The 57,671-nt window shown below is 50.5% G+C and carries 47 protein-coding genes (1 of these 47 running past the window's edge); 25 read left to right on the plus strand and 22 right to left on the minus strand.

The features are described from left to right. Positions 1-160 precede the first annotated feature (160 nt). The 3 genes from FPG75_RS04530 (at position 161) to FPG75_RS04540 (ending at position 2,219) form a co-directional block, all read left to right on the plus strand. Complete coding sequence (locus FPG75_RS04530; protein ID WP_143305395.1) at positions 161-754, plus strand: TetR/AcrR family transcriptional regulator; 594 nt, start codon at positions 161-163, stop codon at positions 752-754. 3 nt (positions 755-757) lie between these two features. Continuing rightward, positions 758-1,111 carry a GIY-YIG nuclease family protein gene (locus tag FPG75_RS04535; RefSeq protein WP_143305396.1) on the plus strand — a complete coding sequence of 118 codons (354 nt, stop codon included), beginning with the start codon at positions 758-760 and terminating at the stop codon, positions 1,109-1,111. Positions 1,112-1,337: 226 nt separating this feature from the next. Continuing rightward, entirely contained in the window at positions 1,338-2,219 is an 882-nt protein-coding gene (locus tag FPG75_RS04540; RefSeq protein WP_143305397.1) for a DUF72 domain-containing protein, read from the plus strand. A 6-nt stretch (positions 2,220-2,225) separates the two neighbouring features. On the opposite strand, the gene FPG75_RS04545 is transcribed toward FPG75_RS04540, so the two are convergent. Continuing rightward, on the minus strand, positions 2,226-3,203 hold the full coding sequence (locus tag FPG75_RS04545) for a GlxA family transcriptional regulator (protein ID WP_143305398.1): 978 nt from the start codon (positions 3,201-3,203) through the stop codon (positions 2,226-2,228). A 119-nt stretch (positions 3,204-3,322) separates the two neighbouring features. Between FPG75_RS04545 and FPG75_RS04550 the strand changes: the two genes are divergently transcribed. Further along, positions 3,323-3,754: a VOC family protein gene (locus tag FPG75_RS04550; protein WP_143305399.1), complete on the plus strand. Its 432-nt coding sequence runs from the start codon at positions 3,323-3,325 to the stop codon at positions 3,752-3,754. 45 nt (positions 3,755-3,799) lie between these two features. On the opposite strand, the gene FPG75_RS04555 is transcribed toward FPG75_RS04550, so the two are convergent. Genes FPG75_RS04555 through FPG75_RS04570 form a run of 4 tightly spaced genes read right to left on the minus strand, consistent with a single transcriptional unit; the run spans position 3,800 to position 6,828 of the window. Beyond that, the gene (locus FPG75_RS04555; RefSeq protein WP_143305400.1) at positions 3,800-4,624 is read right to left on the minus strand and encodes a glycoside hydrolase family 16 protein; all 825 of its coding nucleotides are present in this window, start codon (positions 4,622-4,624) and stop codon (positions 3,800-3,802) included. Positions 4,625-4,644: 20 nt separating this feature from the next. Continuing rightward, entirely contained in the window at positions 4,645-5,205 is a 561-nt protein-coding gene (locus FPG75_RS04560) for a GNAT family N-acetyltransferase (RefSeq protein WP_143305401.1), read from the minus strand. A 37-nt stretch (positions 5,206-5,242) separates the two neighbouring features. Continuing rightward, the gene (locus FPG75_RS04565; protein WP_143305402.1) at positions 5,243-6,484 is read right to left on the minus strand and encodes an RNA polymerase sigma factor; all 1,242 of its coding nucleotides are present in this window, start codon (positions 6,482-6,484) and stop codon (positions 5,243-5,245) included. Beyond that, a complete protein-coding gene (locus FPG75_RS04570; protein WP_143305403.1) occupies positions 6,484-6,828 on the minus strand; it encodes a YciI family protein in 345 nt (114 codons plus the stop codon). The genes FPG75_RS04565 and FPG75_RS04570 overlap by 1 nt, the downstream gene beginning before the upstream one ends. A gap of 461 nt (positions 6,829-7,289) precedes the next feature. Between FPG75_RS04570 and FPG75_RS04575 the strand changes: the two genes are divergently transcribed. From FPG75_RS04575 to FPG75_RS04585, 3 genes are all read left to right on the plus strand, one after another. Next, a complete protein-coding gene (locus FPG75_RS04575) occupies positions 7,290-7,976 on the plus strand; it encodes a response regulator transcription factor (RefSeq protein WP_143305404.1) in 687 nt (228 codons plus the stop codon). A 126-nt stretch (positions 7,977-8,102) separates the two neighbouring features. After that, complete coding sequence (locus tag FPG75_RS04580) at positions 8,103-11,147, plus strand: SusC/RagA family TonB-linked outer membrane protein (protein WP_143305405.1); 3,045 nt, start codon at positions 8,103-8,105, stop codon at positions 11,145-11,147. An 18-nt stretch (positions 11,148-11,165) separates the two neighbouring features. Further along, positions 11,166-12,530, plus strand: coding sequence for a RagB/SusD family nutrient uptake outer membrane protein (locus tag FPG75_RS04585; protein ID WP_143305406.1), 1,365 nt, complete (start codon positions 11,166-11,168; stop codon positions 12,528-12,530). Positions 12,531-12,583: 53 nt separating this feature from the next. Here the strand turns inward: FPG75_RS04585 and FPG75_RS04590 are convergent, their stop codons facing one another. After that, positions 12,584-14,146, minus strand: coding sequence for a DUF6770 family protein (locus FPG75_RS04590; protein ID WP_143305407.1), 1,563 nt, complete (start codon positions 14,144-14,146; stop codon positions 12,584-12,586). A gap of 34 nt (positions 14,147-14,180) precedes the next feature. Continuing rightward, entirely contained in the window at positions 14,181-15,629 is a 1,449-nt protein-coding gene (locus tag FPG75_RS04595; protein WP_143305408.1) for a M48 family metalloprotease, read from the minus strand. A gap of 169 nt (positions 15,630-15,798) precedes the next feature. Between FPG75_RS04595 and FPG75_RS04600 the strand changes: the two genes are divergently transcribed. Continuing rightward, positions 15,799-16,335, plus strand: coding sequence for a hypothetical protein (locus FPG75_RS04600; protein WP_143305409.1), 537 nt, complete (start codon positions 15,799-15,801; stop codon positions 16,333-16,335). 129 nt (positions 16,336-16,464) lie between these two features. Here the strand turns inward: FPG75_RS04600 and FPG75_RS04605 are convergent, their stop codons facing one another. From FPG75_RS04605 to FPG75_RS04615, 3 genes are all read right to left on the minus strand, one after another. Beyond that, a complete protein-coding gene (locus FPG75_RS04605; RefSeq protein ID WP_143305410.1) occupies positions 16,465-17,805 on the minus strand; it encodes a hypothetical protein in 1,341 nt (446 codons plus the stop codon). A 10-nt stretch (positions 17,806-17,815) separates the two neighbouring features. Continuing rightward, entirely contained in the window at positions 17,816-19,144 is a 1,329-nt protein-coding gene (locus FPG75_RS04610; protein ID WP_143305411.1) for a hypothetical protein, read from the minus strand. 325 nt (positions 19,145-19,469) lie between these two features. Continuing rightward, the gene (locus FPG75_RS04615; RefSeq protein ID WP_143305412.1) at positions 19,470-20,231 is read right to left on the minus strand and encodes a M57 family metalloprotease; all 762 of its coding nucleotides are present in this window, start codon (positions 20,229-20,231) and stop codon (positions 19,470-19,472) included. A 328-nt stretch (positions 20,232-20,559) separates the two neighbouring features. On the opposite strand from FPG75_RS04615, the gene FPG75_RS04620 reads away from it, so the two are divergent. The 7 genes from FPG75_RS04620 (at position 20,560) to FPG75_RS04650 (ending at position 34,208) form a co-directional block, all read left to right on the plus strand. Continuing rightward, a complete protein-coding gene (locus tag FPG75_RS04620) occupies positions 20,560-21,603 on the plus strand; it encodes a bifunctional transcriptional activator/DNA repair enzyme AdaA (protein WP_143305413.1) in 1,044 nt (347 codons plus the stop codon). Continuing rightward, positions 21,564-24,881 (plus strand): M43 family zinc metalloprotease, encoded by a 3,318-nt coding sequence (locus FPG75_RS04625; protein WP_161596661.1) that lies wholly within the window; start codon positions 21,564-21,566, stop codon positions 24,879-24,881. The genes FPG75_RS04620 and FPG75_RS04625 overlap by 40 nt, the downstream gene beginning before the upstream one ends. A gap of 309 nt (positions 24,882-25,190) precedes the next feature. Continuing rightward, positions 25,191-25,739, plus strand: a complete 549-nt coding sequence (locus tag FPG75_RS04630; RefSeq protein WP_143305415.1) for an RNA polymerase sigma-70 factor — start codon at positions 25,191-25,193, stop codon at positions 25,737-25,739. A gap of 58 nt (positions 25,740-25,797) precedes the next feature. Then, the gene (locus FPG75_RS04635) at positions 25,798-26,994 is read left to right on the plus strand and encodes a FecR family protein (RefSeq protein WP_143305416.1); all 1,197 of its coding nucleotides are present in this window, start codon (positions 25,798-25,800) and stop codon (positions 26,992-26,994) included. 199 nt (positions 26,995-27,193) lie between these two features. Next, on the plus strand, positions 27,194-30,496 hold the full coding sequence (locus FPG75_RS04640; protein ID WP_161596662.1) for a TonB-dependent receptor: 3,303 nt from the start codon (positions 27,194-27,196) through the stop codon (positions 30,494-30,496). 20 nt (positions 30,497-30,516) lie between these two features. After that, positions 30,517-32,154, plus strand: coding sequence for a RagB/SusD family nutrient uptake outer membrane protein (locus tag FPG75_RS04645; protein ID WP_161596663.1), 1,638 nt, complete (start codon positions 30,517-30,519; stop codon positions 32,152-32,154). Between the two features lie 71 nt (positions 32,155-32,225). Next, complete coding sequence (locus FPG75_RS04650) at positions 32,226-34,208, plus strand: glucosidase family protein (RefSeq protein ID WP_143305419.1); 1,983 nt, start codon at positions 32,226-32,228, stop codon at positions 34,206-34,208. 1 nt (position 34,209) lies between these two features. Here FPG75_RS04650 and FPG75_RS04655 read toward each other — a convergent pair whose 3' ends face one another. From FPG75_RS04655 to FPG75_RS04665, 3 genes are all read right to left on the minus strand, one after another. Then, positions 34,210-34,764: a dihydrofolate reductase family protein gene (locus tag FPG75_RS04655; RefSeq protein ID WP_143305420.1), complete on the minus strand. Its 555-nt coding sequence runs from the start codon at positions 34,762-34,764 to the stop codon at positions 34,210-34,212. 69 nt (positions 34,765-34,833) lie between these two features. Continuing rightward, positions 34,834-35,625, minus strand: a complete 792-nt coding sequence (locus FPG75_RS04660) for an AraC family transcriptional regulator (protein ID WP_143305421.1) — start codon at positions 35,623-35,625, stop codon at positions 34,834-34,836. 50 nt (positions 35,626-35,675) lie between these two features. Further along, a complete protein-coding gene (locus FPG75_RS04665) occupies positions 35,676-36,821 on the minus strand; it encodes a transglutaminase-like domain-containing protein (RefSeq protein WP_143305422.1) in 1,146 nt (381 codons plus the stop codon). Between the two features lie 199 nt (positions 36,822-37,020). Here FPG75_RS04665 and FPG75_RS04670 point away from each other — a divergent pair, with 199 nt between their 5' ends. Further along, on the plus strand, positions 37,021-37,254 hold the full coding sequence (locus FPG75_RS04670) for a hypothetical protein (protein WP_143305423.1): 234 nt from the start codon (positions 37,021-37,023) through the stop codon (positions 37,252-37,254). Here FPG75_RS04670 and FPG75_RS04675 read toward each other — a convergent pair whose 3' ends face one another. From FPG75_RS04675 to FPG75_RS04685, 3 genes are all read right to left on the minus strand, one after another. After that, entirely contained in the window at positions 37,255-38,064 is an 810-nt protein-coding gene (locus FPG75_RS04675) for a tyrosine-protein phosphatase (protein WP_143305424.1), read from the minus strand. A 110-nt stretch (positions 38,065-38,174) separates the two neighbouring features. Beyond that, positions 38,175-38,747 carry a hypothetical protein gene (locus tag FPG75_RS04680; protein WP_143305425.1) on the minus strand — a complete coding sequence of 191 codons (573 nt, stop codon included), beginning with the start codon at positions 38,745-38,747 and terminating at the stop codon, positions 38,175-38,177. Positions 38,748-38,814: 67 nt separating this feature from the next. Then, entirely contained in the window at positions 38,815-39,222 is a 408-nt protein-coding gene (locus tag FPG75_RS04685) for a VOC family protein (protein WP_143305426.1), read from the minus strand. An 85-nt stretch (positions 39,223-39,307) separates the two neighbouring features. Between FPG75_RS04685 and FPG75_RS04690 the strand changes: the two genes are divergently transcribed. Next, a complete protein-coding gene (locus FPG75_RS04690) occupies positions 39,308-39,826 on the plus strand; it encodes a GNAT family N-acetyltransferase (RefSeq protein ID WP_143305427.1) in 519 nt (172 codons plus the stop codon). Here the strand turns inward: FPG75_RS04690 and FPG75_RS04695 are convergent, their stop codons facing one another. Both FPG75_RS04695 and FPG75_RS04700 read right to left on the minus strand, forming a co-directional pair. Continuing rightward, positions 39,827-42,013 carry a peptidase domain-containing ABC transporter gene (locus tag FPG75_RS04695; RefSeq protein WP_143305428.1) on the minus strand — a complete coding sequence of 729 codons (2,187 nt, stop codon included), beginning with the start codon at positions 42,011-42,013 and terminating at the stop codon, positions 39,827-39,829. It lies immediately after the preceding gene. A 16-nt stretch (positions 42,014-42,029) separates the two neighbouring features. Continuing rightward, positions 42,030-43,208: an HlyD family secretion protein gene (locus FPG75_RS04700; RefSeq protein ID WP_143305429.1), complete on the minus strand. Its 1,179-nt coding sequence runs from the start codon at positions 43,206-43,208 to the stop codon at positions 42,030-42,032. 301 nt (positions 43,209-43,509) lie between these two features. On the opposite strand from FPG75_RS04700, the gene FPG75_RS04705 reads away from it, so the two are divergent. Both FPG75_RS04705 and FPG75_RS04710 read left to right on the plus strand, forming a co-directional pair. Further along, a complete protein-coding gene (locus FPG75_RS04705; RefSeq protein WP_143305430.1) occupies positions 43,510-43,761 on the plus strand; it encodes a hypothetical protein in 252 nt (83 codons plus the stop codon). Positions 43,762-43,811: 50 nt separating this feature from the next. After that, on the plus strand, positions 43,812-44,105 hold the full coding sequence (locus FPG75_RS04710) for a hypothetical protein (RefSeq protein ID WP_143305431.1): 294 nt from the start codon (positions 43,812-43,814) through the stop codon (positions 44,103-44,105). Between the two features lie 64 nt (positions 44,106-44,169). On the opposite strand, the gene FPG75_RS04715 is transcribed toward FPG75_RS04710, so the two are convergent. The 4 genes from FPG75_RS04715 to FPG75_RS04730 form a co-directional block, all read right to left on the minus strand. Beyond that, on the minus strand, positions 44,170-45,438 hold the full coding sequence (locus FPG75_RS04715) for an RNA polymerase sigma factor (protein WP_201747884.1): 1,269 nt from the start codon (positions 45,436-45,438) through the stop codon (positions 44,170-44,172). 73 nt (positions 45,439-45,511) lie between these two features. Next, positions 45,512-45,868: a YciI family protein gene (locus FPG75_RS04720; RefSeq protein ID WP_143305432.1), complete on the minus strand. Its 357-nt coding sequence runs from the start codon at positions 45,866-45,868 to the stop codon at positions 45,512-45,514. Between the two features lie 19 nt (positions 45,869-45,887). Beyond that, on the minus strand, positions 45,888-46,280 hold the full coding sequence (locus FPG75_RS04725) for a VOC family protein (protein ID WP_143305433.1): 393 nt from the start codon (positions 46,278-46,280) through the stop codon (positions 45,888-45,890). 51 nt (positions 46,281-46,331) lie between these two features. After that, a complete protein-coding gene (locus FPG75_RS04730) occupies positions 46,332-46,814 on the minus strand; it encodes a DinB family protein (RefSeq protein ID WP_161596664.1) in 483 nt (160 codons plus the stop codon). Positions 46,815-47,088: 274 nt separating this feature from the next. Between FPG75_RS04730 and FPG75_RS04735 the strand changes: the two genes are divergently transcribed. The 6 genes from FPG75_RS04735 to FPG75_RS04760 form a co-directional block, all read left to right on the plus strand. Next, positions 47,089-50,322: a S41 family peptidase gene (locus FPG75_RS04735; RefSeq protein ID WP_143305435.1), complete on the plus strand. Its 3,234-nt coding sequence runs from the start codon at positions 47,089-47,091 to the stop codon at positions 50,320-50,322. Positions 50,323-50,584: 262 nt separating this feature from the next. Next, on the plus strand, positions 50,585-51,742 hold the full coding sequence (locus FPG75_RS04740; protein ID WP_143305436.1) for an acyltransferase family protein: 1,158 nt from the start codon (positions 50,585-50,587) through the stop codon (positions 51,740-51,742). Positions 51,743-51,848: 106 nt separating this feature from the next. Next, complete coding sequence (locus FPG75_RS04745) at positions 51,849-52,625, plus strand: polysaccharide biosynthesis/export family protein (protein WP_143305437.1); 777 nt, start codon at positions 51,849-51,851, stop codon at positions 52,623-52,625. Then, positions 52,622-55,006, plus strand: coding sequence for a GumC family protein (locus tag FPG75_RS04750; RefSeq protein ID WP_143305438.1), 2,385 nt, complete (start codon positions 52,622-52,624; stop codon positions 55,004-55,006). The genes FPG75_RS04745 and FPG75_RS04750 overlap by 4 nt, the downstream gene beginning before the upstream one ends. A gap of 1 nt (position 55,007) precedes the next feature. Beyond that, on the plus strand, positions 55,008-56,324 hold the full coding sequence (locus FPG75_RS04755; protein WP_143305439.1) for a flippase: 1,317 nt from the start codon (positions 55,008-55,010) through the stop codon (positions 56,322-56,324). A gap of 82 nt (positions 56,325-56,406) precedes the next feature. After that, a protein-coding gene (locus FPG75_RS04760) for a hypothetical protein (RefSeq protein WP_143305440.1) crosses the window boundary here: on the plus strand, positions 56,407-57,671 show its 5' portion. The gene runs 181 nt beyond the window's last position; only the first 1,265 of its 1,446 coding nucleotides appear in the window; its start codon is at positions 56,407-56,409; its stop codon lies off the right edge, out of view.

Raw genomic sequence — 57,671 nt, forward strand, 5'->3', positions numbered from 1 at the left:
ATTGATTTAATTGAAGCGGAGATAGCAACATTGTTCGTCTCCGCTTCAATTAAATCAATAAATCCGTAAATCAATAAATTCGAAAATCTTAAATAAATGGTTTGTCTCTTTTATTTTAATAGTGTTTTAAAATTTGAACAGTGTTCAATATATTTGCAGGATGAATAATAAAAAGGCCATACAGGAACAACGCGTAAGGGCTTACTTCATAGAAGCCACGAAAGACCTGCTAAAGAGTGAAGGCCTCAAAAGCGTGAGCGTACGCAATATCGCCGACCGCGCCGGCTACTCTTTTGCCACCCTGTATAATTATTTTAAGGATGCGAAAGACCTCGTATTTCTTTGTGTGGAAGACTTCTGCGAAGAATGCCGTCAACACGTAGCCGGCAGGAGAGGGAACACCGCGCCCGGCATCAAACGGCTGAAAGTAGCGATACTGGCGTATATGGAGTACTTTATCCAATACCCTGGCATCTTTGATCTTTTCTTCAATGAAAAATTATCGGAGATCGGTCATAGCAACGATACCGGCCAACTCGTCAGCTCCCTGCTCAATGAACTTTGTGCGGAAGACTGGGAAGCCTGTATCGACAAAGAAATATTCACCATCCGGGAAACCGGCGCCAGGAAAGCCGCCATATTATACGGCGTCACCGGCCTGCTGACCCTGTACCTCAACAGACGCCACCCCGGCAGCTATGAACAGTTCCAGAAACAAGCCATACACTTTATCGATCAACAGCTAAAACATTGACCCATGAGCGCAAAGAAAGAGCTGAAGCAGCAATACAAAGAAATGCAATTCAGAAAAGGGGTGTTTCAATTAAAGAACACCCGCAACAATAAAATATTCATCGGCAGCAGCATGGACCTCGACCGCGCCTGGAACTCGCTGCGCATGCAGCTGATGAATAACTCACACGCCAACGAAGCCCTGCAACACGACTGGAACACACAGCAGGGAGAAGGTTTCATCTATGAAATCATAGAAGTGCTCAAAGTCTCCGACGATCCGCAAACCGATCCCAAACAGGAGATCAAAACATTGGAAAAGCTGGTGATGATGGAGCTGGAACCCTATGGCGACAAAGGCTACCATCAACAACGGTAGAGGGATAATGATTATCTTTAGAGCTATTGATTGTGTATCGCTACCGGGCTATCGCTCCTACGGAGCTCGATTGATGCGATTGCATTGGTGCTACCGGGCTACCGCTCCTACGGAGCGGCATATTGGTAGATGCAACGTTGCTACCAATATGTCGCCCCGGTAGGGGCGATAGCTCGGTAGGGGCGGCACGCCATCAATCATTCAAATAACAAACATTCTTTCAACTATGGATTTCGGCGCCAACTGGCAACAATATAATCAACTATACCGCCCGCTGCCACCTGATGAATGGGTGACCGGCAAAACACTGCGTGGCACGCCCGCTGCGGATAGCCCGCTGAGAATAGGCACCTCCGGCTGGAGCAGAAAGGAATATAACGGTACCCTCTATACGAAAAATATCAAGGACGCCGGCCAGCTCACGGAATACAGCCGCCTCTTCAATTGCGTAGAGCTCAATGCTACGCATTACAAAATATACAGCCCGGAAGATATCCGTAAATGGGTGGAGAAAGTGAAAGGCCGCGATTTTTTGTTCTGCCCGAAAGTACCGCAGTCCATCAGCCATAACAGCACCCTGCTGAATGCCGGTGAAGAAACAGCTGCCTTCATTGACGGTATCCGTGCCTTCGGGCCGCAGCTGGGGCCTGTATTCCTGCAACTGAGCGAATACTTTTCGCCCCTGCGCAAAATGAACCTGTACAAATACCTTGAACAGCTGCCGGAAGATATCGACTTCTTCGTGGAAGTGCGTCACCCCGACTGGTTCTCGGAAACGGCTACACGCCGCGAGTTCTTTAACGTACTGCGCGAACTGAGTATAGGCGCCGTGCTCACAGATACGCCGGGGCGGCGCGATTGCCTCCACATGGGCCTCACCACGCCGCAACTGTTTTTAAGGTTCGTGACGCAAGGCGGCCATGAACTGGATTCCCTGCGCCTGCTGGATTGGCATGAACGTATCCTGACCTGGAAAGAACAAGGACTGGAAGATATCTACTTCTTCCTGCATGTGCATGACGGCAGGCATGAAGCTGCCTTTTACCGGGAAGTACAAACGCTCTTCGGCTTAAGCCAGCCACAACAACAGCAGATGACACTCTTCTAAAAGCAGCTAGCCTAGCGCCTTCCGGACATATTTGTTTTTGTATTCCACCGGCGTCATGCCAGTGATGCGGCGAAAAATATCGCGGAAGGTCTGGGTATCTGTATAACCCACCTGCTCCATCACTTCCTGTATCGATTTCCTGCCGATCTCCAATTGCTTTTTAGCGCCCTCTATCTTCACCCGTTGAATATATTCCGCCACCGTATGCCGCGTGGCTTTTTTGAAGCGCCGCTCAAAGGTGCGGCGGCTCATGTTGAAACGCCCCGCCAGCTCATCTACCGTGAGTTTGCTGCGGTGATGCTTTTCTATATATGCCTGCACTTCTTTGATCACCTCATCCGGATGGTCTTTTAATCCGTGGAATACGATGAAGGGAGATTGGATGTTTTTGTCGAGATCGATGACGAAGTATTTGGCGGCATAGATGGCAATCTCTCTGCCGGCGTACTTCTCCACGAGATGTAATAATAAATTCCAGTAAGCATTGCCGCCACCGCTGGAATAAAGCCCGTGCTGGTCGGTGATCATGCGTTCGTCTACCACATCAATGCCGGGGTAGAAATATTTCAGCTCGTTGGCATAGCTCCAATGCGTGGTGCATTGCTTGCCTTTCAGTACGCCGGAAAAGGCCAGCAGGAATACGCCGGAGCCAAGACTGGCAATCTCGGTGCCCTCTTTGTATTGCCCGGCGGCCCAAAGGCAGTATTCACGGTTCAGCATTACGGCGGTGGTCATATCGCCGGTGAGCGCGGGGATGATCACCAGGTCGGCGCCCTTCACTTCGTGCAGCCGCACATCCGGTTTGATGCGGAAAAGATGACCATTGTATCTGACCTCTTCGGAGATGCCTGCCAGCTGCACCTCAAATAAGGGCGCCTTGCCGCGCTCCGTCAGGAAGTGGTTCACCATCGTGAAAACCTGCTGGCAGTCGGCAATAGAGGCCACCGCCGCATTCCTTACTGTAAGTATGTAGATGCGGATCATAGCCCAAAAGTAAAATAAAACAATGACGCAAACACCCACCAAAGCTTGCCGTATTTGCCACACCGCGGCAAGGCTTTCTGTCTCTATCTTTGTATTATCAATAACAAAAATACACTACCATGCAGGCAATAACCACCTACTTCAATTTCATGGGCAATACCGAAGAAGCCATGAACTTCTACAAATCCGTATTCGGCGGAGAATTTACCACCTTCGCACGTTTCGGCGACAGTCCCGGCGGAGAGAACATGCAGCCGCATGAGCGCAACAAGATGATGAACGTTTCCCTCACTACCAAAAGCGGCGCGGTGCTCATGGCTACCGATTTCCTGGATTCTATGGAACAAAAACTAATCCCTGGCAATAACGTACACCTGGTGATACATGCTGATTCGGAAGAAGAGGTAGACGAATTGTTCAAACAATTATCTGAGGGCGGGAAAGTGGAGATGCCCGTCAATAAAACATTCTGGGGCGCTTACTTCGGTATGTGTGAAGACCGCTTCAGCATCAAATGGATGCTCACTTATACTTATCCTAAAAGTAACTAGGGAGTAAAGCCCCTGATGCGTTCAACGCGCATCAGGGGCTTGCTGCTATTGATATACTTTTACCCAGTCGATAATCATCTGCACCGGCAGGTGCGCAGGATTTACCTTCCCCACCCAGCTACCGCCCAGCTGTTCATCTATCAATAAAAAGAAGGGCTGGTCATACGGCCACTGTGAAGGATCTACATCTTTTACGCGCGGATAGGTAAATGTTTCTTTACCGTTTACACAAAAAACAATTTTGTCAGGATACCATTTGATGCCGAAAACGTTGAACGCTTTCGGGTCAATTTTCGCTGTGCTATAGTGCGGCGGATGTTCGGTTTGTTTAAGATCGAGCGTATAATAAGAATGCGTGGTTTGATACACGATGGAGTCGTAATTGAGATGTTCCATGATATCGATCTCGCCGTTCCTTGGATATTTGCCGTATTTGTTGGTTTCGGAGAGCATCCACATGGCGGGCCAGGCGCCCTGTGCGCATTCAAGCCTGGCGCGGATTTCTACCATGCCATACTGAAATGCGAATTTCCCTTTGGACCAGATGCCGGCGGTAAGGAAAGGCCGCGGATCTTTGGCGGTATCAGGATTGTTGATGCCGCGCAGGTATAACATCCCGTCGTGTAAAGCGTAACAGCGGCTGTCGCTGCTCATGTGCCGGTCCCAGTCGGAACGACCAGGCGGGATGAGCGACCATTTGCTGGTATCAAGTGCAGGCTTGCTGAAATCATCTTCCCAAACCAGCTTCCATGGCTTGTTTTCGCGGCCTTCCTCTTGCAGGTACAGGTGGCCGTTGCGATGGGTGATGTGTGTACTGTGACAGGCGCACAAGGTAGCCAGCAACAGTAAATAGTGCATTTTTATTTTCATTGTTCATCAGATTAGGAAGATCAGGCCCAGTCCCAGATCACAACATCCCAGGTGCTCAGCTCATCTTTGTAGGTATGGATGGTGCGGAAGCCCGTGCGTTGATGCGCGCGCAGGGAGCGGTGATTGTGCACCGATATCTCCGTTACCAGGAAGTCATATTGTTGGGCAAACAGGGTTCGGTGATGTTCATACAGCAATTGGAATACGCCCTTGCCGCGATAGTCCGGATGTACGCATACCTGTCCCATCACATAAAAATGATAATCATTCAGCGTTTTCCCCTCGTATTCGATCTGCTCCAGATGCGCCAGCATGGCCTGTAAGGGCGGATATACAGTGGCGCCTTCTTTGGTGAGCACGATGGCATAGCCGGCAACGGTATCGCCATCTTTTACGATCACACTGGGACTGATATGATGTAAGCGCTGCAAGGTGGCGGTGTCGTAAGACCACGTGAGGAAGCCATCCCTGGCTTTTTCCGTTGCGCTGAGCAGCGTGGTATTGTTGGATTTGGAAAGTGCTGCGATCTGTTGTAGTTCATCGTTGTTGGTAACAACTGTTGCGTAGATTCCTTGTTCCATGTTTTCCGTTTGATCTGGCGGGTAAGATATAAAAAAATCAGCGCTTATTCACCAGGCGGGCCATGGCTTTCATCAGGGTATGTTTTTCAGATGCAGACCCGGTGAGCGCAATTGCCTGCTGGTAATGCATGATAGCTTTGTTGGTATCGATGCTGGCGTAAAGATATCCTAACAGGGAGTGATAATAGTTCAGTGTATGTAGCTGCAAGGCGCTGGCTTCGCGGATGCCGGCTTCGGGGCCATATACTTTGGCATAGGCGAAGGTTCGGTTAAGGGCGGTCATGGGAGAGTAGGCGGCGATGACCAGCTGGTTATAGAGGCGCAGGATGTGTTCCCATTTGTGGGGATCGTCTGGAATGGTGTGCCAGTAAGCAATGCCGGCTTCGAGATGGTAGGGGGAGGCCTCGTCGCCGGAGCAGGCCTGCACGAAATAGTAGTGGCCTTTTTCTATCAGCTCGCGGCTCCAGCGGCTTTTGTCCTGCTCTTCAAACAGGATGGCGTTGCCGGCATCATCTTCCCGTGCATCGAGGCGGGAACTTTGATAGCACATCAAAGCCAGCAGGGCATTGGTTTGCGGGGTATTGGTGAGCGGGTGTTCGGTCAGCAGCAGGGTAAGCCGGATGGCTTCGGAGCATAGTTCCTTGCGGATCAGCTGGTTGCCGGTGCGGGAGGCGTAGCCTTCGTTGAACAGCAGGTACAGGGTGCGCAATACCGTATCCAGCCTGGATTGTATGGCATCCGTGCCAGGCTGCCTGATCTCGAAATTATCTTCCCGTAACTGTGCTCTTGCGCGTAGCAAACGTTTTTTGATGGTCTCTGTTTTGGAGAGGAAGGCGCTGGCGATGGCAGCTACGCTGAACCCGCAGAGGATTTGCAGGGCGAGGCATATCTGCGCTTCCCTGGAATTGGAAGGATTGCAAACGGCAAAGATCATCGCCAGCTGGCTGTCGGCAATAGTTTGCTGCGAGAAATCAAAATCAGTGGCGGCGCTGATCTCTTCTGCTGCTATCCCGCTCCTGATCTTCGTATCAAAGAGATGCTGCCGTTTGAGATAATCTTTCGTTTTATTTTTAGCGACGGTATACAACCAGGCCGCGGGCTTCTCTGGAATACCTTGCTCACGCCAGTTTTCGGCTGCCTTTAAAAATGTTTCGCTGGCAATATCTTCCGCTACGCTGATGTGCTGCAGCCCGAAATGCCGGCACAATACGGCCGTGATCCGGGTGTATTCAGACCGGAACAACTGTGGTATCAGATCGTCGGGGAGCGTATGCATCATCATCCGTGTTCACCGGGCCGCAGGATGGCCCGCACTTCTACAGATCCGCCGTATTTCAGGATGGGATTGGCTTTGGCCAGTTCCACCGCCTCTTCCAGGGTATGGGTTTTTACCACCACATAGCCGCTGATAAATTCCTTGATCTCGGTATAAGGCCCGTCGGTGACCACCGCGCCGGGCTTAACAGTCTTTGCCAGCGAAGACGACAGGCGGTTGCCCTGATCGGCCAGCTGCTGCTGCGCCACTATCTTGTCCAGCCATTCCATCCGCTCCTGCAATACCTCGGGAGAAGGCTGCTGGTGCGCATGGTCGCTGTTTCTGAAAATTAACATGAACTCTTGCATGATCGGAATTTATATTACTTAACGATCGATAAAACCCAAAGGGGACATTTACCAATATATCGCCCCGTAGGGGCGTCAGCGGTTGGTATGCGATATAGATACGTTCCGCCGGAAGTAAAGCCGCTAACATTGCATAACGAATATATACTTTTTAGCTCCCCAGATTAATAAGATTTTCCTGATTTAACGCGAGGACCAATTCGGTTCCAGCCCTTGAAGCGCTCGAAGCGCTTCAAGGGCTTCTTCGCTTAAATCCTCCTCGCTTAAATCCTTCTCGCTTAAATCCTCCTCGCTTAAATCATCTCCGCTTAAATCTCCCTGTAAAATCTTATTAATCCTATAAATCCGTTTAATCCTGGTCCATTTTCCGCTTAAAACCACATTAGAAAACACTGCAAACCACATTAGAATCCTCTAATACAGCTCCGCATATCGGCCATGCGCGCTAATTTTGAGCCGTCATGAAAATTCTGTTAATCGAAGACGAACCCAGAATTGTAGCATTTATCAGGAAGGGGTTAGAACAGCACGGCCATACGATCACCGCAGTGTACGACGGACAAGACGGCTGTCATGTAGCATTACATTATGATTTTGATCTGGTGATACTGGACCTTATGTTGCCCGGCCTTCCAGGGCTGGATGTTTGCAGTCAGATAAAGGCGAGCAAGAAGGAGCTGCCCGTGCTGATACTGTCAGCATTGGGCAGCATTGGTGATAAGGTAGAAGGTTTTCATCATGGTGCGGACGACTACCTGCTGAAGCCGTTTCATTTTGAGGAACTGCTGGCGCGCATCAATGCTTTGCTGCGCAGAACGCAGCTGGCGGCTACCGCCAAAACCTACCGGGTGGCCGATCTGCAAGTACATGTCGGTAATCGCTCCGTGACCCGCAACGGCAGAGAAATATTTCTGACAGTAAAAGAATTTGAGCTGCTGGAAGTATTGCTGGCCAACAAAGGCCGCGTGCTGTCGCGTGCTTTCCTCTCTGAACAGGTATGGCAGGTGGATTTCAACCGCCGCACCAATCTCGTAGATGTATATATTAATTATCTACGTGCAAAGATCGACAAAGGATATACGCCTGCCTTAATACATACTGTTACCGGGGTAGGGTATATGTTGAACGATCTCTACAACCCGCTGTAGCAGCGGTTTACAGGCTGACGTAAACTTCATTTATTTCTAACTATATTCTAACTGTTACACTGTCTTGCATTAATGCCCCTCTAATGACCCGCTTCTAATTTTGCCGCGTATCCAAATACATTCATCATGCGTTTCAAAACTACTTTCTTACTAGTATGCATTTGCGTGCTGTCCTTTGCCGCACGCGCACAGGAACGGCTGATCACCGGCGCCGTTACTGATTCTCTCACCCATGAACCGCTGATAGGCGTAACGGTGGCCGTTCCCGGCACAACTGCAGGTACTGTTACCAATGGCGAAGGCCATTACTCATTTCGTGTACCCGATAACGTTAGTAGCCTCCGTTTTTCGTTTATGGGTTATCAGGACCGCCTTGTTAGCGTTATCAATAATAACATGAAGGTGGAGTTATCGCCTGTATCCACTGCTCTGAGCGGCGTGGTGATCACCGGCTACACCCAGCAGAGCAAATCCCGTACAACCGGCGCTGTGAGCAGCATTCCGGCATCGGTGGCTACACAGGCGCCGGTAGGGTCTTTCGATGTAATGTTGCAGGGCCGTGCACCCGGACTGTATGTTGGGACTCCTACCGGTCAGCCGGGAGAGCCAGGACGGGTGTCCATCCGCGGCCTTGGTTCTATCAACGGCGATGTGAACCCCTTGTACGTGGTAGACGGCGTGCCCGTGGCCAACAATTCCTTTGCGGCCCTCAACCCGGAAGACTTTGAAACGATCCATGTGTTGAAAGATGCGGCATCTACCGCGCAATACGGCTCCCGCGCGGCGAATGGCGTGATCGTGATCACGACAAAGAAAGGCAAGGCATGGGAAGATGGAAAGACCCGCGTCAACTACCGCGGGCAATATGGCGTCTCCTCACTCAACAGCGCTAAATGGGATATGATGAATACTACGGAGCGCCTGCGTTTTGAAGAGATCATCAAAGATCCCAACCTGCCTGGATGGGCTTACTCAAAAAATAATCCTGACAAAATTGTGAATGGCATCGCCGTACCAAAAACAGCAGAAGATTTCGCATTTGGCGCGCGCTATCTTGATAGTCTCCGCGGCATCAATACCGACTGGCGCAAATACTTGCTGCGCCAGGGCCGCACGCAATCGCATTCGATCAATATGTCCGGCGGAAATGAGCATACCGTATTTTATTTGTCCGGCGCCTACTTTAACCAGGAAGGTATTGCCCTTAACTCGGGCCTGGAGCGTTACAGCTTGCGTGCAAACATCCAGCACCGCGCGGGAAGGTTTAAATCTACCCTCAACATCGGTATCTCTTCTGCGCAGGTGAAGTATATACAAGACGAAGGCGTGGCGCCGGCTGGCGGTGCTGCCACCGGTGGCGGCGGTATCACCGAGAAGAACCCGATTGCGGCGCTGTACTATGCGCTGCCGTATGAGTCGCCCTTCGGAAGGCCCGGCCCTGGCCGCTATGGCGCCAATGCCCTCGATGCGTATGCCAATACGCTTAAAAAAGATAACCAGCTGAAAGGGGTGATGTCTTTCAATGAGATGGTGCAACTCAATGATGCCTTTCAGCTCACAGGTACTGTGGGCATGGATTTCCAGCAGATCACCAGCACGAATTATATCAATCCCGATTCCTGGTATGGAAAATTAGTGACAAACGGCAACCAGGGCTCTTATGCCAAAGGGCTGGCTACCCGCCTTGGGCTGGTAGCTACCGGCGGTCTGCGTTACAACAAACGGTGGGGGCTACACGAAGTAGAAGCCAATTTGCTTGCGGAAGTGAACCGCCTGAAGGGCAGCGGCTTCGGATTCACCGGCTATGGCCTGATCGGCGAGCTGCCCAATACACCGGCAGGCATTACGCCCGGCACGGCCGATAATAATTTTATACCTAACGTCAACGGACAAACGACGCCCGACCGGATGTTGGTATCGCAGATCGCACTGGCCCGTTATTCTTATGGCGAGAAGTACACTTTTTCCGCCAACCTGCGCCGTGATGGCTCCTCGCAGGTACCTGCGCTCAACCGCTATAAATATTTCTACGCCTTTGGCGCTAACTGGAACGTGCTGGCAGAAGATTTCATGAAAGGCCGCCACACCTTTAGCACCCTGCGTTTACGCGGCAGCTATGGCCTCACCGGCAATGCCGGCGGCTTCACTACCGACTATGGTTTCCGCACGCTCTATGGTGCGGCAGACTATAACGGCGGCAAGGCGTTGGTACCGCAAACGCCCGGTAACCCTGCCTATAACTGGGAAATGAACCGCATCGCTGATGTGGGCCTCGAATTTGCTTTCTTCCACGATCGACTTCGCGGTGAAGTGGATCTCTACAACCGTGTTACAGAAGGCCTCTTCGTGAATCGTAATCTCTCGCTTACCACCGGCTTCCCGTCTATCGCCGCCAATGCCGGCAGGGTGCGCAACCGTGGCGTGGAGCTGACGCTCGAAGGTGATCTGATCCGCAAAAAAGATCTCACCTTCACCATGGGCCTCAACCTGGCATACAACAAAAATAAAGTCCTCAGTCTCGGTGGCGATCAACAGGTATTTACAGACGAAACCGCCATGAACATGGTAGGCCTGCCGCTGGGCAGCTTCCGTGCGGTACGCTGGAAAGGGGTAGACCCGCAAACCGGCGCGCCCATCTATCTCGATAAAAACGGTAAAGAAACAAATATCTATAATGCAGATGATGCCGTGCCATTGAAAGCCACTTACGATCCGCCACTGATCGGCGGTGTAACGTTCAGCATTAAATATAAACGTTTCGATGCGTCCATGCTGGTGAGCTTTATTCATGGCATGTCCCGTCTCAACTACCCCAATCTGTTTGCGCATTCCGGCAGCCCGGATTACCGCCAGTACAGCCAGTCGAAAGATATGCTGAACATCTGGCAGAAGCCGGGCGATATCAGCGAATATCCGGCCGCAAAGTATCCTACCTACTTTACATCAAGGGATGTGATGAGCGCAGATTATATCAAGCTGCGTAATATCACGCTGGGGTATAATATACCGGTACATAAATATGTGCGCAATGTGAAAGTGTTTGCATCCGGGCAAAACCTGCTCTCCATCATGAAATGGCGCGGCTTTGATCCGGAAGATGCAAACGATATCGCACAATATGAATATCCCATGCCGCGCATCATTACCGGCGGTCTTAATGTATCCTTCTAAACCATCAATTACAATTATATGAATAATACTTTGTTAAAGAGATGGCTGATCGCGCTCGTCATCCTGACTGCTTTCTCCTGTAATAAAATGCTTGATATAAAACCTGCCGACCAGGTAGATGGCGGAGATATTTTCAAATCCGTCACTACGTTGAACAAGGCCGTACTGGGCGTGTATGCCGACTGGCGCGAGGAATATGCCTTTCGCATCGGATCGGTGATGGCTGATGAATGCCGCATCGGGCCTGATAACGCCGGCGTAAACGGGTCGGCGCAGCATCTCTTCCGCTGGACTTTCTCCGGCGCTGATACCGAGATCAGTGATATGTGGAGCAATGCCTACCAGGTGATCAACCGCGCCAACCGCCTGCTGGAAGGCATCGACCAGGTGCCTGCCAACAGCAGCGACGATCAACAACAAAAGCAACAGCTGAAAGGCGAGCTGCTGGCTATCCGCGCCTTTGAGCATTTTGAGCTGTACCGCAGCTTTGCAGCCGCCGGTGTGTACCAGGCCGGCGCGCTCGCGGTACCATACGTGACCAACAGCCATATCGACAATAAACCTTCGCGCCCTGCCGCCGCCGATTTTTTCAAAGCCCTGCAAGATGATATCACTGCGGCCTTGCCACTGCTGAGCAACAACAACGATGTGATCAGAATGGGGCGGCAGGCCGCACTAGCCTTACAGGCAAGGGTGGCGCTGTATACCGGCAACTGGGCCATGGCAGCGGAAAGCGCGACTACGGTGATCGCCGCTGCGCCACTCGCCGGCAACGATGCCTTCCCCGCTATCTGGACGGATCAACGCAATGATGAAGTGATCTTCAAACTGAAACGCACCAACCAGAGCAGCTTCCGCCCGGGCGATGTATGGTACAATGCAGCGATGAATATCCTGTATTTCCAGCCCTCGTTAAAACTGTTGCAGTCGTATGATGCAATTAACGATGTCCGCTACAGCGCTTACTTCCGGGGAGATACCATCAGCAAGTACCAGGGCGCGCCGGGCGCAGTGAACCTCAATGATGTGAAAGTGTTCCGCACAGGAGAGCTGTACCTGATCCGCGCAGAGGCGATGGCGCGTCAGGGCAACCTCACAGCTGCCTTAGCTGATCTCAATACGCTGCGCGCCGCGCGTATCAAAGGCATTGAGCCGGTAGTAGCACACGATACGGAACAACTGCTGAAAGCTGTGATGGATGAACGTTTCAGGGAATTGCCTTTTGAAGGGCACCGTTATTTTGATCTGAAGCGATTGGGATGGCCGGTGGAGAGAGAGGACCAAACGGTACTGGCGCCCGGCAGCCAGTACTATTTCCTGCCGATCCCGCAGGCGGAGGTATTGGCGAATCCGAATATCAAGCCTAATAACCCCGGATGGTAGTAAGGGAATGTAGCCCTTGAAGCGCTTTGAGCGCTTCAAGGGCTTTATTATTTTTAAATAGACTCAATAGAATACTTTGTTGTTTTCTCCTTGCTGTTATACTCTGATACCAGCACGTGGCCTTCTTTCGCAGGGAAGATAAGCGTGCTCACATTGCCATCTTTACGCGGAATGGAACGCACGATCTTTTTCTGGTCTACACTGTAGAAAGTGATGTTCTTTGCTTCCGTGATCACCAGGTAAGTGGATTTGGTTTCGGGAGCAGTAACGGTATAATATGATTTGTTATCCCGCATCAGGCTGGAATAGGGCGCAGGCACGCCGCGGCCATGCGCCACGGGGATGCTGGTTTCCAGCGACAGCTCACCTTTAGGAGTTTGTTTTAATAACAGCGCATCGCGCATGGCAAACTTGCGCGTACCGAAATAGCCCAGCAGGTAGGGCGGTACGATGATCGTGGGGATAGTAGCTACTTCGGCGATCACCATGCCGGTATTCATCGAGCGTTTGAGGGCGGAACCGGTGAAATAGGTATTGCCTTGGTAATCCCTGAAAGCAGGGCCCGCCATCAGGAAGGATTTGTTGGCTTTTAACCTTCCTTTGGAATTGGCCAGTGGCGACTCGCCTGTATTCCAATAGTTAAATACCGGTTTGATACTGTTCTTTTCATGGCTGCCCAGGTTTATGCTGTACATGCCAAGATACGCGCCCCTGGCGATGAGCCGCGGAGTAGGATATTTATGGCCCTTGCGGTTGTTGATGATCTGTCCGGAAAGGAATGGCTTGCCGGTTGCCGGATCATTCTCGAAAGAGAGCACATTCAGCTGGTTGCCTTTTTTATCTTTCAGATAGTATTTCGGAATATTCGTACTGTCGTCGAGGTTATAGCCCAGCACGCAGTAGCCGCCTTGTTTGATGCGGTCTTCTTTTTTGATCAGGAAGTAAACATCATGACCGGAAACGAGCATGTGGTAATCGCCATCGCCTTCCACGATGCGCTTCTGCCAGGTTTGTTTGCCGGTGGTATCATATACCAGCAAGGTTTTGCCGCGGTCGTCGCCATAGAAGCAGGCGAAACCTTTGCCGCTGATATTATCTACGCGCAGCGGCGCTTTCAGTCCGCCATTGCCGATGGTCATCTGTCCTTTCCTGTATTCATCTGCCACGTCTACACTCACCTTGAAAGTGTTGGAACGGATGATCTTTCCGCTGAGATTGATGAACTGTGTGAGTATCGCGATATATCCTTTTGATACTGCCGCTTTGATCTCTCTGCGGCCTTTGGTGGCATGCCCCAGCAGGTTGCTCTTCATATAGGAGAGGCAGAGCACTTCCTGTTCAAAGGCTACGGAACGCAGGTCCAGCTTCAGTTCTGTGAAGTTGACCACGCCGATGTCGTTGAGGTTCTCATCCATGATGGTGATCTTGTAGTGGAACGAATCTTCGTTGGCCCGTTCCAGTTCGGTGAATACAAGATAGCCGATCAGGGTACCATCTTGCGTGATGGCTTTCATGGAGGAAGAGATGCCTTCGCTCACTTCCTTGAATACTTTGGTCTGGGACCGGCCTTGCATGAAAAGCAGGAGCAGGGCGCATGCGGTCAGTACATGTTTCATGTGTAGATTTTATAGGGATAATTGTATAAGGGGATTATTTTTTATCGAATTGCGCGGCATATTCACAATACATATTGGTATTATTGGCAGTGATGAATGATTTGGCGGCGCTTCTCCGGTCGCTGCCGGGGGTGTTGATGAGCGTATGCAGAAAGGATTTGAAAGCTTTTTCCTGTCCGGCTACATTGCCCCAGAAGGCCAGCTGCTGCGTGGTTTTGTAGTATTCTTCCAGTTTTTCGCGCGGCATCTGCTCAAACATGGTTTGCAGCTCGTAATAATTTTTGGAGATGTATTCTTTCGGCTTCACCGAAATGGCGTTGAAGCGGTTAAGTTCTTTGTCGGCGAAGTAAAGTCCGGCGATCACGTTGTGGAACATGAAATCGTACCATACATCGCTATTGCCTTTGTCTTTTTCCAGCAGGATGCGGTACATGGCGGCGGTCATATAACCATTGCAGTAGATGTTCCAGATCAGCATCTTCATCGCTTTCTGCTGTAAGGCAGCAGGGATGGGCGTGAAAGAAGATGCGGCAGATTGAAATGCCTTGTTCTGGTTATAGCGTTCCTGGCAATCGGGATGCGTTTTCAGGGAATCTTCCAGGGTAGTGGAGGCGACGAAATTATAGTTTCGGGCAGAAAGCCCTTTGGTGCGTTTAGTCATCCAGGCATCTTCTGTTTTGAGTTGATAGGCCGCAAAGTATTCGCTGATGTTCTTTTTCAGCGGCTGGCGGTACTGGATATCGGCACTGTCGAGCCGCAGGAAAAATGCCGCATCGATATTCATATGGCTGTTGCGCAGCAGTACGATGGCCAGTGAGTCGGCATCACTCTCATGATAGCGCTGGTGGCGGCTTCTATCGAAGGAGTACCCTTCAAAAACTTTTTTAAGGCGGGTGAGCCGTTCGTATTTGGAATCCATCACCGCATTGATAGACTGTTTATATTCATCGGAAGTGAGCCATTCTGCTTTCTTCTTCATGCCATTCTCCGGGTGCTGCATGATGTTGTGCGCCAGTTCGTGCGCGAGTACCAGCGCCAGCTCTTCACGCGTTTTAACAAAGGCCATCAGTCCTATGTTGACGGCGATCATGCCATTGCCGCTGGCATAGGCATTTACGGAGGAGTTTCTGTCGATCATCAGGAAAGGCTTCTTCGGCAGGAGCTGGCTGTTGCCCCTGGCGATCTGGCTGATCACGCCATCCAGGTAATTATAAATCTCCCGCTCATAAACATATCCATCTTCTTCTATCGCATTTACAATAAAATCGGTACGGTTATCCCATATCTCGCGATATTTTTTCTGGGTCTCTTTCTCTTTATATATACTGGGACAGGTCCATGCTTTTTTCAGGGAATCCTTTTGCCGGGCATAACGGGTGTGGGAGAGGTCCTGGTAATCATACAAACTGCCTGGTTGCTGGGCATAGGCGATGGCACTCACAAACAGCATAGAGGCTGCTGACAACAATTTGAAAATAGACATAGTATAGGCTAGGTATAGGCTTTGGGCGTCAAAGATAGCCGTTTTAGTTAAAATTTTTATAATGATACATAACATGGAAACTTTTTTCATCTCATTTTTTAAACTTCTATTTTCTGTCTGCGTCTACCTATACATTACTTATTTTATTAATTAAAAACTGAACGCACACATGAAAGCACTTCTCATCTTATTGCCATTCGCAGTTCTTGCAACCACCGCTGCACAGGCCCAGAACGCCCATCGTTTAATGCATGATGCACATGATATCAGGCACGATCGTCATGATATACACCAGGACAGAAAAGAGATCAACGCAGACAAGAAAGATATTTCGAAAGACAGGAAAGACCTCAGCAAAGACCGCAAAGATGCCGCGCATGACAGGAACGATATCAACAAGGACAACAGGGATATCGCGCACGACAAAGCCGAGATCAAAAATGAGCGTGCAGAACAAAATGCTGATGTGAAGAAAGGCGATTACAAAGATGCCTGGAAAGAACAGAAAGAGATCAACGCTGAAAGCCGCGACCTGAGCAAGGATCGTAAAGATCGTAACGGCGATGTAAGAGACCTGAACAAAGATCGTAAAGACATCAATGGCGACAAACATGATCTGAACAAAGACAAACGCCAGCTGAACAACGAGCGCAAAGACCTGCAACACGACAAAAAAGATCTGAACAAAGACAAACAACAAATTTGAGGATTTTTTGATTTACGGATTTCTTGATTTGTGGAAACGGCAATACCTGAAAATTTATGGTATTGCCGTTTCCACAAATCAAGAAATCCGTAAATCAAAAAATCCGTAAATCAATAAATCCCTAAATTTTCAACTCCCTACCAGGCGCGTTAGCTTAAACAGAAAGCCGAAAGGCAAACCGGCGGGCACTACTGTTCTGGCTCTATTGATGGCAGGATTATCGGAAGTGACAGCCGTTCTGTAAGAGACCACCCTGAAACGATCGCCGGTATTGAGCCGTACCACGCCGTTCAATGAGATGCCATTTGCCATACCAGAGGCATTGTTGTTGGTAAGATAATATTGATAGGCATTAGAGGCCACTACGCTCCAACTGCTTGCCTGGGTGGCGTCTGCGGCGGCAGGGCATCTGATGATAACGGATATCACCCCCACGCCTCCTGTTTGTGTGGCGCCGGTGAATGCGTTGAATGAAATACCCAATGCAAAGAAACAATACACGTTAAAAAGCCCTCCTTGTCCTACCGTAATAGTACCGGTAGTATTATCCAGTGTCGCATTGATGGAATTAAACATTATGTTAGGGTTGTTGTTGCCCCAGTTGCAAGCATTGTTAAATGTATTGGAGAGGGTTTGGTTGCTGCTGAAATTGGTGGAGATATCATTAATAACAGAATTGGTTGCCACGGTAGAAGTGAATACCAGTCCATCTCCCCGGGTGATCAATGTACGGAGGCTGTCTCTCACCGGCGTTTTACCGATGGCGGTGGCCAGCGAGTCTTTGATCAACTTCACGATGCCGGCGGTGAGTATAACAGAGTCTTGCCATACAGGGGGGATATTGCTGCTGCGGGAAGTTAATATTTGTCCGCTATTACCGGCGACGCCGCCGGGCATCAGGGCTTGCGACAATTGAGTATTGCCGCTGATATGCAATTTTTGTAATGGAGTACTGGTACCGATGCCGGTGTTGCTGTTATTGCTGGCCAGCAAAGCTGTATCCCCGCTACGTTTGCGCACCATGAAATTGCCGTTGCCATTGGTTTCCCATTCGCTGTTAAAATTATTCAGGGTATCGATGGTTTTGCGGTTTAATTGTCCGCCAAGCACGGCCACCGTATCTTTTAAAGTAAGGCCGTTGTTGATACCACTTACCACCTGGCGATTATTGCTGCCACAAAGATAGGCCCATGCGCTGCGGTCGGAGCGGGTAGTGTCCAGGTACTGCGCAATGCATGCGCTGTCGGTATTGAACACGGCAAGGCCGTAGATGGCGCCTTTGCGGGGACTATTCATAGAGATGGCTTCCATCTGTGTGGTGCTCACCCGCGGCATCAGGAATCCCTGGGTGCTGGAACTGAGTTCCAGTACGGCTTTGGGGTTGATCACGGTTTTATCGCCGCCCAGTTTCACTTGTGAATAGGCGGCTAACGGTAACAGGTATACGAAGAAAAGTAAAAATGTTCTCATGCCATCTCTATTAACGGATACCTACAACTTTGGTTAATTTAAACAGAAAGCTCATCGGGATATCGCCGGGATCAGCAAGATTGGCGGATGATATTGAAGGCGAGGTAGTACTGGTAGTACCTCTGTAGCAGAGCACCCGCAGTTTGTCGCCGCTGCCCAGCTGGGCCAGGCTGCTGCAGAACATACTGGAAGAAACCGTGTTGGACAGCACATAGGGCTGACGGTTGCCGGCTATCACGCTCCAGTTGGCAGATGATGTAGCATCTGCGCCGGCCGGGCATCTTATCACAACCGTATTCACTCCAATCCCGCCGGTTTCTGTTGCGCTGGTATTCGCGGTGAAAGCAATTCTCAGGTTAACCAGCGCATACAGCTCATACAAGCCGGCATTACCGATAGTGATAGTGCCGTCGGAATTGGAAAGCGTTGCCGACAGGGTATTGAGCACGATCGTAGGACTGTTGCCCCACTGACAGGCATTATTGAATACGTCAGTGAAAGAGAAGTTGTTGTTGAAATTATTGAGGAGATCCTGTGTAAGCCCTTTGGCAGTGAAGTAGAAGCCGTCGCCCTGGTTGAGCATGGAGCTGAGGGAATCTTTTACGGGAGATTGTCCCATTGCTTTGGCGAGGGAGTCCAGTGCGGGTCTTTTGTTGATCACATCTGCGAGGAACTGGGTGGAATCTTTCCATACCGGCGCGGCGCCTGCGCCTCTGGAGATCAGTACCTGCCCGCTTTTCCCGGGATCGCCTGCCGGCATCAACGCCTGCGAGAATTGTATGTTGCCGGCTACATCGATACGTTGTGCCGGCGAGCCAACACCAAAGCCGGTATTACCACTGTTGCTGATGAACAGGGTAGTATCGCCTTTGTTGGCAGTTCTTTTTCTCACCATAAAATTACCGCTGCCATTGGTTTCCCATTCCATGTTAAAACCATTGAGGGTATCGATGGTTTTACGGTCGAGCGATCCGCCGAGCACCACATTGCTGACATCCATCTGCAGGCCGTTACGGGCGCCGCGCACAATGATTTTGTTATTGCTGCCACAGAGGTAGCGCCAACCCCTGGTATCTGTATAGTTAGTATCTACATACTGGGCAATACAGGCGCTGTCTGTATTATAAACCATCAGGCCATAGATAGGATGCCTGCTGGTGGCGGTACTGCCAAAGTTGGAAATCGTCTGCATCTGGGCGGTGTTCAATCTTGGCATGAGGAAGCCCTTGTCTTTACTCTCCAGTTCCAGCAAAGCCTGTGTGGTGAGTGTTTTGAGGTTATCGCCCATTTTTACTTGTGCCCTGATAGAAAAGCCCGACAATACGATTATAAACAGCATAGGAATACCCCGCCTCAAAGCATTCTGCTGTGATGCCATTATTGTTTTCATTACCGGTAAATAGATCTAAGAAATTAAAGTACCACTTGACATTAAGTCGACCGGAGCAGCAAAAAGGGTGAACGAGTTTACTCAGGATTATAATGATTGAAAGGATTACCAGGATTTTTTTTTTGATTATAAGGATTAAAGGATTGGTGAAGGATTACGAAGAATAAAATAACATCTCCTCCGTAATCTTCGCCAATCCTTTAATCCTTATAATCAAAAAAAAATCCTGGTAATCCTTTCAATCATTATAATCCTGAGTAGGACAAACTTCGCGTTACAGCGGGTAAAGCGCTACAGCTGCTTGTTTGTCTTTGGTAGACAGTACGGTGGCGCCGCTGCCGCACTGGCCTCCGTTCATGATGGAGGTGGCGTCGGTGCCGGGAACGCCGGGTACCGGGGTAGCGGAAGATTCGCCGATAGCAGCCCAGTTAGTATGCCGGAAAGAAACGTTGTGTCCCATTTCATGGCAGATGGTGCGGGCGCGTTGCGCGAAGCTGTTGCCGGCGATGTAGCTGGCATTGATGCGGATCAGGTTTCCTGCGAGACCGCCGGAAGGGAAGGTACCCTGGCCGCAAACGCCGGAGCCCAGGTTGTAATCAGTGATCAGCACATCATAAGAGGAGCCGGTCACGATTGACCAATGGATACGGCATCCGCTGATGCTATTCCACTGGGCGATAGCAGAGTTGATCTCTGATGTCAGCCCCGACATGGAAGGATCTACTTTCAAACGGATGTTGGTGACATTGGTAGATGATACCAGGCTGCCGGTGTAGAACTGCTCTGTTCTGGGTTTACCATATTCAGGTACTTTCATGTTCTTCGGGAAGATGATATCATCTTCCACAATAAATTCTGTGCTGTTCTCGACGATCCTGTGTGCGGGGAATCCCAGGTCAACAATGTAGCTCAGTACTTTTTTCGCGTTGTCGGTTTGGGTTACAGCCGGTTCAGCAGGTGTGCCATTGTCTTTTTTACACGCTGTGAAAGCTACGGCGAACAGAGTTGCCAAAAGGAAAAGGGTGTTCTTTTTCATGTGTCATTTGATTTTGGTGAAATAATAGATCGTATGAATAATGCTACAAGTAATGGCAATAACATGCCTCGGGCTACAGTATAGCAATGGCGGTGCTCTCCGGCCTTGGCGCTATCTTTCGTGCTCTTTCAAAAAGTAATAAAATGAAAAAATAAAAACGGGTTATCAGGTTTTTAGATTCGGTATAAACAATATTACAAATATTTATTTACCGGAGAAATTTTTTTTATCAAGATACTGCGGAATGGTAACACCCGCATAAAAAATACTTGTTAATTTTCCGGTTGTTTGTCGCTGCCAGTCTATGTTACATTTGTAAAAAAAAGATATGCTCACACACGAGATCATGTATAAAGCGATGGTGGAGAAAGATCCTTCTTACGAAGGCATCTTTATTTCAGCTGTTAAAACCACCGGTATTTTCTGTCGCCCTACCTGTAGCGCCAGGAAACCGAAACCGGAGAACGTAGAATTTTTTGAAACCACGAAAGAGGCCATACTAAAGGGTTACAGACCATGCAAAGTATGCCGCCCTTTGGAGCTGGCAGGAGAAACGCCTGCCTATATCAAAGCGATATTGGATGAATTGAATGCCGATCCCTCCAGGAAATTCAAAGACTGGGACCTTACGCAGCGCGGCATCGAACCCAGCAAGATCCGGCGCTGGTTCCTGAAAAATCATGGCATCACTTTTCATGCTTATCAACGGATGTTCCGTATCAACAATGCCTTCAAGAAAATACAACACGGTGAGCCGGTGACGGCGGTAGCATATGACAGCGGTTATGAATCATTGAGCGGTTTTGGCGATACCTTCAAATCCCTGGTGGGCGCGGCCCCCGCGCATAGCAAAGATAAACGCATCATCAACCTCACCCGCCTGGAAACGCCTTTAGGCACGATGATCGCCTGCGCCGTAGATGAAGGAATATGCCTGCTGGAATTTACCGACCGCAAGATGCTGGAAACAGAATTGAAATACCTGCAAAAACACTTGCGCGCTAATCTCATTCAAGGCGAGCATCCGCATTTCATCACGCTGAAAGCGCAGCTGGACGAATATTTCGCCGGGCAGCGCACTGATTTCACCGTGCCGCTCTTCACGCCAGGCACGCCTTTTCAACAATCCGTATGGGACATCTTGCGTAAGGTGCCTTATGGCGAGTTACGTTCTTACAAACAACAGGCGGTGGCATTACACAGGCCCGAAGCAGTACGCGCCGTAGCCGGCGCCAATGGTATGAATCGTATCTCCATACTGGTGCCATGCCACCGTGTGATCAGTGAAGATGGCAGTCTCACAGGCTATGGCGGCGGCGTATGGCGCAAGCAATGGTTGTTGGATCTGGAGAAAAAGCACGCAAATTTTTAAGGGTGCCACTGGCGGCCAATCTGCACATCACCTTCCGCCTGGCGAACATTGACCCGCAGGGAAACCCTACCACCGGCGTTACCTATCATTTCAACGATCTCGATGGCCGCTCGCCCGATGGCTATGGCAGCGCGGTAAAGAAGGTCTCTTACTGGCCTGCTGAAAAGTATCTCAACATCTGGATCGTGAATGAGGTGGAAAAGAAAGGCGTATTCAATAATTCCGGCTGGACCTTCCTGCCGGATGATTGGGTGTTTGCCAATCATCTCGATGGCGTAGTGTACAATCCGCTGTACCTCGGCGCTGAAGGCATCGGTTGCTCGCAGGTGGGCTACCCAGGCATGAAACGCGTGCTTACACATGAAGTGGGGCACTTCCTCAATTTATATCACACTTTCGAGAATGGTTGTAACGCGCCCGGTGATTATGTAGATGATACGCCGCCTACTACCGTCAACTCCGGCTGCGATGTAAATGCGCATCCCTGCGGCCCCGTGGCAAATATCGAAAACTATATGGACTATACCTCCTGTACCAAGATGTTCACCAACGGCCAGCGCCAGCGTATGTACGCAGCTTTGAACAGCGGGGTATCTATGCGTAATAATTTATGGTCGGCCGCCAACCTCGCCGCTACCTTGCTAACGTTGCCGGCTAAACGCTTTTTGTTTTCCACGGTCCGTTTTGTAGAAACTGATGCCAACGATGGCAGCGTAGGGGTGGACCTCGGCAATGGCAACTACGGCTCTGCCACTATCCAGGGCCTGGATGGCGCGCGCTTTTCCCGCAGCAGCGGCGTATTGCAGCCGGGCGTGGATTTTACCACACAAAACCTGCCGGCAGGCCTTGCCGTGAAGATCGAATTGCAGAACGACAGCACCGCTACCTTGTCATTTACCGGTAATGCTACACAAAATAATGCTGTCAATAATAACGACAGCATCCGCATTATCCTCCAGAACCCGGCAGTGGCGGGAGGTACAGCGGGACTTTATAATACGTCTACCACCGTAGGCATACATTTCATCGATCCTTATACGATCGTATTTAAAGATATCCCCGACATACCGGTTGATTCCGTGAATAACTTCACCTGGTTCTCGCTGGGCGCCGGCGATGCTAATTACGGCGGCTGGTGGTACCAGGGCAATCTTCGCTTTGAGGCCTACCAGAAGGGCATCGTTTGCGAAGGACAAACCGCCAATATCACACCACTGGCTTATGGGCTGCGTATTGACTCTACCTCCAATTTCGCCACTGGCGGGGCATTCCCCAATGAGCACTTCATCTACGCTCCCGGCTATACGAAATGGGATGGCACTATGGGCTTCATGGGCATACGTTTTACCGTCAATGGTAAATACCGCTATGGCTGGATGCGCCTCACCGCGGCGCCGGGCGGCAAAGGTTATGTGATCCAGGACTATGCCTATAAAGAAGCGCCTAATGCCGCCATCAACGCGGGAGAAGTGGCGGGCCCGCAATTATCGTGGAGCAACACCGGTTTCCGTGAAGCGCTCATCAATGATGGCAGCTTCGCTGATACTGCCCGTTTGTACATGTACAGTACCCGTTTCAGAACGGCAGGCGCTTTAACCAGGAACACGGATTTCACTGTGAGCAACCTGCCCGCCGGCCTGGAACCCGTGGTGGTAGTGGATGCCAGCCAACGCAATGCGAAACTGTATTTCACCGGCAAAGCCTATCAGCACAAGGCGGCAGATGCGCCTTCCAATGTGGTGATCACTTTCCAGCCCGGCGCTTTCGAAGGGCTTACCGCATCGCAAGCTTTTGCCAGCGCATCGCATACGCTGGACATATCTTTCCGCGATCCCTATATGATCCATTATGTAGATGTGCCGGATACCACGGTGAACGCGGCTAACCCCTGGTCGTACTTCCGGCTGGATGGCGCGCCAGATGCGGCTTATGGCCTGTGGATACAGAATGGCCAATGCCGTTTTGAAACCTATAAACGCGAGATGGTATGCGCCGGCAATACCCTCAACATCGCCTTGCTGCCCGCTAATAGCTGGATCAGCAGCAACTCAAACTTTGTAGCCGGCGGCGATTACCCGAATGAACATAATATCAACAGCGCCGGCTATACCGCCTGGAACGGACAAACAGGCTATGCAGGCTTCCGTTTCACTATCAATGGCGAAACCAACTACGGCTGGTTCCATTTCCGGGTGGCGGCCGACGGGCAATCCTATACATTGCTGGATTATGCCTACAATACCAAACCTGGTGATTCACTGCGCGCTGGCCAGCAGGCGACCGACAGCAGCCTGTTGCCCGTAGCGGCTTTCAGCGCCAGCAAAACGAAAGCCCGCCCGGGTGATACCATCAGCCTCTATGATCAAAGCACCGGCTACATCGTACGCCGCCACTGGTACTTCCCGGGAGCTACGCCTGCTGAAGATACCAGCGCCAACCCGCGTGTGTCTTATGCGCAAAATGGCGTGTATGCGGTCACGTTAGTGGTGTCAGGTCTGTATAGCAGCGATACCCTGCGCGCGGCTAACTACATCACCATCAGCGGCGATTCGCTGGCACATAGCGGCAACTACTGCCCAGCCGCCACCTTGCTGAATTACAACCGTATCACACGGGTGCAGCTCAGCGATCTTGATCATACGTCAGACTGGAACAGCTATAACGACTTTACCGCATTCAAGGCGAACGTAAGTCCTGGCGGCAGCTATAATCTGCGCATCACTCCGCAGATAGACTACTGGCCGGACATTTCCGTGGCAGCATGGATAGACTGGAATGGCGATAAAGTATTTGACGAAGCCACTGAGAAAGTATATGTGAAACGCGGCACAGGGCCTTTTGCCGCTTCCATTACCGTGCCTGCCAACGCCGTACCAGGAGCCACGCTCATGCGCGTACGCCTCGGTTACGGTACTGACCTGATCAGCTGCGGTACCGATACCTACCAGGGCGAAGTGGAAGACTATACCGTATATATCAGCAATGGCGCCGGTGCTGCCGGCCCTGTACCGGTGCATTCGCCGGCAACAGAAAATAATCTTAGGGCTATCAGTCCGTTCACGGATCAGTTACAGCTTTGGTATACTGCCAAACAGGAAGGCAATGTGCTCATCCGCCTTTACGATCTGCGTGGTCACCTCTTGTTACAAAGTATCAGCCATGCTAGGGCAGGCAGCAACAGCTTCCGCCTCAATGGCCTGGAACACTTGCCAGCAGGCATTTACATCACAGAGGTAGCATCACCCGGAACACGTGTAGCCGTGAAGGTGGTGAAATGATTTTCGGATTTTCGGATTTTTTGATTTACGAATTTTTTGATTGAGGTTTTGTGGCCCGGTGTTTTGTTGTTAATAACAAATGTAGATCGGCCCCGTAGGGGCCAAAGCTCGGTAGGCCCGGGTGTAAACCCGGGTAAAAAAAACGGGCCATCAACAACAAAAAACAAAATACCAGGCCACAAAACCCAAATCAAAAAATCCGTAAATCAAGAAATCCCTAAATATTAATATCTGAGCAAAACCGGATAATATCCAAGCTGTTTTTGGTAGATGGAATTATAATTTAGCAGCAGTAACGATACCTGCTGCATGTTTCAGGAAGTATATATGGATAAGGAGCAGCGGTTTGCTGCCTTGTTTGATCAGTTCCATGACCGGCTGTTGCTGTTTGCGCAAGGGCTGCTCTCATCAAACGAAGAGGCGGCAGACCTGGTACAGGACGCATTTGTGGCCCTGTGGCAACGCCTGGACAATTTTAACGATGTGGCGGCAGTAAAGGTATTTCTCTATCTCACCGTAAAAAATAAATGCCTCAACATACATAAACATGAACAGGTAGTACGCAAGTACCATACCTATCAACCGGCGATTACAGCAGAAAAACCGGTGATGCTGAAATTGATAGAAGCGGAGGTGATAGGGGAGATACAGCAGGCCATCGCGCGATTGCCGAAGGGCTGCCGGGAAGTGATCAGCCTCGGATATTTTGAAGGCCTCCGCAACCACGAGATAGCCGCACAGTTGCAGGTATCTGTTAATACCGTGAAAACTCAGAAGGCACGGGCGCTCCGCCTGATGCGAGACATCCTCAAACGACAACCATTACACCTGCTCATCTTCTTCGGAAAAATTTTTTAGCACTTTCTTCTTTTCTTTTCACCCCGATCTTCGATCCTGTTGTTTATGACTATACGTTATGAAGTATATCAGCAGTCAATTGAATATAGCGGGCCTGATCGTGCGGCAGCTGACAGGAGAAATTACATCGGAAGAATGGCGGCAGCTGCAGGCCTGGCGCCGCCGGCAGCCAGAAAATGAGCAGCTGTATCAGCAGCTGATAACGCCTTCCTACCTGGAGGAGCGCTTAAGCCATTCCAGTAGTGCAGGCCGTTCAGCGGCCTATGAGCAACTAATCGCGCGGATCAGGCAGGAGCCGGAGCTTGATACTCCCGCCCTCCGCTATTCCTGGCGCCGGTGGCGATATGCCGCTGCACTGCTGCCTATCCTCGCGATAGCCGCCTGGTGGCTGCATCGGGGCCATCCTGCCACAAAACCGGCTACCATTACACAAGAGGCCAAACAATTGGCCACTGCCAACACCGTACAGCTGATCATCGGGCATGATGATCCTATCTCCCTGAACAAGCAGGGCCAACAAACGATCAACAGTCATGGCGTGGTGGCCCACAGCAGCAATGGCTATCTCAGCTATCCCATCGTTACCGGTGCAGGCAGCGTGCCGCCGGAGCAGCTGCTGATCACTCCCCGCGGGATGGACTACAAACTCATGCTGCCCGATGGCTCCAAAGTATGGCTGGGCGCCGCTTCCAAGCTCCGCTTCCCGTCTGCATTCACCAGTAATGAACGCCGCGTAACACTGGATGGAGAAGCCTATTTTGAAGTGACGGCCGATGCGCATCATCCCTTTATCGTGAATACCGCCAGAGGCTGCACCCGCGCGCTGGGTACCGCCTTCAACATCAAAGCGTATAGTGGTGAACGTTATGAACAGGCTACCCTGGTAACAGGCGCTGTTACCGTTGTTGCTCCGGCAGATAAAATCACCCTGTCCCTGAAACCGGGCGAGCAGGCCTTGCTGGCCGGCGATGGCGCCACCCGCGTGCAGCCCGCCGATATGAAAGTGGTACTGGCATGGCAGAAAGGACTGTTCTATTTTCAGAGCGCATCGCTGGAGAATGTGATGGAGGAATTGTCGAGATGGTATAATGTGCAGGTGGTGTATGAAGCTGGCACTAACCGTTCGCTGCACTTCACCGGCCGCATTGCCCGCAGTCCGCAGATCAGCGAGGTGCTGCAATTCCTGGAAGCTACCGGCAAAATACATTGTTCGCTGCGAGGCCAGCAACTGAAGATATCATCAGCCAACCATTAAAAATGATCAACCAATAATCACTGCAAAAAAAACGGGAATGCGCTAACATTCCCGGTACAAGTGCTAACAACCTGACTGTATTTGTGAAAAGGAGACAGGCAGGTATTGTCTAACAATGCAAACCAAATGTATGAAAAAAAACTTGTGTCCCGGCCGCCGGCCGGACATCCAACTATCGTTGGTCCTAATTTCACGAACGATGAAACTCACCTTCCTGTTACTCCTGGCAGGCCTGATGCAAGTACATGCGGCGGTTTACTCCCAGGACATCAAATTATCAGTATCGCTGCATGAAGCCAGGATCGCCAACCTGTTCGCTATCATCCAGCAGAAAAGTGATTACCAGTTTTTGTATAATGATGAAGATGCACAGCATGCGCCGCTGATCTCCGTCAATCTCAAAAACGCTACCATCCCCGAAATCCTTGATGCAGCTTTCCGTGGCACTGCCATGCATTACCGTATCAGCGGTAATACCGTGGTGGTGTTCGCGGCTGGCGCCACTGCGCCTTTGCCGGCGCTGCCACAGGAGATCGTTGTAAGCGGCGCCGTAAAAGATGCGGAAGGCAAACCGCTGGCTGGCGTTACCGTAGGCCTGAAAGGCACTACCACCGGTACACAAACGGATGAAGGCGGGCATTACACCTTGCATCTCAAAGAAAATACCGGCACGCTCATCTTTTCGTCTGTAGGGTATATGAGAAGGGAAGAGGCCATCAACGGCCGCGGCACGGTGAACATTACCATGCAGCCTGTTGTGTCGGCACTCAACAACGTTGTGGTGATCGGTTATGGCACCAAAAAACAAGTGGACGTTACCGGCTCCGTTGCTACCGTAAAAGGAACAGAGATCAAACAGAGCCCGGCGCCTAACCTCTCCAATGCCCTCGCAGGGCGCATCACCGGCGTATTTGCCAACAACCGCAGCGGCGAACCCGGTAACGACTATTCCACACTGCTCATCCGCGGTAAAGGCACCCTCAATGACAACAGTCCCCTCATCGTGATCGATGGAGTGGCCAACCGCGGCGCCTTTGAACGCCTCAACCCCGATGACGTGGAAAGCATCACGGTGCTGAAAGACGCTTCTGCAGCCATCTACGGCGCACAGGCGGCCAATGGCGTGATCCTCGTTACCACCAAAAGAGGAAAGCCCGGCAAACCAGTGATCACCTACAATGGCAGCTATGGCCTCTCTCAGCCTACCATGATCACGCCGCTGCTCAATGCCGGCGACTATGCCACCTATATGAACGAGAAATATGCACGCGCCAACAAACCCCTGCTCTTTACCAATGACGACATCAAAAAATATTATGATGGCAGCGACCCGCTCGGCCATCCCAATACCAACTGGTATCATGCCGTGCTCAAAGACCTCTCTCCGCAAACAAGGCATGCCCTGTCTGTCAATGGTGGCGGTGAGAAGACCGATTATTTTATCTCCGGTGAATACCTCTACCAGGACGGTATCTACAGAAAATCTGCAACAGACTATCATCAATATAACCTCCGCTCTAATGTGGGCGCCAGCATCACAAAGAATCTACGTGTAGCCGTTGACGTTTCCGGCCGGCTGGAAGACCGCGCCTACTCTAATTATAGCAGCGGCTCCATCTTCGGAGAGGTGTTATCCGCCTATCCCACCTTGCCCGACTATTACCCCAACGGCTTGCCAGGCCCGGGTTTGGCCAGTGGCCGCAACCCCGTGCTGATGGCCTCCGGTAAAACAGGTTATAATAAAGTGAAAGATTATTTTCTGCAATCAAACCTGTCGTTCGATCTCAAACTGCCCTCCATCACGCCAGGGCTTTCACTGAGCGGCCTCGCAGCTTACGACTTCCAGTTCCACCAGGAAAAGAAATTCATGAACAACTGGGACGCCTATCGCTATAATCCCAATACCAAAACTTATGATAACGTACGCAACACCGAAGGCCTCATGCGCCTGGACGAAGGCTTCCGCAACTACCGCAATAAAACCTACCAGCTGAAACTGGCCTATGAGCGCAGGTTTGGCGTGCATGATATCAACGCCTTCGTAGCGTACGAACAAAGCGAAGGATACGACGAAGGCATCACCGCCATGCGTAAAGACTTTCTCAGCGACCAGGTAGACCAGATATCCCTCGGCGCCGATAAAGATAAAGACAATAGCGGCGGCGCCTCACAGGTGGCCCGCCAGAACTTCTTTGGCCGCGCCAGCTACGGCTATGCCAATAAATATCTCGCGGAGCTGATCCTCCGTCACGACGGCTCTTTTAATTTCCCTCGAAACCACCGCTGGGGTACATTCCCCGGCATCTCCCTGGGATGGCGCATTTCAGAAGAGCCCTTCTTTAAGAACATCACCAACACCGTGGATCAACTGAAGCTGAAAGCCTCCTGGGGCAAGATGGGGAACGACAAGATCAGTCCCTATCAGTATGTGCTGCAATACAACAAAGACAATGGCGCGTATTTCGGCAGCGATCCGCAACGCGTACCAGGGCTCTCTGCCGGCGTATCTCCCAATCCCAACATTACCTGGGAAGTGGCCGAAACAAAGAACATCGGTATTGAATCCGCCTTCTGGAATGGCCTGCTGATCGTGAATGGCGACTATTTCTTTTCCCACCGCTCCAATATCCTTGTGGCGCGCAATGCCTCCGTACCCGCTACCACCGGCCTTAGCGGCAGCCTGCCGCCGGAAAATATCGGCATCGTCAACAATCATGGCGTTGAACTGGAAATAGCGCACCGCTACCGTGTGAATGATCGTCTCAGCTACAATGTAGGCGTGAACTATACTTTCGCGAAAAACGAAGTGGTGTTCAACGACGAACCCGCTAATATTCCGGCATGGCAGCGCGTACAAGGGCATCCCATGGGATCATGGCTGCTCTACAAATCTGCGGGCATCTATCACAATCAACAAGAGATCGATCAGTCTGTACACCCCGCTGGCACACAGCCCGGCGATATCCGCTATATCGACGTAACAGGCGATAAACAGATCACTTCCGACGATATGGTACGCGTGTACGAAAGCACTACGCCTACCAGCATCTACGGCATCACCATGGGAGTTAATTACAGGGGATGGGGACTGAACATATTATGGCAAGGACAGGCAGGCGCCAAGATGATGATATTGCCTGCACAAAACGGCGGCGCACTCACGCCGCCCAAATGGATGTTCGACGACCGCTGGACCGCCACCAACCCGAATGGCAGCATGCCCGCTTCTTTCGACCGTGATAATTACATCACCAACAGGCCTTCCGATTTCTGGCTGAGAAACGCCGCCTTCCTGCGTTTGAAGACGGTGGAGCTGTCTTACACTTTCCCCGCGCCCTTCCTCTCCCGTATGAAATTGCAGTACCTGAAAGTATATGCCAACGGCTTCAACCTGCTGGTGCTGAGTCAGGTGAAGCACTACGATCCTGAACTCAACACGATCTCCGGTAACTATTATCCGCAAACCAGGATCTTCAACGCCGGCGTAAGCATCTCCTTATGATCATCTCAAAAAAGAACATTATGAACAGAAAAATATATCCCTGGCTGGCCGCCGCTTTTTGTATGTGGATAGGGCTGGCCTCCTGTAATAAGAGCATCCTCGATAAACAACCGCCGATGAGCTATTCCGACGATGTGATGTGGTCGGACCTGCGATTGGTAGAAGCCTATGTTAATGCCCGCTACTGGATACTGCCGCACTTCATCGACAACTCCACCAAAGCCAGTACTACCGGCCTTTCCGGAGCATCCGACGAAGGTTATGACCACTGGAATTATGAAAATGAATTCCGTTTCAATCTCGGGCAGATCACGCCGGACTATACCGGCCTTGACAACTGGACCGACGATTATGCCTACATCCGCAGCTGCAATATTTTCTTTGAACGCATCAGTAAAGTGAGTGGAGATACCGCCTGGAAGAACCGCCTCGCCGGCGAGATGAAATTTATCCGCGCCTGGTGCTATTTCGATCTGATGAGCCGCTATGGCGGCGTGCCGCTGATCACCAAATCTTATTCCATCACGGATACCAGCTTCCTGGTAAAGCGTAATACCTATGATGAATGCCTGGCTTTTGTGAGCAAGGAACTGGATGATGCACTGCCTTTGCTGCCTTATCAATACAATGATGCCAATACAGGCCGTATCACCAAAGGCGCCGTGCTCGCATTGAAGTCACGGTTATGGCTATACGCTGCCAGCGCGCTGCACAATCCTGCCGGCGACAAAGCCCGTTGGCAACAGGCGGCCGATGCCGCCAAAGCCGTGATAGACCTGGCCGCACAAGGATACTATTCCCTCGATCAGCGTGCGGACTATAAACAGATCTTCCTCGACAAAAAAACACCGGAGTCTATTTTGTCCTTCGGTATGAATGCCACTTATGGCGATAACTACATCGATATCTACATCTATCCCAATGGCTCTCATGGCTATTCTGCTTATGTACCCTCGCAGAATATGGTAGATGCATTTGAGATGAAGAGCGGGAAGATGATCACCGACGCTGCTTCCGGCTATGATCCTGCGCATCCGTATGATAACCGCGATCCGCGATTTTATGCCAATATCCTTTACAATGGCGCTACCTTCAAAGGCAGGACCCTGGAGTATTTCACAGGAGGGATGGATAGTCCGCAAAGTTCTGTTGATAACTGGAATGCCAGCTTCACCGGTTACAACTGGCGCAAGTATGCCGATGAAAGCAACAACAACCTCGATGGCGGCAGCGGGCAAAACTTCATCATGTTCCGCCTGGCGGAATTTTACCTGAACTATGCAGAAGCCAGTTTTGAATTAGGGAATGAGAACACTGCACGGCAGTACCTGAACCTCATACGTGAGCGTGCCAGCGTGCATCTGCCGGATATCACCGCTACCGGAACGGCGCTGCGCGATGCCATCCGCCACGAGCGCCAGATAGAGCTTTGCTTTGAAGGCCACCGCTTCTATGATGTGCGCCGCTGGAAGATCGCAGAGGTTACCGATAACCTGCCACTGAAAAGGGTGAGCATTACCAAACAATCAGATGGTACATTTACTTATACCTACCTCACCTTGCAGGATCGCAAGTTTAATTTGAACAATTATCTTTTCCCTATACCTAAAGATGAAATGAATAAAAATAACTTGCTTGTTCAGAACCCCAATTACTAATACTTTAAGGGCAAACCAGGCAGATTTCTGCCTGGTTTTTTTTATTTTGTTTTTTAAAAATCGATTTTGCGATGAAGCGTATTTTTTTAGCGTTGATATGCATGGGCGTTGCTTATGCTGCCACAGCGCAATCACTGCGGTGGAGCATGTATCCCGGCAATGGCATCTACTGGAAGGTGCAGCCAGGGCCTGCGCACAGCGATCATATCGAGATGAGCGGTAAACAGCTATCAGGCATCATCACCTATGGCGCCGATAGCACCGGCGGTCTGCTGCTGAAGAAACAGCTGGTGTTTCCCATGCTCCGTACTATTCCTAATAATACACATGCGAGTTTGTCGGCCGTTTTTGGCGATAAGGAATTACCTGTTACTACCGTAGATGGCGCTGCTTTGCAGCTCAAGCCGCTCGGCTTCGAACTGAATGGCGTGCTCACGATCACCTCCCGCGGTAACGGCGGACTAACGGTAACGGATATACTCTATCCGTCGGTAGACAAGCCCGTGTTCCTGCAATGGCGCGAGTTCAGGAATGACGGTAACAAAACCCTCACCTTGCAACTGGATTCATTGGTATCCGAACGGCGCACGCCCGCTGACAAAGGGGTATATGGAGCATATGTGATCACTGCCGCGAGTAATGTAGCAGGCACTTTCCAACTGTCGCCCGGAGAGCGTTTGGCCGTATCCATCGTGAGCGGCGCCCGTGTGGCGTCAGCGCCGCCGGCCTATTATGCTGCCGCTTATGAACTGGCGCGCCGCCAGGATTTTGTATCCGGTTTGATGCAAACACTGGTGCTGGAAACGCCCAACGATACACTGAACCGCGGCTTTGCCTTCGCCAAGATACGTGCTGCGGAAAGCATCTATGATACCAAAGGTGGACTGATGCATGGTCCTGGCGGTGGCGCCTATTATGCTGCCATCTGGGCCAATGACCAGGCGGAATATGCTAACCCTTTCTTTGCTTTCCTCGGTGATATCACTGCCAACGAATCCGCTATCAACAGTTTCCGGCATTTTGCGCGCTATATGAATCCAGCCTGGAAAGCGATCCCCAGCTCCATCATCGCGGAGGGGGATGGCTATTGGAATGGCGCGGGCGACCGCGGCGATCAGGCCATGATCGCCTATGGCGCTGCACGTTTTGCATTGGCCTATGGCGATACCGCCACTGCGCGTCAATTGTATCCTTTGGTAGAATGGTGCCTGGAATATCTCGCGCGGCATCGCCGGGCAGATGGTATCATCACCTCCGATTCCGATGAGCTGGAAGGCCGCTTCCCTGCTGGTAAAGCCAACCTCTCCACCAATACGCTGGCCTATGGCGCTTATGAAAGCGCTGCGCACCTGGCTGCCGCGCTCGGGAAAAAAGATACTGCGCTCGCCTGGCAACAACAGGCACGCGCGCTCCGCGGGGCCATCGAAAAATATTTCGGCCACCAGGTACAAGGATTCGATACGTACCGCTATTATGAAGAGAACACGAAACTGCGTTCCTGGATATGCCTGCCGCTGGTGATGGGCATCTTCGATCGCAAAGCCGCTACCATGCAGGCTTTATTCTCACCCTACCTCTGGAGCCGCAACGGCGTGCTCACGGAATCGGGCGATAAAACTTTCTGGGACCGGTCTACCCTGTATGCTTTCCGCGGCCTTTTCTTTGCCGGCGCTACAGATAGTGTGCTGCCTTATTTTTCTTACTATACCAGTCAACGCCTGCTGGGAGAGCATGTGCCTTATCCGGTAGAAGCCTGGCCGGAAGGCGGCCAGCGGCACCTCTCTGCTGAAAGCGCGCTCTATTGCCGCACAGTAACAGAAGGCCTGTTTGGCATCGTGCCTGTCGGTCTCCGGCAATTTGAGCTGTGCCCGCGCCTGCCCGCAAAATGGAACCGGATGGCGCTGCGCCACATCAAAGCCTTTGCCGCTGACATGGATATTGAAGTGACTCGTGCGAAGAACGGATTGATAGTAACGGTAACGGACAAACGAAAAGTAGTGTTCCGCCGGAACTGGGATGGAAAGTCGCCGTTGACAGTAGTATTGCCATCATAAACTATTTTCCCGCCTGGTAGCGGAGCAGTACCACGCCTTTGTCGAAGGTTTGCGTGCCGATGAGCTCCAGGCGGGATATAATGTCGCTGTCTTTGAAGAAACGCAGGCCGCTGCCCATCACCACCGGATGCACCAGCAGGCGGTATTCATCTACCAGTCCGGCCGCAGCAAGGGATTGTACCAATATACCGCTGCCTTCTACCTGTATCTCTTTGCCTGGCTCCTGTTTCAGTTTGTTGACCGCTGTTACCAGGTCGCCGTTTATCACAGATGTATTTTCCCAATCTGCTTTTTTCATGGTAGAAGATACCACGTATTTGGCCATGCTGTTGAGTTGTCCGGCCACGCCCATTTCATTATTTTTCAGGGAAGACCAGTAAGGATGCAACATCTCGTAAGTATGGCGGCCCAGCAGCAGGGTATCGCTGCCGAGGATGCCCTCGCGGATATATTGCTGGCGGGCTTCGCTGTCGAAGGGCGCGAACCATTGTCCCATAGAGGTGGCGTCAAAAATGCCGTCGATAGTGATCCAGGTGGATACGATAAGCTTTCTCATAGTAATGTGTTTTTGTTGATACAAAGTAACGACGGCAGGAAATGGCGGTATAGAATAAACCCGACAAAATCATCCCGGGAAGCCTTGGGCAAGGCGCAGGTATTCGCCGGGAGTATGGTGTGTAAATGTTTTGAAAGCCCTTATGAGATGGCTTTGATCGGCATAGCCGTTTTCATAGGCGATGCCCGGCATATCTGAAAACCCTTGCTGGTTCAGCATTTGCAAGGCCGCCTGGAACTGGCAGATGCGGCCGAATGTTTTGGGAGAGATGCCCACATGTTGTTCAAACTGGCGCTGAAGGGTGCGTTCAGTGATACAGAGTTCCTGCTGCACCTGCATCATAGAGAGCTGCCCTTTGTGTTGCAGGATTAAACGTGTAGCGTAGATGACCGTTTCATTCGTGATCAGCCGTTGACGCCCGGCCAGCCTGGCCACATAATTACCAAGCAGCTCAAGCCGCTGTTGCTGACTGCCCGCATTGAGCAGCCGTTCCCGCAAACGCAGGTCCCTGGCGGCAGGGAGCAGGTCGATATCGATGCATTGATCGGTCAGTTCTTTGGCATGTATGCCAAACAAGGCATATAACATATGCGGATAAACGAAGAAGGCGATCACGGTTAGATGCCTGGCGGTATGCAGCTGTATGGGTTCGAGGTTCTGTCCGTACAGCACCAGGTTATCCACCTTGCGCGGCCCGCCGATGATCATGCCCGGATCAGTGAGCTGAAAAGCAATGCTGGGAAAGCCTCTGGGGATCAGCGGGAGAACGGCTTCGTGGAAAGTGTGTTCGTTCTCCATCACGATGATCTCGCTTATGTAAGCCGCAATGGCCGCGGGAGGTGTGATGGACTGGACTTTCATATTGCACTTCTCTCTCTAAAATAACACATTCTTCTCAAATGCATCAACCCTCACGGCGCTCGCCAGAATGCTGCCGGGTTATTCGTCCGGAATGTTATATACGACGTTTTGGTAACCTTATTCGTGCTCACAGATTTCTCCAACGACTTTTTAAAATAATCCAGCGGGATCAGGCGGATGTAAGTGATCTGCTTGCCCGGCTTCGTGGTTTCGGTATCAAACCCGCTGTGGACGGAGCATTCCAGCATGTAGAGGTTCTTGGCCATATAGCTGTAGAGGTACCCTTCTTTGGTTTGAGAAGAGCGGCGATTCCAGTTGGCATCCGGGTTGAGGATGAGAGGACGGCCATCTATAATGCGGGCACGCACTTCCTCGATGCCGAGTAGTTCTCCTTTTTCATTCATCACATAAGCGTCGAAGGTGGGATCGATCCATATCCATTTCTTCAGCCCGGAAACATATACCATATTGATCACGTGGCAATCATTATCGATACCCAGACTGTCTTTCGGCAGGCAGGTCACATAGCGGGAGGGGATGCCCAGGGAGAGGTAGCATTCGTTCAGCGCCATGGCCAGGCCCCTGCAATTCAGGCCACGCTTGTCTTTGCGGCATACTTCGATCATGTTCATGGCATTCCGCACTTCAGGGTTGCCATGACTACCATCATGCGGTACGAGGCCGTGGATCCAGTGCATGAGGTTCATGATCCTGGATACTTCGCTGCCCTGGCCGGCGATAGAATCGAGATGATACGTTTTGCGCAATGCGGTGAGATTGGAATCTTCGGCAGACTGATAAGTAAAGGCAGGCAGTTCCTGTTTTTCAGCGAGATTGTATTTGCCTGCTTTCTTCAGGGTAGCCAGCGTATCATAGGCGTAGACGCCTGTGAGCGCAGTATCTTTTCCTTTCAGCAAAATATTGAAAAGCACACAGGAGTTGGGCTTTACCGTAACAGTGATGGAGTCCTGGTCTGTATAAAAAGTCACCTGTTTACTTTTCTTCGGCACAGCGGTCGTATATACGTCTGGCTTGGTTTCCGGCGAGATGGTCCAGGCGTCTTTTCTCAATATGTCATTGTCGCGGATGCTGACAAGCAGGGAATCTGCTTTGATCAACGGCAATGCTTTTTGTTGTGCAGAAAGTGTGTTGGCGGCCAGCAGCAATGCGGCGTACAGGAACGAGATTTTGGTCATGTGTGGCGGTTTAGAGATAAGCCATGTCAAGATACAAATACTGCCGCAAATTTGTTATGCTTCTTTGAGCTTGACAAAAAAATAAGGGCTTATCAGAACGATAAGCCCGGGTAGCAGAGATATTTTGACAGGGAAAAGAATACCCTTACAAATATCTGTATGATGAGCAAAACCAATGCAGTGAAAAATAGCTTTTGCTGTGGCGGTTTTCCTCCAGGCGGGAAAAATAACCTGGGAGAAAGTACATTTTCACTTTCCACAATCCCTTATCTCTCCCTATCTTTATCTTACAAAATACTATCTGATGAAACGCCCCATGGAGATAATAGCAGTGATACTGGTCACTATTTTACTGGCTGCTACTTGTCTACGTTGTAACAGCGAGCGGAAAGACCGCGAAAAAGGACTGGCAGCCTACCATTCCGGAAAATGATCAACGGGTATACTTAGCCCTTAATGTTTTCATTTCATCAGGACCGATACCCAGTCCTTGTTGGAAGAAATTTTCCACAGAGCCATATGATTTCGCCAGGTTGTCGAACATGATGCGGAGATAGGCCGGTTTTAGGGCCATCGCATCCTGCACCTCTGCTTCCGTCATGCCGGTGAGTTGTTGCAGACCTTTGAACATACGTGCGTTTATGGGTTGCAGGTATACGTTGCTGGCGGTGAAATCCGCTTCTATCACGTCTTGCGGCACTTGCAGTGCATACAGGAAAAGCGCGGAGGCCATGCCGGTCCGGTCTCTGCCGCCGGTGCAATGGTACATCACCGATTCATTATCCGGCAGCACCAGTAATTGCTGGAACAGGGGCTTGTAGCGCTCGGCCAGCGGCGTAACGTTACCATAAAATTTTTCAAGGAAGTTGCCCGATTTGATGGCGACTGCGATCTGCACAGGATTAGGGAGACTATCACTGCCTGCGGGGCACAGCGTGTATTTAGTGTCGGGCAGCAGGCGGTCCGGCGCGGCGGCTGCTTCTTTCGTTCCGCGGAAATCAAATACGGTATGTATATGTTTTTCTTCCAGGGTGCGGAGGTCCTGGTCGGTGAGGTGGCTCACTTCAGCAGAGCGGAATACTTTACCGGTGATCACTGTTTTGCCGCTACTGGTTTTGTAGCCGCCGGCGTCCCGGAAATTAACGGCGCCCTGCATGCGTACCAGTCGCACGGAACTGTCGGCCAATTGCGCAAAGGCCATGGCAGGCATCAGCAACAAAAGTGCGCAAGAAATTTTTTTCATGGTCAGGTGTTTGCAGCAAATTTAAAGATGCCTGCGCCGATGGCATGTTATGAAATTATTACCGCCACGCTGAAAACAAGAGCGCCGGTGCTGATGACACCGGCGCTGCGCTATGATTCAAAGAATTTACTTTTCCATTCATTGAAAGCTGCCTGGTGTTTTGCCTGTGCAGGCGCTACGATCTCTTCTTCCACATCTTCCGGAGGCGTAAGCTGGAACTGCGTTTTCAGCCAGGCCTGGTAATCGTCCGCGTATTCGGAAGGCTCGTAATATTCGTCATCTTCATCTTTGAAGTAAGATACGCCGTCATGGTCTACGCCGGCTTCTACATCATAGGAGAGCACGCGGAGCAGGCCCGCGATATTTTCCGCCACTACATGCTCGCCGCCTTCATCACCGAAAACAACGATGGGCAGCTCGCTCAGCTCATTAGAAGAGCCGTTGAGCCAGATGGCATAAAAAGAACCGGAGCCGTTAGCCTGCGCAAAAGGCAGCAACTGTGCGAGGAATGCGGGATCGGCAGACCAGCCATTGGCGAGCCCCGATTTATCGTCATACATCAGGCCAAAGCCCTGTGCATAGTTTTCAAATCCTGCTTCTTCCTGAAAGGCCCACAGGCGGGCGAGTGCGTCGGGTACAGGGTGTGTACCAAAGGTCTTCGAAAATTCCTGGATACTGGTCATAATTTTCATTCAATTGATGGGTAAACAAAAACGGGCCGAAGATAAATGATTTCTTCAACCCGCCTTGTTATTTTTTGAATGAAGCCAATATTTCGAGATAATGCGGATTATACATGATGCCAAGGATATTGCCGAAGGGATCTTTTACGGCTGCCGTTACAAAGCCATGGCCGCGTTCTTTGACAGGCTCCTGTACGCTGGCGCCCAATCCGGTAAGGCGTTCCAGCGTGGCCGGCAGGTCATCTACATGCCAATACAGGATGGCGCCGGCGGGCTGTCCTACGGGATGCTGCGCATAGCGGCTGTCGATAATACCCAGTTCCTGCTGGTAATCGCCGACGCGAAATTCTGCATAACCCGGAACCTCAAAATAAGGAGCGATGCCCAGCACTTCGCTATACCATTGTTTGGCGGCTTCGTGATCGGCTGCAAAGAAACTGATGGTGGCGATGCCGCGTAAAGTAGTGTTTGTCATGATGAGTTTTTTTGTTAGTACAAAATTCCACGCGGCATGTGACAACCCTATGTCAGCAATAAAAAAGAATTTTTAACTTGATGGCATGGAATATATTATCTCTACGCTTACAGAAGATATTTCAACAGTTGCCGCTTTATCTGAGCTGATCATTGAAACAGTGGCTCATGGCGGCTCCGTGAGCTTCATGCACCCGCTGGCGCCGGAAGCGGCAACGGCGTTCTGGAGCAATGCGCTGGCTGCGGCCAGCCGTGGCGAAAGAGTGATACTGGGCGCTTTTGATCAACAGTTGCTCGTAGGCACCGTTACCTTGTTGCTGGATTGCCCGCCCAATCAGCCACACCGGGCAGAGATCGCGAAAATGATGACCCGGGTGAGCCACCGCGGCCGCGGTATTGCGCGGTCGCTGTTACAGGCCGCAGAAAAGATCGCCGTGGAAAAAGGCCGTACGCTGCTTACGCTCGATACTGCGGAAGAGGAAGGCGCCGCCTTTCTGTACGACAGCATGCAGTATCAACGTGCCGGCGTAATCCCCGGCTTTGCGCTGAAGCCCCATGGCGGCCTCACGGGCACGATCCTCTATTTTAAAAATATCGGGAAATGATCAGGTGCTCATCATGCCCTGGTGATGGCTCCATAATTTTGCATATACCCTGTCTTTCATCATCAGCTGGTGATGCGTGCCTTCTTCGGCCAGGGCGCCATTTTGCAACACCACGATCTTGTCGGCATTCACCACGGTGCTGAGGCGGTGTGCGATCACGATCACCGTTTTGCCGGCATGCCGCAGTTGCTGCATCACTTGCTGTACATGGTGGTCGGATACCGGATCGAGCGATGAAGTGGCTTCGTCCATGATCAATATTTGCGGATCACGATAGAGCGCCCGCGCGATGGCCAGCCTTTGCCGCTGGCCGCCGGAGAGGTTCACGCCATGCTCGCCAAGCATCGTATGGAAGCCGTCGGGCAATTGCTCAATGAAGCCGCTAATGTCCAGCCAGCGCGTGATCTGAAGGATACGCTGCATATCCGGCTCAAATTCTCCCACGGCAATATTGGAGGCTACGCTGCCGTGGAAAAGGTCTATCTGTTGTGGTACTACGCCTATCCAGCGGCGCAGACTTTCAGGATGGATGTATTTGATATCGGTTTGTCCGATGGTGATGCTGCCTTCCCGCAAAGGATAAATGTGCTGTAAGAGCGCCATCAGCGTGGATTTGCCGGAACCGCTCTCGCCTACTACCGCGGTGATGCTTCCCCGCTTCACCTGCATGCTGAACTGCCGGAACACTTCTTTCCGGGTGCCATAGCTGAAAGATATATTGTTGAAAATGATATCGCCATCATGATCGGCGGGCAGTTCTATTTTATTGGCGGTATCTTCCTGTTGCAGGTCCATGATCTCGAAGAGGCGGTCTGCCGCGATGAGCGCATCCTGTATGCTTTTGTTGGCGCCGATCAGGCTGGCGGCCGGTCCTGTGAAATAGTTGATCAGCGCATAAAACGATAGCAGCGCACCTGCGCTCAACTGTTGATCAAGCACATAAGAGGCGCCGGTCCACAAGATGATGATCACAAAAAGATTGGTAACGATATTCGTGAAGCTGCCGATGTACAGGTTGCTCACGGAAGAATGGTAAGTGGTTTTCAACACTTGTATGAAACGGTTTTCCGTTTTCATATTCGCATATTCCTCCAGTGCAAAGCGTTTGATCGTGGAAACGGTATTCAGCGATTCTACCAGCTGGCTGCCCAGTTCCGCGTTTTCTTCCATCAATCTCCGTTGATATTTTTTATTCACCTGGTTACTGATCGCATAAATGATCAGGAAGAGAGGAATGATGGCGAGCATGATCAGGGAGAGCTTCCAGTTGTAGCTGAACATCAGCGTGAAAGAGAACAGCACGATGAAACTGTTCACCACCAGCGATATGGACACATCGTTGATGAAGGCGCGGATCTTGATGGCGTCGTTGATGCGCGATGTGATTTCGCCTACGCGCATGGTATCGAAGAACTGCTGCGGCAGCGTCAACAGATGTTTATAGTAGCCGAGTATCAGCCGGGCATCCAGCTGCTGGCCTGTTTTGAGGATGAAGATGCTTTTCAGGTTACCGATGAACAACTGTAACACCAATATTACCAGCATCACAATACTGAGCAGGTTGAGCAGGTTCCTGTTACCGCCTACCAATACATTGTCTACAATTTTTTGTACATAGATAGAAGTGGACAGGCCCAGTACCGTATAGATCATGGCCCCGAAAATAGCTTGTATCACCACGCCGCGGTGCGGGCGCATGAGATACCAGAAACGTTGCAGGTGCGATACTTTGTTGTTGCCCGACTGGAACTGGTCTCCGGGCAACAGCAATACGAGGATGTTGGTCCATATGGCTTTGAAGGCCTCATGTGTGAGACGGTGATACTGGCCATCTGCAGGGTCCATTACCACTACGTGTTTGGCTGTTACCTGGTATATCACCACAAAATGTTGCAGCATGCCGTTGATGACCACGTGGGCGATGGTGGGCTTGGGAATGCCTGCCAGCGCGTCGAAAGGGCCTTTTACGCCTTTCGCCTGGAAGCCCAGTTGCTGCGCGGCGGTGATCAGGCCCATTACGCTGGTACCTTTTTTATCGGTGCCAGCATATTGCCGGATCAGGGCCAGCGGCAATTGCAGCTTGTGCCAAGTGGCTACAGAGGCCAGACTTGCAGCACCGCAATCGGTGATATCATGTTGTTTGATCCTGGCCCTGCGTTTGAGCCGGACGGAATGTTGAGCGCTCATGTTGCTGGATAAAAGATCAGATGTTGTTTGCTGCCAGACTATTATCAGATGCGGCTTTTCTCCTGTCGGGATTGATCCAGTCGTCGGTTTTGTCGTACAACAGCTGGAACAGGCTGCGCCTCGTGAGGATGAACCTGGCCTGCAAGGTCATGCCTTTTTTCAAAGCGGCGCTCACACCGTTGGTGGTACTGAGCGTGGTGCCGGCAAACCCGCACCGCACCTTGAATGCGGGTTGGTTGTTGATCAGCACGAAATCATTATCGATAGATTGTATCACGCCTTTTGCCATGCCCCATTCGTTGTAATTGAATGCATCTACCTGGAACCTTGCAGGCATTCCTTTTTTGAGGTAGCCGATATCGCGGGGAGAAACATAGCACTCTGCAATGATGTTGGAATCAGGGGAGATGATGCCCAGCAGTTCGCCGGGTTGCAGGTAACCGCCGGCATATTTCCCGGTGAACTGCTGCAAGGTGCCGCTCACAGGGGCTTTTACCAGGTTCCATTCTTTCTCTTTGGAGAGCTGCCGGTTATCGGCCTGCAGGCGGTTGTCTTCCAAACGAAGCTGATTCAGCTCCGCTGCCCAGGCGCTCCGCTGTTGCTGCACGGCGGAGTGATAGGCTGCCTTACTTTTTTCATATTCAAATTTGCGGTCGAGATACTCTTTTTTAGCAATCACTTTTTCATTGAAGAGCTTTTCATACATCTCCAGGTCTATACGTTGTTTTTCCACGGTGGCGGCCAGTTCCTGCAGGGAGGCGCGGAAGCGCGCATATTGCTGCTGGTACAAAAGGGATTGCAGCCTGCTGCCGCCGGCTACCAATGTTTCGAGGTCATGTATCTGGGCTTCCCGTTGCGATAGCTCATATTGGTTTTGTGTGAGTTTGCTGTTGCTGATATCTTCCTGCAGGCGAAGTAATACCTGTCCTTTCTGTACGCTGGCGCCATCGGCCACCAGCACCTGTTCTATGGTGCCGGCTACCATGCTGCGCAATTCCGTTTTTTCCGTAACAGGCCGCACAATCCCGCTGGCAGCGATAGACACATCCACCTTGATCAGGGGTAGCGCGGCTAATGTACACAGGATAACTAACAATACGGTTACATAGATGACCTGTGTGTGACTGCGTACCCTGGGTAGCCAGGTAAACACAGAACGCTGCATAATAGCGGCGGGGAAAAGGATGGGTTTCATGAACGGGATCAAATGGTCTCTTCCAATATAGCTATTTAACGCTCAATAGTGCGTGTTCAGGCGCATAAAGAACAAATTGAACGGCGATTTTCAGAATGAATAAAAATGAACAACGAATGTGATCGTAATCCGTTGCTGATGGGTTAAATTTGGTAGCGGCAGTAATGTACAGCGCGCGTCATGTGAAGGCGGCAATCTTCTGCACAAGCATCGTTAAACAACCTTCCCCCAACATTTTGGAGCCATTTTATTTATGATACAGGTATCATGACCAGTTTTTTTATACTTTAAATTTAACACCATGAAAACAAAGTATCAACTTGAACCTTTGTCTGACAAGGAATTGCTCAGCACAAACGGCGGCGGTTTACTGGATGGTTTCTTCGGATCTGCTGTTACCGGTGGCGACAGCAGTACGGTGGACTATACAGGCTATACCACCGGAATGGGATTCACCTATTTTGCATTCGGGAACGGCCACGCTACTTATATGGCAGCCAGTGGCGCCGGAATGTACAATTTCCTCAGTAACCTGAGATTCCCGACCTCCTGAGGAATCCTGTACTTTTTTATCCGCATTTCGTCACACAAAAAAACTTTAACATGAAAAACTTTGAACAACTGGAACAATTTACAGAACTGAATCTGGAAGAAGCAATGGATATTAACGGCGGCGACCTGCTGGGCCTGAATGGCCTGGGAACTGGTCTTGGCGTTGGTCTTGCTGCACTTGGCGGCGGTCTTGGCACTGGTCTTGCCGGCGTGGGAACCGGCTTTGGCGCCGGTCTGCTGAACCTCGGCGCTGGTCTTACCCTGGTAGGCGCTGGTCTCGGCATTGGCCTGGCCAATATCGGCATCGCCTTCAACCACTTCTTCAGTGGGGTTTTACACAAATAATCATCCAAATTGTACTAACCAAAGTGCTGAAAAACCGCCTTGCACGGGGCGGTTTTTTTGTGCGCTATAATTCGCTGATCTTCCTCATCAGTAATTTCTTCTCCACCTCAGAACGGGTAAGCGCGATGGCCTGGCGGTAGCAATCCGCCGCAGTGGCCGGCGCCAGCGTAGCATAGATATCGCCGCGCAAAGCATGATATAAATAATTTTTCTCCCATTCTTTTTTATAAGGAGAGATGGCTATTTCTTCAAGGGTACGGGTGGGGCCATACACCTTGAAGATCACTGTTAAACGGTGCAGCATCACAATGGCGTTGGGATGTATCTGTACCAGCATGTTGTAGTACGACAGGATATGTTGCCAGTTGGTATCGGCGAAAGTGGCTGCCATACAGTGTTCATACGCGATGGCGGCTTCCACATGGTAAGTGCTGATCACCTCACCGAAAGCGGCCTTGTTGAGATAACGGTTCCCCTCTGCGATCATCTGCCCGTCCCACAGGCTACGGTCCTGGTCCGACAGCAACACAATATTGCCATCTGCATCGATGCGGCTGTTGATACGTGCTGCATGAAAATACATGAGCGCCAGTGCGGCGAATGTTTGCGGCAACGCCGTAGCGGCATTTTCCGTGAGCAGCTTGCAGAGGTACATGGCCTGGTCCAGCAGGTCTTTGCGGATGAGCGTATCGGTATGGGTGGCGTTGTAGCCTTCATTGAAGAGGAGGTAGATACTGCGCAGCACCGCGTCCATGCGCCCGCTGAGCTGCGCTGGCGGCGGAAATGCGGGCTTTATCCGCTTCTCCCTGAAAAAAATTTTTGTCCGGTATAATCGTTTGGAGATGGTATCTTCTGCCGTAACAAACGCTTTGGCGATCTCGCTGGTAGAGAACCCGCAAAGGGTTTTCAGGATCAGGGTGATCTGGTTTTCCGGCGCTATCTCCGGATGGCAGCAGGCAAACATCATGCGGAGCAGGTCGTCCTGTATTTCATCATCCCGCCAGAGTTGATCGATAATGGTGGTCATGGTGTATTCCGATTGAAGCAATGCTCTCTCGGGCGCATTAAAATCCACAAGCGTGGAGAATTTATTTCTTCTTAATACATCGATCGCTTTATTTTTCGCGACACGGAACAACCAGGCGGAAGGGTTGTCTGGCACGCCTTTCAGCGACCATGCCTTTACGGCGGCAATAAAAGTATCCTGCACCACATCTTCCGAGATGTCGAGATTTTCGGTACCGAAAATTTTTGTCAACAGGGCTACCATCTTTCCTGCTTCATGGCGGAAAAGATGTTCGGTAAGCCGGTTAATATCGAATGATGCGCTCAAAAGTGGTTTGTACGTCTACCGTAAAATTACAAAGCGGATGATGAATGCCCGTTTATCCATCATCCGCTGTTATTTAGATGTGGACCATATTATTGATCTCACGAACTTCCACCGTACCGTTGATATCGAGGATAGGACAGCCTTTGGAAAGCTCTACTGCTTCGTCGAGGCTATCGGCTTTGCAGATGAGATAACCGGCCACCATTTCCTTTCCTTCGATGAAAGGCCCGTCTGTAACAACTCTGCCATTGCCATTCACCACTTTGCCTCCGGTTACGAGTGGCTGTGCGCCGCCAAACCGTCCCTGGTCGTTGAGATCGGCCATCCATTTGGTCCATTTCTCCATGTGCGCCTGCCATTTCTCCGGCGATTTCAGTTCCGCTTGCCGGTCTATATCGCCGCCACAGAATAAAAAAAGATATGCTGTCATATGTGCCCGTTTTGTAAAATTATTTGCGCGCGTGTAAGGCAATGCGGTTACCTTCCGTGTCGATGAAAAATGCCATGTAGCCGATATCTTCCGAGATCTGCGTTTTGGGCATCACCACTTTGCCGCCGGCTGCTTCGATCTTGTCTACCACAGTCTGCAAGTGCGGGTTGGCATTCAGGTACAACACAGGACCATCTTTGCCAGGTATGTGCATCTGTCCTTTTACCAGTGCGCCGGAAACCTTGCCTGCGCCGGGTTCCCAGGGGAACATCGTCATTTCCATGCCCATCGTCTCCTGTGTTTGCATCTTGATGTTGAAGATGTGTTCATAGAATTGCTTTGCTCTTTTGGTATCTTTTACTGGTATTTCAAACCAGTTGAGCGAATTGGTTTTTTCACTGATTTTTTCCATAACACGGTGTTTTAAAGTTATTGAATATTATCCAACATTCATTTGCCTGGATCAATAGGCCATAGCCCTTTCGGTATGATATTTTTTGAGAAAGGCCATCTGGCCGATATCATAGCTTTCGTGCTGGGCGAAGAAGGCGAGAGTGCCGCCGGTGCTCATTTCACCGATAGGGCTGGGCAGGGGGGAAGTGCTGCTGAGATGGTCTTCCGATACATCTTCCAGCGCCTGCAGCAGCAGTTCGCTGGCCTTTTTCCATTCCTGTTTCACTTCGGAAAGCGAAGGCTGGGTATCGGCGGGGTTGTAAGGATTGTCTTTGCCGAAGCGATCCTTATATGGATTGGTTACCGGCTGGCCTAGCAAGGCTGCGGCATTATATCTTGCCCACACGGTATGTGCGGCAATCCAGATGAGCGGGTTGTTATGGCCGCTGATGCGCTCCTGCGCCTGTTCTTCGCTCACGCCGTCCAGCGCGTTAACGAAAAGCCTCTCGTTCATCCTGAACATTAATGAGGAATGATAAGCTGAATTTTTCATCGTATTACTGGTTTGTTCAGGATAATGACGAAGCATTTTGCCCGATTTGGACAGAGATGAAAAAAAATCAAAAAAAATTTTCAACGGCTTGAGGCTACGGGGCAAGAATACAGCGAAGACCGGCCAATCAATCATCAAATAACCCCATCAAATCAATAAATCCGTCAATCAAAAAATCCGCAAATCCGGATTCGTCCATACACATTATCGACCGTCAAACACAATCAAAAAAGCGGCATATCTTTTTTTATTTAGATTTAATAAAATCTGAACTATGCGGAGAAAAATAATGTTAGCCCTCATCGGCTGTGTGGCAGGCGGGCGGCTGACGGCACAAGTAAATGCCGGTTTGTTCCGGTTCCCCGATGTATCCCGTACACAAATTGTTTTTGCCTATGCCAATGATATCTGGATCGTTCCCAAAACAGGCGGAGAGGCAGTGAGGATCGTTTCACCTCCAGGCGTGGAGAGCTTTCCCAAGTTCTCACCGGATGGTAACAGGATCGCCTATACGGCAAATTATGATGGTAACAGCGACGTATATGTATTACCGGTAAGCGGCGGCGTACCACTGCGCCTCACGGAATACGGCGGCCCTGACCGCGTGATCGACTGGACGCCCGACGGCAAACAGGTGCTCTTCTCTTCCGGCCGCGAAAGCACCAAGGCGCGCTTCAACCAGTTCTATACCATTCCCGCCACCGGCGGCGCAGCGGTGAAACTGCCGCTGGCCTATGCCGAATTTGGCTCCTGGTCGCCCGATGGATCCAAAATGGCCGTCACCACCCGCACACAGAGCTTTGCCAACTGGAAACGCTACCGCGGCGGCATGAAAGCATTCATCCACATCATGGACCTGGAAAAGAAACAATCTGAAAATATCTCTACCAACAACGATGCGGGCGATGAATTCCCGATGTGGTACAAAGATTATATCTACTTTTTGTCGGACCGCGGCGCCGAAGAACGTATGAACATCTGGCGGTATAATACCACTACCAAAGCTGCGGAACAGCTCACCCATTATAAAGATTACGATATCCATTTCCCCTCTATGGGACCGGAAGACATTGTATACGAAGCTGGCGGCAAATTATACCTGCTGTCGCTCGCCACGCAACAGTCAACGGAAGTGAAAGTGAGCGTCGCCACTGATTTTGCGACGATGAAGCCACGAAGCATGCGGGTATCTAAATTTATACAATCCGCTTCGCTGAGCCCTGATGGCAAGCGCGCAGTGATCAGCGCACGTGGCGATGTGTTTTCTGTACCGGCCAACTATGGCTATGTAAAAGACCTTACACAAAGCAGCGGCGCCGCTGAACGTTACCCGGTATGGTCGCCCGACGGCAAACAGATTGCATGGTGGAGCGATCGCTCCGGCGAATATGAACTGTGGATCGCCACCGCCGGCAAAGAAAAAGAAGCCAAACAGATCACGCACTACGGCCCTGGCTTCCGCTATAAAGTGTATTGGTCGCCCGATAGCCGGCAAGTCGCCTTCATTGATCAGATGAGCCGTTACCAGGTGCTGGACATCGCCAGCGGCAAAACCACCGTGATCGATACCGCCCTGCGTTATTCACCGGATGCCTATGAGGGCGTTACCTTCAGCTGGACGCCCGACAGCCGCTGGCTTACCTATAGCCGCGACCTGGATAACAACCACGAAGCCGTATTCCTCTACGATACCCGCGATCATCGGCGCTACCAGGTTACCAGCGGCTTCTATGACTGTCGCCGTCCCATCTTCGATGAATCCGGTAAATATCTTTATGTGATCACCAACCAGATCTTCAATCCTACTTACAGCACTATCGATAATACTTTCGTATATGAGAAGAGCGCGGTAATAGGCGTGATCGGTCTTACCAAAGAAACACCCTCACTGCTGGCTACCCGTAATGATGCGGTGAATGTAAAAGAAGAAGTGAAAGAGAAAGAAGTAAAAGAGAAGAAGACCACACCTGAAAAGAATAGCACTGCCATCGATCTGGACAACATGGAATCCCGCCTCATCCTGCTGCCCGTAGCACCTGACCGCTACAGGCGTTTGGGCGCAGTAAAAGGCAAGATATTATTTCTTACACTGTCGCAGGATGATGAAGATGGCAATGCTAAATCTGTTTTGAAATATTACGATATTGCCACGCAACAAACGAAAACGATCATCAGTAACCCCGGCCAGTACGAGCTTTCCGCCGATGGTGAAAAAATTCTTGTTACCGGCGGCCCTTATGGCGTGATCGATGTAGCCTCCAATCAAAAGATAGATACCGTGATGCGGATCGATGATATGGAGATGGTGGTGAACCCCGCCGAGCAATGGCGGCAGATGTTCAACGATGCCTGGCGCTTTGAGCGCGACTTCTTCTACGATCCGCACATGCATGGCGTGGACTGGAACGGCGTAAAAGAAAAATACCTGCGCCTTGTAGATGGCGTGCGTACACGGGAAGAGCTCAACTTCGTGATCAATGAGATGATAGGAGAGATCAGTTCCTCCCATACTTACAACATCGGCGGCGACCTCGAAACCGGCCGCAGGGAAAATGTAGGTTACCTCGGTGTGGACTATGAAGCGGATGGCCAGTACTACAAAATTAAACACATCGTCCGCAGCGCGCCCTGGGATGCGGAAGCGCGCAATCCTTTAGATGAACCCGGCGTCAGGATCAAAGAAGGGGATTACCTTCTCGCGGTGAACGGTGTGCCGCTTACCACTGCCACAGAGCCTTACAGCGCTTTCCAGCTGCTGGCCGACAAAACAGTAGAACTCACTTTCAACCATCATCCTTCCTGGGATGGCGCACAAACTACCATCGTCAGAACACTCGCCAGCGAATACCGCCTGCGGCATCTTGCCTGGATAGAGAGCAACCGCAAACGCATTGCAGCAGCCACTAACAACCAGGTGGGATATATCTATGTGCCCAGCACCGGCGTCGACGGGCAGAATGAATTGATCCGTCAGTTCAATGCGCAATGGGACAAGGCAGGTCTCATCATCGACGAGCGTTTCAACAATGGCGGGCAGGTGCCTGACCGTTTCATAGAGCTGCTGAACCGTCACCCCTTGGCCTATTGGGCCAATCGTCCTGGTCTGCCATCACAAGGCCCGGCCTATGCGCACTTTGGCCCCAAAGTGATGCTGATCAATGGCTGGAGCGGTTCCGGCGGCGATGCCTTCCCGGAATATTTTCGCAAGAGAGGCCTTGGCCCGCTCATTGGTACACGCACCTGGGGTGGCCTCATCGGTTACAGCAATACGCCTGACCTGGTCGATAACGCTGCCATTACCGTACCTTCTTTCAGAGAGTTCAATGTGGATGGCGCCTGGTTCCGTGAAGGCCATGGCGTTGACCCTGACATCCTTGTTGATGAAAACCTCGGCGATATGGCCCGCGGCATCGATCCGCAGATAGAACGCGCCATCATCGAAATCAAGCAGCTGCTGCAAACAAAAGGATTTAAACCGCCGGCACAACCCAAGTATGAAGTGAGATAAACTGCGCATAACCCTATGAAGCGCTCAAAGCGCTTCATAGGGTTATGCTTTCGTCTGTTCATTTTTTATATAAATGAATAGAAATTATAAATATTTGGCTATTAGTTTTTTATGACGAAGAATAGACTGGACCATGCTATTGCCGGGCAGGCCTGTTCATTTTAGCCCTTGTTGATCTTTTTGTTCTTTTTATCCTTTCGTGCAGGAGATAGTTAAACAGATCATTTTCTTATTTAACTTCTCATGTAGAAACGAATAGGAGATGATAACGAACCAAAATCTGGTTACTCCGAAGCACTTTTACAGCCTGGACGCTATCAGGGGGGTAGCATCAATAATAGTGGTTCTTTACCACTGGCAACTTTTCTTCTGCCCACAGGATGTTTTTGTACCCGGCGCTGATTATTCCGACAAACTGCCGGGATATAGATGGCTCTCCTTTTTTTATGATAGCGGTATGGTGTCGGTGGATTTGTTCTTTGCACTTTCGGGATTCATTTTTTTCTGGCTGTATGCCGACAAGGTAGCAGCGCGCACTATGTCTTTCAGCCGTTTTCTGATGTTGCGGCTGAGTCGATTGTACCCGCTTCACTTTGTATTGTTGTTGACGGTAGCATGGCTTCAGTGGCTGATGTTGCAGCGTGCGGGTCATTATTTTGTTGTGCCGTTCAATGATATGCGGCATTTTATCCTGCACCTGTTTTTTATTCAAAGCTGGGGATTTGAGGAGGGGCATTCATTTAACGGCCCGGCGTGGTCGGTATCTGTTGAAATATTTCTCTACCTGTTATTTTTTGTGATCTGCTGGTGCCGCTTGCAACGAAACCGTTTGTTACTGCTGCTGCTGATACCTGTTGGCGCCATAATGCAACACTATGGCCTGATCACTGGCAAAGGGATGTTCTCTTTTTTCATCGGCGCGCTGGTATATTACATTTATCAGTTTGTATTGCAACAACAAAAGAGGCGGACCTATCTGACCTTTATCATTGTGCTGACCGTACTCTTATGGTGTGTGGCGGTGACGGAACACTATTATCACTTTTTACACCCCTGGCTGGACCTGCAGCGTGGCGGGGTAGTGAATAACCTGCTCTTCCGGGTAACGGTGTCTCCGTGCACGATATTAAGTCTGGCCTTGCTGGATACTTTTGCAAAATTGAAATTCAAGCTCGTAGTATGGCTCGGCAATAGCAGTTATGCGCTATACCTATTGCATTTTCCTTTACAGATTGTTTGTGTATTAATGCTCGATTATTTTCACATCAGCCGTAATGTGATGGAACAACCACTAGTCATGTGTCTTTTTTTCCTTGTGTTGATTCCGATGAGCGGACTGACCTATTACTATTTTGAATTACCGGTACAAGAAAGGTGGAGGTATCTGTTTAACAGAAAAAGAAACACTGTATTAAGCTGAGAGAAGCAACGCGGATTCAGAAATTAATAAAATATTTTGTTGGTTAGCGAAATAGATTGGCCTTGGTGGCCTGTGACGACCTCTTTCATTAAACTGTCAAATCGGTATGTTCAAATCAGGAACTTTATCCGCTATCCTACTGCTGTTGGGCTGGCTGTTCGTACTTATGGGTTGCTCTTCCACCGGGAAGCTCACCTACCTCAATGATATAGCTGCCCGCAATGGCGTGGATCCGGTCAATCACAACGAGCAGCTCCGCATAGGCCCAGGTGATATCCTGCAGATCACGGTCACCACTTTCGATAGAGAAGTATCACAGATATTCAACCCGGGAACCGCTACCATGGCATCTTCCGGTAATATGGCCAATATTGACCAGGGCTACCTGGTAGATAGCAGCGGATACATCACTATGCCCGTGGCAGGAAAGATACTGGTGAAAAACAAAACTACTACTGCTATCAATGATATTGTACTGACCGAATTAAAGAAGACAATAAAAAATGTGTACGTATCTACCCGGCTGGTCAATTTTCGTATATCCGTGCTCGGTGACGTAGCCAGGCCGGGCTCCTTCCACATCGGAGGCGAGCGGGTATCGATACTGGACGCATTGAGCATGGCCGGCGATCTCAATGCTACCGCCGTCAGAAAGGATGTAATGGTGATCAGGGAAATCGATGGCGTTAAAGAGTATGCTTCTCTTAATCTCAATAACAGTGAAATATTCTCTTCTCCATATTTTTTTCTGACAAACAACGATGTGGTATATGTGAAACCGGGCCGTGGCCGTAAGTTCCAGACATCCAGAACAATTCAGTTATTACCCGCGATAATCAGTGCAATGTCTCTTGTAACAACCATCATTCTATTAAAAAAATGAGATTGCGAAAAATGGCGCCCTATAAGACATCTGTAAACCGGAATAACAATAACAATGGGATCGATCTGAACGACCTGTTTCGGAAGATGATCTTTCATTGGCCGTTATACCTGATCATCCTCTTGCTCGGCATGGTGGGGGCCATGCTATATCTGAAATATAAACAGCCGGTGTATATGTCTGTAGCCAGGTTGTACCTGAAAGATGAAAAGAAGAGCGGAGAGGAGATGGATATACTGAAATCCTTGTCCTTGTTCGGTAACGGCAAGAATATGGAAAACGAGATGGAGGTGCTGCAATCGCCCGTGTTGCTGCAACGTGTGATCAGCGACGGGCATTTCAATATCCGGTATTTTGAAGAAGAGAATGTCAGGAATATAGAACTATACGACAAAAGCCCGCTGGTATTGCGGGCCTTAGGCGACAGCGCCAACGTGGGCAATTACCGCATGGAGATAATACCCGATGGAGAGCAACTGCAAGTGAGGGCAAGTGGAGGATCATTGAAAACGCCTGTTGAATTGAATGTACGTGAAGAACAGCCATTTACACTGGGGAAAGATGATTTTGTTATCAACCTGAAACCTAATTCCGGCGGGCAGCTGGCGCATCCGGTGCGCGTGCGGGTGGATTCCATACAGGAAATATCATACAAAGTAATCGATAATATCAGTACCTCGCTGGTGAACCGCGATGCCACCGTGGTATTGATCACCTATAAAGATGTGCTGGCAAGTCGCTCGGCGGATTTTCTGAACGCGATACTGGAAGAATACAACAACTATACGTTGAACGACAAAAACAAGGCGGCTATCAAAACGATCACCTTCCTTTCCAGCAGGATCGACTCGCTGAAAACCGAACTGGGCACACTGGAGAAAGCCGAAGAAACATTCAAGGTGCAACGCGGTATCACAGATATTGACGCCAGTTCCAAGCTGGCACTTGAACAGATCAAAGAAGCAGATACCCGCCTCAGTGAAGCCAATATGCAGCTATCGGTGCTCAACCAGGTAGAACATTATGTCAATAATCCAGGCTCCGGCAGCCCTGTGGCGCCGGTCGCCGGCAGCGTGGATCAGACGCTGACGGCCATGGTGAATCGCTATGAAGAAGGATTGAAAGAGCAGCGGCGGCTGTCGCTTTCGTTACAACCATCGAGCGCTATCATGCGTAACCTCGATGCACAGATCAATGATGCACGCAGAACTATCCGTGATTATATCGCCGGATACCGGCGCAATGCGGGTATCGTGCAGAAGAAAACGCAGGACAAACTAGGCCAGATACAGGGAAAGATCGCGAATATACCGGCCTATGCCCGCGAATATATCAATATCAAAAGACAGCAAGGCGTTAAGGAAAACCTGTATCTCTACCTGCTGAAGAAAAAGGAAGAGGCGGCGGTTTCATACGCCAGCAATGTAACAGACAACAAAGTAATTGCGCCGGCCTTCGTTCCGGATAAGCCTATCGCTCCCAAGAAACCATTGGTGATAGCTGGTTTCCTGGCTGTGGCATTCGTTATCACAAGCATTTATATCTACATAAAATATTTCCTTAACCCGCGGGTGCTTGATAGAAAGGAGATAGAGCGCCTGTCAGGTTCGCCTGTAATTGCAGAGATCTATCAACACAGCGAAGGCCTGAAAGATTTTTCACTTAATAACCGTCATGTCCTGACGGAGCAGGTGTTTAACCTGCGCACGAATCTCAAATTCCTGCTGGCCGAACATAAAGGCCCGGCGGTGGTAATGCTTACTTCCTGTCTGTCAGGTGAAGGCAAAACTTTTTTATCGGCGCATCTTGCTAACTCCCTTACGGTTAGCGGCAAGAAGGTAGTGATGATAGATATGGATCTGCGGCGGCCCAAGCTGGCGCGCTTCTTCGGCCTGGATTATACTTCCGGTATCACCAGTTATGTGGTGGGCAACCAGACGATTGAAGAGATCATCCACAAAGTGCCGGGCACAGATGGGCTGCATCTCATCCCTTCCGGCCCTATACCGCCCAATCCGATAGAGATGATTGAAAGCAACGGGATGGCGACCTTGTTGTCGTATCTGAAGGAGCGGTTTGATTACATCATTGTAGATACTTCGCCAGTGGGCATTGTATCGGATGCTAAAAGTATTGCATCCTATGCGGACTGCACGCTGTTTGTAGTGCGCTACAATTTTACCCTGAGGTCGAAACTGGCGACAGTGCTGGAAAATATGAAAGACAGCAATTTCCGCAAGAGGGGAATTGTTTTCAATGGCGTTGAGCAATATACCTTCTATCCATACTATTACTATGATCAGTACGCGTATCGCGAACATCATAGCAGGAAGCATGTGTGGATAGCTTTTCTGAAGAAAACGATCAGTCGAATTGCATAATATGCTTGAAAATAGTGTCTGGTTATTAATCGACAAGTTGAGCAAGATCTGTCCCGGGCTGTTGGTGTGGGCCCTGGTAGCGAGGTATCTCGGACCGGAATTGTTCGGGGTATGGAGCTATGCCGTTGCGCTGACCACCATTGCCAGCACGGTGTCTATGCTGGGGATGGACAAGCTCGCTGTGAAGGAATTGGTGAATCATGAATCGCGGCAGCAAATTACGGTAGCTACTGTTATTTTCATGCGCATCGTGGCTGCGGTTGTTTGTATGATAGCTTGTATGTTAATTGTGTATGTGACAAAAAAAGCGGAGCCGCTCTACCTGCTCTGTACCGGTTTTGCGTCATTCACCATTTTGTTTCAGTCGTTCGATGTAGTCGATTATTTCTACCAGGTGAAGCATGATATCAGCCGTACGATTCTTCCGAAGGTAACTGTATTTATTATTTTTTGCGGGATCAAGGCGGTGGTGATATGGCTGGATGGCGGTATGATGGCTTTTTTGTGGGTATCCTTGCTGGAGTTGCCGGTCACTTACGGCGTGGTATTGTTACGTTATAAAAAGCAGGCGCCTTTGTCGTCGTTGTTGCGCGCAAGCCTGCCCTTGTCTGCGCAGTTGCTGCGGCAAAGCTGGCCCCTGATGTTTTCGAGCCTGGTGGTGGTGCTGTTTGTAAAGATCGATCTCCTGATGCTGGATTATATGAGCGATCCTTCGGAGCTGGCGCGTTACGTAGCGGCGGCGCGCATTTCGGAGCTATGGTATGCGCTGCCGGTGGTAATAGCTACCGCGGTGTTGCCGGGATTGATACGTACCAGGGAAATGAGCTATGCTGCCTATTTGTTGATGGTAGAACGTTGGTTGCGCCTCTCGTGCTGGCTGAGCATCGCCATTGCCGTAGCGATATCCATCATGGCTCCTGTGCTCATAAGAGTGATATATGGCGTGCAATATGAAGCGGCGGCATCTATGCTGATGATCCATATCTGGGCATGTATCCCGCTATTCATTATGGTGGTAATTGTGCAGTACCTGTTCGTGGAAGGGAAATACAAGTTGTTCTTTTACGGGAATGTTACAGGGCTGCTGGCCAATATTCTGATCAACCTTGTGCTGATACCCGCTGCGGGCGGCGTTGGCGCCGCGATCACCACTGTGGCCACCTATTGGATCACCTTTATGGTGTACGTTTCATTTGACAGCAGCGGGCAGGCATGGGTGCTGACGAAAACAATGTTGCAACCCGGACGATTGTATGCAGATATGAAATATATCAAAGCTGGAGTAAAAGTATTCAGGAGAAGGGCGCAGTGGCTGTGATACCGCGCATGGCATGTACCTGTCTCGGCTGTTCCGAATGCAGTAATTACACCGGAATGAACGGTGTGCAAATTTATCCCGGATGGAAACAGGATATAGTATTTTTCAAAGTGATAATCTGTTGGTGGAGTGCTTCCGCGAAAGCATGCCGTTGATCATCGCCTGCACGCTGTTGTACCTTTATTACAAGGGAAGGATAAACGTGATAGATACCATGCTGTATGCAATTGCAACGGAAGCATACACCATGGTGGTGATAGGGCCTACGTTTAACGCTACTTTTTTCATCAGCATCTTCTTCATGGTGGAACAAATACACCAGCTGCTTACCGGCAGGCAGTTTATCCGTAAGGAATATTTTATCCTGCTGATACTGCCGTTGCTGTCGCAGGTGACGGTGATGCTGGTAACGCAGTTGTATAAAAATCCTTTTTACTATCCCGGGAATAACCTGACCGCCTTTTATCTGCGGCCTTTGTATTTCTATTTCAAGACCTATATACCGCTGTTTGCAGTAGGAGCCAAGATTGTACAGGACCGCGAGGATTTGTCGTTTGAACTTTTTGCTGCATCCGTTATGCGCATTGCCTGTATCTCCTGTTGCATTGCCTGTTTTCAGTTGCTGGTCGTGTTTGTCTTCCATGACCAGACGCTGGGAGAAATACTAGGCCTGCAACACCGGTATATGATAAGAGAGATCAATGGGCTGCTGGGCGTGCGTGTGCAGGCATTTTTTTCGGAACCGAAGATATTGAGCGCTTTCCTCTCGCTCTCCGTTCCGCTATTTTTCAATGCGCGCCGGTTCATCTGGGCATCTGTGGCTATTATCATGGGCGTGCTTACGTCGTCGCAAACTTTCTGGATCAATATACTTGCGGCGGCTTTACTGTTCCCGGTTTTTGCCAGGTTGCATTCCGTACGGCTCAAGATACTGTGTACGCTGGCATCGCTTGTAGGCTTGTTCCTGCTGGTGGCGGCATCCCGGAACCAGCTGCTGGAACATTTTGCGGCCAATCGTGATAACGAGATATACGCGAAATTTTTTGAAAGATCGATAGACAGATATGATAATGAATATTGGCAGAAAGATAACGTGATACTGGGTATCCCCTTGCAGCGCGATCTCGAACTGCCGGTAGTGGATTTCCTGAAGGATGAACCTTACCTGCTGTTATCAGGGTATGGCGCGGGTAACAGCACGTTCATCCCCAGCGCTTATTTTTTCGGACAACAGAATTACGCCAATCACGTGGCCGGCATTGGCGGTCATAACCTGAATATGCGCTGGTTCTTTATCCTGGCGGAGTTTGGCGCCATATCGCTGGTGTTCTTCTTCCTTATTCTTAC

Source organism: Chitinophaga vietnamensis, assembly GCF_902167635.1.
Lineage (GTDB): Bacteria > Bacteroidota > Bacteroidia > Chitinophagales > Chitinophagaceae > Chitinophaga > Chitinophaga vietnamensis.

Coding starts and splice junctions, on each gene's coding strand:
- FPG75_RS04530 (WP_143305395.1), top strand. CDS start 161: ATGAATAATAAAAAGGCCATACAGGAACAACGCGTAAGGGCTTACTTC.
- FPG75_RS04535 (WP_143305396.1), top strand. CDS start 758: ATGAGCGCAAAGAAAGAGCTGAAGCAGCAATACAAAGAAATGCAATTC.
- FPG75_RS04540 (WP_143305397.1), top strand. CDS start 1,338: ATGGATTTCGGCGCCAACTGGCAACAATATAATCAACTATACCGCCCG.
- FPG75_RS04545 (WP_143305398.1), bottom strand. CDS start 3,203: ATGATCCGCATCTACATACTTACAGTAAGGAATGCGGCGGTGGCCTCT.
- FPG75_RS04550 (WP_143305399.1), top strand. CDS start 3,323: ATGCAGGCAATAACCACCTACTTCAATTTCATGGGCAATACCGAAGAA.
- FPG75_RS04555 (WP_143305400.1), bottom strand. CDS start 4,624: ATGAAAATAAAAATGCACTATTTACTGTTGCTGGCTACCTTGTGCGCC.
- FPG75_RS04560 (WP_143305401.1), bottom strand. CDS start 5,205: ATGGAACAAGGAATCTACGCAACAGTTGTTACCAACAACGATGAACTA.
- FPG75_RS04565 (WP_143305402.1), bottom strand. CDS start 6,484: ATGATGCATACGCTCCCCGACGATCTGATACCACAGTTGTTCCGGTCT.
- FPG75_RS04570 (WP_143305403.1), bottom strand. CDS start 6,828: ATGCAAGAGTTCATGTTAATTTTCAGAAACAGCGACCATGCGCACCAG.
- FPG75_RS04575 (WP_143305404.1), top strand. CDS start 7,290: ATGAAAATTCTGTTAATCGAAGACGAACCCAGAATTGTAGCATTTATC.
- FPG75_RS04580 (WP_143305405.1), top strand. CDS start 8,103: ATGCGTTTCAAAACTACTTTCTTACTAGTATGCATTTGCGTGCTGTCC.
- FPG75_RS04585 (WP_143305406.1), top strand. CDS start 11,166: ATGAATAATACTTTGTTAAAGAGATGGCTGATCGCGCTCGTCATCCTG.
- FPG75_RS04590 (WP_143305407.1), bottom strand. CDS start 14,146: ATGAAACATGTACTGACCGCATGCGCCCTGCTCCTGCTTTTCATGCAA.
- FPG75_RS04595 (WP_143305408.1), bottom strand. CDS start 15,629: ATGTCTATTTTCAAATTGTTGTCAGCAGCCTCTATGCTGTTTGTGAGT.
- FPG75_RS04600 (WP_143305409.1), top strand. CDS start 15,799: ATGAAAGCACTTCTCATCTTATTGCCATTCGCAGTTCTTGCAACCACC.
- FPG75_RS04605 (WP_143305410.1), bottom strand. CDS start 17,805: ATGAGAACATTTTTACTTTTCTTCGTATACCTGTTACCGTTAGCCGCC.
- FPG75_RS04610 (WP_143305411.1), bottom strand. CDS start 19,144: ATGCTGTTTATAATCGTATTGTCGGGCTTTTCTATCAGGGCACAAGTA.
- FPG75_RS04615 (WP_143305412.1), bottom strand. CDS start 20,231: ATGAAAAAGAACACCCTTTTCCTTTTGGCAACTCTGTTCGCCGTAGCT.
- FPG75_RS04620 (WP_143305413.1), top strand. CDS start 20,560: ATGCTCACACACGAGATCATGTATAAAGCGATGGTGGAGAAAGATCCT.
- FPG75_RS04625 (WP_161596661.1), top strand. CDS start 21,564: ATGGTTGTTGGATCTGGAGAAAAAGCACGCAAATTTTTAAGGGTGCCA.
- FPG75_RS04630 (WP_143305415.1), top strand. CDS start 25,191: ATGTTTCAGGAAGTATATATGGATAAGGAGCAGCGGTTTGCTGCCTTG.
- FPG75_RS04635 (WP_143305416.1), top strand. CDS start 25,798: ATGAAGTATATCAGCAGTCAATTGAATATAGCGGGCCTGATCGTGCGG.
- FPG75_RS04640 (WP_161596662.1), top strand. CDS start 27,194: ATGAAACTCACCTTCCTGTTACTCCTGGCAGGCCTGATGCAAGTACAT.
- FPG75_RS04645 (WP_161596663.1), top strand. CDS start 30,517: ATGAACAGAAAAATATATCCCTGGCTGGCCGCCGCTTTTTGTATGTGG.
- FPG75_RS04650 (WP_143305419.1), top strand. CDS start 32,226: ATGAAGCGTATTTTTTTAGCGTTGATATGCATGGGCGTTGCTTATGCT.
- FPG75_RS04655 (WP_143305420.1), bottom strand. CDS start 34,764: ATGAGAAAGCTTATCGTATCCACCTGGATCACTATCGACGGCATTTTT.
- FPG75_RS04660 (WP_143305421.1), bottom strand. CDS start 35,625: ATGAAAGTCCAGTCCATCACACCTCCCGCGGCCATTGCGGCTTACATA.
- FPG75_RS04665 (WP_143305422.1), bottom strand. CDS start 36,821: ATGACCAAAATCTCGTTCCTGTACGCCGCATTGCTGCTGGCCGCCAAC.
- FPG75_RS04675 (WP_143305424.1), bottom strand. CDS start 38,064: ATGAAAAAAATTTCTTGCGCACTTTTGTTGCTGATGCCTGCCATGGCC.
- FPG75_RS04680 (WP_143305425.1), bottom strand. CDS start 38,747: ATGACCAGTATCCAGGAATTTTCGAAGACCTTTGGTACACACCCTGTA.
- FPG75_RS04685 (WP_143305426.1), bottom strand. CDS start 39,222: ATGACAAACACTACTTTACGCGGCATCGCCACCATCAGTTTCTTTGCA.
- FPG75_RS04690 (WP_143305427.1), top strand. CDS start 39,308: ATGGAATATATTATCTCTACGCTTACAGAAGATATTTCAACAGTTGCC.
- FPG75_RS04695 (WP_143305428.1), bottom strand. CDS start 42,013: ATGAGCGCTCAACATTCCGTCCGGCTCAAACGCAGGGCCAGGATCAAA.
- FPG75_RS04700 (WP_143305429.1), bottom strand. CDS start 43,208: ATGAAACCCATCCTTTTCCCCGCCGCTATTATGCAGCGTTCTGTGTTT.
- FPG75_RS04705 (WP_143305430.1), top strand. CDS start 43,510: ATGAAAACAAAGTATCAACTTGAACCTTTGTCTGACAAGGAATTGCTC.
- FPG75_RS04710 (WP_143305431.1), top strand. CDS start 43,812: ATGAAAAACTTTGAACAACTGGAACAATTTACAGAACTGAATCTGGAA.
- FPG75_RS04720 (WP_143305432.1), bottom strand. CDS start 45,868: ATGACAGCATATCTTTTTTTATTCTGTGGCGGCGATATAGACCGGCAA.
- FPG75_RS04725 (WP_143305433.1), bottom strand. CDS start 46,280: ATGGAAAAAATCAGTGAAAAAACCAATTCGCTCAACTGGTTTGAAATA.
- FPG75_RS04730 (WP_161596664.1), bottom strand. CDS start 46,814: ATGAAAAATTCAGCTTATCATTCCTCATTAATGTTCAGGATGAACGAG.
- FPG75_RS04735 (WP_143305435.1), top strand. CDS start 47,089: ATGCGGAGAAAAATAATGTTAGCCCTCATCGGCTGTGTGGCAGGCGGG.
- FPG75_RS04740 (WP_143305436.1), top strand. CDS start 50,585: ATGATAACGAACCAAAATCTGGTTACTCCGAAGCACTTTTACAGCCTG.
- FPG75_RS04745 (WP_143305437.1), top strand. CDS start 51,849: ATGTTCAAATCAGGAACTTTATCCGCTATCCTACTGCTGTTGGGCTGG.
- FPG75_RS04750 (WP_143305438.1), top strand. CDS start 52,622: ATGAGATTGCGAAAAATGGCGCCCTATAAGACATCTGTAAACCGGAAT.
- FPG75_RS04755 (WP_143305439.1), top strand. CDS start 55,008: ATGCTTGAAAATAGTGTCTGGTTATTAATCGACAAGTTGAGCAAGATC.